Source organism: Thioclava sp. (assembly GCF_048263065.1).
Lineage (GTDB): Bacteria > Pseudomonadota > Alphaproteobacteria > Rhodobacterales > Rhodobacteraceae > Thioclava.
In genome coordinates this window covers 1-57671 of the sequence record NZ_JBLXEM010000003.1, presented here as the reverse complement: position 1 = coordinate 57671, position 57671 = coordinate 1, and the positions used below count along the sequence as shown (strand labels likewise).

Genomic DNA, 57671 nt, shown 5'->3' with positions numbered 1-57671 from the left:
TATCGCCGGTTTCGCAGACCGGCCCGACGATGTCATAGGGCGCGGATTGCGTGCCGGGCTCGGGTTCGATCACCGGGACGATATCGTGATAAGCGCCATACATTGAGGGGCGCACGAGGTCATTCATCGCCGCATCGAGAATCAGGAAATCGCGCCCCTCGCCCTCTTTGAGATAGATCACCGAACTGACCAGAAGCCCCGCATTGCCCGCGATCAGACGGCCCGGCTCGATCTCGATTTCGCAGCCCAGATCGCCCAACGCGCGCTCGATCACCTGACCGTATTCGATCGGCAAAGGCGGTGCGGAGTTGGAGCGCTCGTAAGGAATGCCAAGCCCGCCGCCCAGATCGAGGCGGCGGATATCGTGGCCATCCTCGCGCAGCGCCAGCGTGAGGTCGCGCACCTTGGCAAACGCGGCATCAAAAGGTTCAAGATCCGTCAGTTGCGAGCCGATATGCACATCGACGCCCACGACCTCGATCCCCGGAAGTTTCGCAGCCTGCGCATAGACTGCGCGGGCCTTGGCGATCGGGATACCGAACTTGTTTTCCGATTTTCCGGTGGCAATTTTCTCATGCGTTTTGGCGTCAACATCGGGGTTCACGCGCAGCGCAATCGGTGCGATGACGCCCATCTGCGCGGCAATCTCCGAGATCGCCTCGAGTTCAGGTTCGCTTTCGACGTTGAACTGACGGATGCCGTTTTCCAGCACATAGGTGATTTCCTCGCGCGTCTTGCCCACCCCCGAAAACACCACGCGATTACCGGGCACACCAGCCGCGCGCGCACGGCAATATTCCCCCCCCGAAACCACATCCATGCCCGCGCCGAGATCGCCCAAAAGTTTCAGCACGGCAAGGTTGGAGTTGGATTTGATCGCGAAACAGATCAGGTGGTTGGTCCAGTTCAGCGCCTCTTGGAACAGCTTGAAATGGCGCGTCAAAGTCGCCGCCGAATAGACGTAGAACGGCGTGCCGACGCTGGCCGCGATTTCGGGCAGAGGCACGTCTTCGGCATGCAAAACACCGTCGCGATACAGAAAATGATCCATGATATCTTCCGGTTACTGGGTGGTGACCTGATCGGGCGGCGTAGGCGGACCATCAACACCACAGGCGGTCAGGGCAAAAAGGGTGGCCATCAAAAGGGCAGCAATCTTCATCCCAAAATCTCCTTCCAGCGCGCCACCTGCGCGCGCACCTGATCGGGCGCGGTGCCGCCGTAAGACTGGCGCGAAGCTACGGAATTATGCACACCCAGCACGCCAAACACGTCTTTGGTGATCGCAGGATTGACCGATTGCATCTGCTCCAGCGTCAGATCGGGCAGATCGCAGCCCGCGTTTTCCGCCATTGCGACCAGCGAGCCGGTGACGTGATGGGCGTCGCGGAAGGGCAGACCTGCCTCGCGCACCAGCCAATCGGCGAGGTCGGTGGCGGTGGAGAACCCGCCCGAGGCAGCGGCCTCGAGATTGGCCTGATGCACCGACAGATCGCCGATCATTCCGGCCATTGCGGCCAGCGCCAGCATCAGGTTATCGGCGGCATCAAAGACCTGCTCTTTGTCTTCCTGCATGTCCTTGGAATAGGCCAGAGGCAGGCCCTTCATCACGGTAAACAGCGCGACGCTTGCCCCAAGGATGCGCCCGATCTTGGCGCGGATCAGCTCGGCGGCATCGGGGTTGCGTTTCTGCGGCATGATGGAACTGCCCGTCGACCATTTATCCGACATCGACACAAAGCGGAACTGCGCCGAGGACCAGATCACCAGTTCTTCGGCAAGGCGGCTTAGGTGAACGGCGCAAATCGTCGAGGCCGACAGAAATTCCAGCGCGAAATCACGGTCTGATACCGCATCAAGGCTATTGGCCATCGGGCGATCAAAGCCCAAGGCCTGCGCCGTGGCATGGCGGTCGATATCGAACCCAGTGCCCGCCAACGCCGCAGCACCCAAGGGACACTCGTTCATCCGTTTGCGCGCATCCTCAAAGCGAGATTTGTCGCGCGCGAACATCTCGACATAGGCCATCATGTGGTGGCCAAAGGTCACGGGCTGCGCGGTTTGCAGATGGGTGAAACCGGGCATCACCCAATCCGCGCCCTCTTCCGCGCGGGTCACCGCCACACGGATCAGCGCATCCAGCGAAGTGATCGCGGCATCGCATTGCTCGCGCACCCACAGCCGGAAATCGGTCGCGACCTGGTCATTGCGCGAGCGCGCCGTGTGCAAACGCCCCGCTGGCTCACCGATCAGATCCTTGAGCCGCGCCTCGACATTCATGTGAATATCTTCGAGCGCGGTGGAAAACGGAAAATCACCGGCCTCGATTTCTGACAAAACCGTGATCAGGCCTTCCCCGATGGCCTGCGCATCCTTATCACTGATGATACCTTGTGCGGCGAGCATCGCAGCATGAGCCCGGCTGCCACGGATATCTTGGGCATAGAGCCGCTGGTCGTAGCCGATGGACGCATTAATCGCCTCCATGATGGCGTCCGGCCCCGCGGCGAAACGCCCGCCCCACATCGCGTTGGAGGCTTGGGTATCTTTGGTGGCGTCAGTCATGGTTCGAGCCCTTTTGCGGAGGCAATATGTTACGGTTTCTTGTCCTTTATACGGCGCTGGCACTGGGTGCAAATGCTGCGCAGGCCGCCGATCTGAATACGCTGAAAGAAGGATCGATGGAATCGCTTGTCGTCTATTCCAAACCGCTGCCGGTTCCCGCATTTTCCTTTACCGATGACGAGGGCGGCGAACATTCCCTCGCCGATTATAAGGGCAAGGTCGTGTTGGTGAATTTCTGGGCGACCTGGTGCCCGCCCTGTCGCGAGGAAATGCCCTATCTCAACACGCTCGAAAAAGAGTTGGGGGGAGATCATTTCGCCGTGGTGACTATTGCCACGGGCGGGTCGAATTCGCCCGCCAAGGTCGGCGCGTTCTTTGACAAGGAAAAGCTTGGCGCGCTGCCGCGCTTTTATGACGAGGCGGCCTTTGCGTCGCGTGCGATGGGCGTGCTGGGCCTACCGGTTTCGGTGCTCATCGACCAAAACGGCGACGAGGTCGGGCGGATGATAGGCGGGGCGCAATGGGATTCGCCCGAGGCCAAAAAGCTGCTTGAAGCGATGATCAAAAACTGACGCGGAAATCGGAGGAGTGTGCGGGAATTGCGCGCCCCCACCCGTTTGCATGGCTTAGCGCATCATGCCTGTGGCGACGTTTCTTAGTGAGCGTGCGTCTTTTAATGAGCGTGCGTCGTTTGGGCATGGTTGGCAGTGCTGGTCTCGTGCTGGAAATCACTTAAAACACAGGTGCAACCCCGCCGGAGCCACTTGCTACGCCGCTTTGGATTGACGCAAATAGCGTGCCACTGACTGCTCAATCTCCTCCGAGAGGCGCATGATTGCTTCCAGACGTCCCTTGATGTCATCGTGGAACCCGTCGAGTTGATCAATCGTCGCACTCAACCCGCCCGAATTGTCGCGCATCCGACCGCATTCGACCCGGCCGAGCACGCGGATGGTATCAAGGCCCAGCATCTGGCGCCGGATCTCGCGGCTTTGCTGGGTTAGCTGAGCGGCAATCGAAGCAGCCTTTCCCATGGCCGCGCGCGCGTCATTCGACGCCTTTTTCTCAAGCTTATTCAGCAATTCACGCTCTGTCGCCCAGTCGATGCCATTAACCGGGTCCGTCTGCACGAATTTCGCGTTCATCTCGGACAGCACACGGTTGCTTCCCAAAAGGAACAATGCACGCGCCACCTCGCGCGACATCTGATCGAAGATATTCCCCTCCCCGGCGACAAAACTGCGCAAGCGATCTGAAATCACCACCGACGACGCTTTGTAATTCTCCGAAATCGCCGAAACCGGCCCACCCGAGGGTTCCAACCGCGAGGCGACAATGCGCATGTTATTGGGCACGGCTTGCAGCGCCTCGAAACTGCGTAGCAAGCCGACCTGTTCCTTAGTGGCGCGCTCCATCGCGGTGTTCATCTCCACCAAGACTTGGGTGCGCGGATCTTCGGTACGGCGCAATTGACGGTCGCGCGCGGCCAATTCATGCCCCAAAGCATGGGCCATAAAATTGGTGTAGCTTGAAAAGCCGTCCGCTTGCGCACCCTTGCGCAGCACGCCGGCACTTTCCTCGGGGTCGATTTTTTCTACGCGCTCGCGTTCCGAAAACGTCGTGTAGGATTGTTTCATCTTGTCAGAAAAATCACTGACGGGCTTTAACCGCACGGATAAAAAACCGCCATCAATCGGCAAAATAACGGCGAATACCCAATACCAGCCACCTGATTTGGAGCGATTTTTGACATAGGCCCCCATCGGATAGCCTTTTTGGATCGCATCCCACAGGATTTGGAACACAGCGCGTGGTGTTTCAGGGTGGCGCACGATCTTATGGGGCGCGCCCAGAAGAGCGCTCCACTCATAACCCGAGACCCGACGAAATACCTCATTGCCAGCAATAATCACCCCACGTGAATCGGTGCGTGAATAAAACAGCTCTTCAAGCTTGAAAGGAACTTCTCTGGCGTGGCGGTCTGCCGTCTCGGCTTGATGGCTCATTTGATCCTCGGGTGCTGCGACTCAGGGAAGACTAGCGCGCTAAACTTACCGAATCGTTTACGAAAAACCGGGACCAAGTGGGTATTAACTATGCTGACAAAAAGAGGCGCGGTTTTACGGGTTATTAGCGCCTTTGTCGCAATTTGGACGATGTTGGTGATGGAGTGGAATATGACGAATCGCGAAGAGCCAGATCACGAGCCGATCAACGCAGAGCTTAGAAACCCGCTCGCCTATGCTGTGGCCGAGCAGGACCGCCAGACGATTGCCTTGGTGCGCGACGCGATTGCGCGCCGCGATGTTTTGCTGGCCTATCAGCCTGTCGTGCAGACCACGCGCCCTGATCGCCCGGCGTTTTACGAGGGGCTGATCCGGGTGCTTGATGAGACCGGTCGCATCATACCCGCCAAGGATTTCATAGAAACCGTCGAGATGACCGAACTGGGCCGAAAACTGGACTGTTTGGCGATTGAGATGGGCCTAGAAGCGTTGATGGAAAACGAGGGCCTGCGCCTCGCGATCAATATGTCGGCGCGTTCCATCGGTTATCCGGCCTGGATGAAGGCGCTCAATCGCGGGTTGGCGATCGACGAAACGGTCGCAGATCGCCTTATTTTGGAGATAACCGAAAGCTCGGCCATGCAAATGCCCGAACTGGTAACGGTATTTATGGAAGATTTACAGGCCCGCGGCGTCAGCTTTGCGCTCGATGATTTCGGCGCGGGCTACACATCATTTCGCTACCTGCGCGAATTCTATTTCGACATTCTCAAAATTGACGGGCAGTTCATTCGCGGCATTGCGCAAGATCCCGACAATCAAGCCCTGACGAAATCGCTTCTCGACATTGCGCGTCATTTTGAAATGTTCACGGTCGCGGAGTCTGTCGAAAATGCACAGGATGCCGAATACCTTAGCCAAATCGGCGTGGAATGCTTGCAAGGCTATTATTACGGTGCGCCGACAGTAAACCCGCCTTGGCGACCCGCCTCGCAGGCACCGCGCAAGACGGCCTGACATGTGCGCCATAAGGCTGGAAAGTCATCGGACGGCCCCATCACGGTCGCGCAACAAAATTGCGCGACCAAACCCTTTCGCAAACCGTTTCGACTTGACCTGCCCCACGTATCCGCCATGCTGCGCGCTAGCAGGTGGGCGTGATCGCGCGCACTTTATTTCGTGATGAGGAGGATCCCATGACCAATGTCGTCATCGTCTCGGCTGCGCGTACAGCCGTCGGCTCGTTTAATGGTGCGTTCGCGAACATTCCCGCCCATGATTTGGGTGCGGCCGCGATCGAAGCCGTGATTGCGCGCGCTGGCATCGACAAAGGCGAGGTATCAGAAACCATTCTCGGTCAGGTGCTGACAGCCGGTCAGGGGCAAAACCCCGCGCGTCAGGCCCATATCAATGCTGGCCTGCCAATCGAATCCGCTGCTTGGTCGATCAACCAGGTTTGCGGCTCGGGATTGCGCTCCGTCGCGCTGGGGGCCCAGCATATCCTGCTTGGGGATGCCAGTATCGTGGTCGCGGGCGGTCAGGAAAGCATGTCGCTCAGCCCCCACGTCGCGCATCTGCGGGCAGGTCAGAAAATGGGCGACATGAAAATGATCGACTCGATGATCAAAGATGGCCTGTGGGATGCGTTCAACGGCTATCACATGGGCCAGACTGCCGAAAACGTCGCCACGCAATTTCAGATCTCGCGTGAGATGCAGGATGAATTTGCACTCGCTAGCCAGAACAAGGCCGAAGCTGCGCAAAAGGCGGGCAGATTCGCCGATGAGATCGCCCCCTTTACCGTCAAGACCCGCAAGGGCGAGACCGTGGTCGATCAGGACGAGTATATCCGCCACGGTGCGACGCTAGAGAGCATGCAAAAATTGCGCCCGGCCTTTACCAAGGATGGTTCCGTGACGGCAGGGAATGCTTCGGGGCTGAACGATGGCGCCGCGATGGTGCTGCTGATGACCGAAGAAGAGGCCGCCAAGCGTGGATTGACCCCGCTCGCACGCATTGCTTCCTACGCGACAGCAGGGGTTGATCCTTCGATCATGGGCTGCGGGCCGATCCCGTCTTCGCGCAAAGCGCTGGAGAAAGCGGGTTGGAAAGTAGACGATCTAGACCGGATCGAAGCGAATGAGGCGTTTGCGGCTCAGGCTTGCGCGGTGAACAAAGATTTGGGCTGGGATACCTCAAAAGTAAACGTCAATGGCGGTGCTATTGCTATCGGCCACCCGATTGGGGCTTCTGGCGCGCGCATCCTGAACACGCTGGTGTTTGAGATGAAACGCTCGGGCGCGAAAAAAGGTCTGGCCACGTTGTGCATCGGCGGCGGCATGGGCGTTGCGATGTGCATCGAAGCTATGTGAGCGAAATTTATCCGTTATTTCCGATTGAGGCGCGCAACTTTGTTGCGCGCCTCTTTTCTTTTCGGTAACACCATTGCAACGGGATTCATTTGGAGGAGAAAACATCATGTCCAGAGTTGCACTGGTCACCGGCGGAACACGCGGTATTGGCGCCGCGATTTCGGCTGCACTCAGCGAGGCAGGCTACACCGTCGTCGCCAATTATGCTGGCAATGATGAGGCGGCCGCGAAGTTCACCGAAGAAACCGGAATCAAGACCTACAAATGGTCGGTTGCCGATTATGACGCCTGCGCCGCCGGGATCGCGCAGATCGAGGAAGAGGTCGGCCCGATCGACGTCCTTGTCAACAATGCCGGCATCACCCGCGATGCGCCGTTCCACAAGATGACGCGCGAGCAGTGGAGCCAAGTCATCGACACCAATCTGAGCGGTGTGTTCAACATGACCCACCCGCTTTGGACCCGGATGCGCGAGCGCAAATTCGGCCGCATCGTCAATATCTCGTCGATCAACGGTCAGAAGGGGCAGTTCGCACAAGCGAACTATTCAGCCGCGAAGGCGGGCGATCTGGGCTTTACCAAAGCGCTGGCGCAAGAAGGCGCGCGCGCCAATATCACCGTGAACGCGATCTGCCCGGGCTATATCGGGACCGAAATGGTGATGGCGGTGCCCGAAAAAGTGCGCGAATCGATCATCGCGCAAATTCCGGTCGGGCGTCTGGGCGAGCCGTCCGAGATCGCGCGCGCGGTGGTGTTTTTGGCCTCCGATGATGCGGGCTTTATCACTGGCTCGACGATCACGGCTAATGGCGGGCAATATTTCGTCTGATCCCCCTCTTGGCATTTTGTATCGAGGCCCGCATCTTGCGGGCCTCTTTCAGTGGAGCGCACATGACACGCAGCAAGGCGACGTTCATCGGGTTCACAGCCGTGCTGCTGTGGTCGCTTCTGGCGCTGTTCACGGTCGGCTCTGCCCCCGTCCCGCCCCTTCAACTCAACGCCATATGTTTCGCCATTGGCGGCGCAATCGGGGTGATCTGGTTAAGTGTCACGGGCGGGTTACATCAGCTGCGCTGCGTGCGCTGGCCGATCTATCTGGCGGGCACGGCGGGGCTGTTTGGCTATCATTTTCTGTATTTTTCTGCGCTGCGTCTGGCGCCCCCTGCGCAGGCCGGTCTGATCGCCTATCTCTGGCCGCTGCTGATCGTGTTGTTTTCCGGCCTGCTCCCCGGCGAGCGGCTGAACGCCTGGCACATCATCGGCGCGTTCGTGGCATTCGCGGGCGCGGCCCTGATCCTTGGCGGAGGGATTGCGAGCGATGCCAGCGCGCTGCCGGGCTACGCCTTAGCGGGGCTTTGCGCGCTCACATGGTCAAGTTATTCGCTCCTGTCGCGCCGCTTTGGCGCGGTGCCAACGGGGGCGGTGGCGGTCTATTGTCTGGCGACGTCGGTTTTATCGGGGGCGGCCCATTTCGCGCTCGAAACGACGGTCTGGCCGCAACATATGCTGGGCTGGGCGGCGGTGGCAGCCCTTGGCCTTGGGCCGGTCGGGCTGGCCTTTTATACTTGGGATCTGGGCGTCAAGCGTGGCGATATTCAACTGCTTGGCACGGCGTCCTACGCGGCGCCGCTGATCTCAACGTTGATTTTAGTGATGGTGGGAATTGCGCCGGCAAGTCCCGTTCTGCTGATCGCAGCCGCGCTAATCGCAGGCGGGGCGGGATTAGCGGCGATGGGGGCGCGGCGCGCCCTACGCCCTGTAATTGAAACCGAGCCGCCGCGACGGGCGACCCGGTAATTTTGAGAGGGGCCCTCAGGCCTGTTCAAGACGGTGAATTTGTTCTTTTAGTCGGAGCTTTTGCTTCTTCATGCGAGCGATCTCAAGGTCGTCGGTAGCAGGGCTTCGCGCTGCACGTTCTACCTCCGCCGCCAGAGATTCATGTTTTTTGCGAAGTTCGGTGATATGCGAACCAAGCGACATGGCAGTCTCCTCTCTTGTTGTCAGCCCGTTGATTGCATCACAGCTTTTGAGTCGTGTCACGAGTTTGTCGTAAAAAGACGGGCAATCAGCAGTTTTCTCGCGAAGTCTTGCGAAAAGCTTAACGACGAATGAGCAATTTTTGACCATCGCGCAGGATGGCGTGCGCAATTTCTGAAAAATCCTCAGCATCGCGTGTATGCTGCGGCGCGCCGTGCACGATCAGTGGTGCAAGCAGCTCTAGGGGCGCACGCGCGCCCTTGCGGGCCTGCACGATCACGCGGCGTGCCGGACGCCCGACGCGCGGCGCTATCGGCAAGACGGTGATCGCCCCGGCGCGCCCTTGCAGACCTATCAGAATATCGCCCAACCGGTCGGCCTGCTGGATCAGCGTCACCATGCCATCGGGGTGCAAGCGGCGCAGCCCAGCATCCAACCAAAGCGCCAGCGGCGTGACCTCTCGCAGCGCGTGCTCGCGTTCGCGATCTGTGGCCGGAGTGCCGCTTTGGGGCACAAAATAGGGCGGGTTAGCAATAATATGATCAAAGCTGCGCGCGCGCAGATCGGCTGGCATCTCTGCCAGATCGCCTTCGATCACCTCAAGGGTCATCGCGTTGCTTTGCGCATTGGCCCGCGCCAAAGCGGCGTAGCGCGGCTGCACCTCAAGCCCGGTCTGGCGCAGCCTAGCAACCCGCGCCCCCAGACACAGGCTGGCCACCCCTGCCCCGCAGCCCAGTTCCAACACCGATTGCCCCGCAGATGCATCGCACGCCGCCGCCAGAAACACCGCATCCATCGCCGCGCGATAGCCCGCCTTGGGCTGCGCAATGCGCAAACGCCCGCCCAGAAACCCGTCTTCGCTTAACTCTGCAGGCGCAAACATCAATCCGGACCGATCTCATTGTCACGCAAAACGGCTTGGGCAAGGAACAACTCGCCATCGCGCACCATCAGGCGGCGCGGCAATATGCCCAATGAGCCCTCCAGAACGCTCATATGGACGTCCATCTGGAAGGCTTCTATACCCTCGCCCTTAAGCAGTGATGCTGCAAAAGCGAGTTTGACAGGGTCGGTGCTACGCAATAGCTCTTTCATGTCCCTCCCATACGGCCCCTTGCGCGGCCTGTCGAGATGGGGCCAGAGCGGAAGGATGACAATGAGCTTCGATGACAAGACGGAAAAACCGCACGACCGGCTGGCCAACGCGCTACAAGCAGATCTAAGCGCGACAGATGCGCTGATCGTGCAGCGTATGGCGTCGGAAAATGCGCCGCGCATTCCCGAAGTGACCGCGCATCTTGTGGGGGCTGGTGGTAAGCGGCTGCGACCGATGCTGACAATCGCGGCGGCGCGGCTGTGTGGCTATCAGGGTAGCCTGCATCACAATCTCGCTGCGGCGGTCGAGTTCATCCACACCGCGACCCTCCTGCATGATGATGTGGTTGATGAAAGCAAGCAGCGCCGGGGGCGGCCCACCGCGAACCTGCTGTGGGACAACAAATCAAGCGTGCTGGTTGGCGATTATCTGTTCGCGCGGTCGTTCCAGTTGATGACGGACACGCAAAACCTGCGGGTGCTGTCGATCCTCTCCAACGCAAGCGCTGTCATCACCGAGGGAGAGGTGCTGCAGCTGAGTGCCGCCGAAGACCTCGCGACGACTGAGGACACCTATTACAAGGTCGTGCGCGGCAAGACGGCGGCGCTGTTTTCTGCCTCGGCCGAGGCGGGCGCGGTGTTGGCAGGTGCGCCCGAAGAGCAGATTTCAGCGCTGCATGATTACGGCGAAAGTCTGGGAATTGCGTTTCAGGTGGTCGATGACCTGCTCGATTATCTCAGCGATGCCAAGACGATGGGCAAGAATGTGGGTGATGACTTCCGCGAGCGCAAGCTGACGCTACCGCTCATCAAAACCATCGCCAAAGCCAATGACGAAGAGCGCGCATTCTGGAAGCGTGTGATCGACAAGGGCGATCAGCACGAGGGTGATCTAGAGCACGCTTTGGACCTGATGAAAGCACATGGCGCGCTGGAACAAACCCGTCAAGCCGCCATCGATTGGGCCGACCGTGGCCGTGCGCGCCTGTCGGTGCTGCCCGCAGGAGAGCTTCGCGATATGCTTGGCGATCTTGCCGATTATGTCGTGGCACGTCTGCGCTAAAGGCGGTTTAAGGCAGGTCGGCCGGTGCGACCTAAGGGATAGCGTCGGCCTGACGTTTTAAGGACCAGTTTCTCAGGGAAACTGGTCCTCTTTATTGGCTGTATCAGTCGGGAGCAGCGCCCCTAAACGGTATCGAGATAAAGCTCGCTCTGTTCCTGTTCGGACAGTTCGGCCATGTAGCGCAGTTCTTGGCGTTTGGTCATCGCAAAATTCTCGATCAACTCACGTTCAAAGATACGCCCGATCATCTCACTGCTGGTAAACGCCTCAATCGCGGCGCCCCATTCGGTGGGCATTTGCGGCAAATCGAGCGCATAGGCATTGCCCTTGATTGGCGCCGGCGGTTCTTTGCCGTCCTTAAGGCCTTCAAGCGCTGCGCCCAGAACGGCGGCGATCATCAGGTAGGGGTTCACGTCGCCCCCGGCCACACGATGTTCAATGCGGCGCGCGGCAGGGCCCGAGGCCGGGATACGCAGCGCCGAGGTGCGGTTTTCATAGGCCCAGGCGATGCCGGTGGGCGCATGAGCATCAGGCACCAGCCGGTCATAGCTGTTTTCATGCGGCGCAAAGACTAGCGTGGAGCCTTCCATCGCGGCCAGACAGCCCGCTACCGCATGACGCAGCTTGTCGGAGCCTTTCTCGGAGCCGTCGTTGAAGATGTTCTTGCCCTCGCTATCGAGCACCGAGAAATGCATATGCATGCCGTTGCCGGACCATTCGTCATAGGGTTTGGCCATGAACGAAGCGGCAAAGCCATGGCGGCGCGCCAGCCCCTTGACCAGCATCTTGAACAGCCACGCATCATCGGCCGCCTTGAGTGCATCGTTCTGGTGGCTCATGTTGATCTCGAACTGGCCGGGGCCAGCCTCGGAGATCGCGGTGTCGGCGGGGATGTCCATTTCCTCGCAGGCATCATACAGCTCAGTGAAGAAGATATCGAACGCATCAAGCGCGCGCAAAGACAGCACCTCACCACCTGAGCGGCGCTTACCCGACTTAGGGCTGGGCGGCACGCGCAACTGCTTACCGGAATCGTCGATCAGGAAGAACTCCAACTCGGTCGCAACCACCGGCGTCAGCCCCATCGCGGTGTAGCGTTCCGCCACGCGCGCCAGCGCCTGACGCGGATCGCCCGCATAGGGCGTGCCATCCATGTGAAACATCCAGATTGGCAGCAGCGCAGTGGGCGCCTCAAGCCACGGCATCGGCAAGAAGCCACGCTCGGTCGGCATCAAAAGGCCATCGCAATCGCCTGATTCAAAGACCAGCGGACTGTCTTCGATATCCTCGCCCCAGATGTCGAGATTCATGACCGAATACGGAAACCGTGTACCCTCGGCGAACACTTTGTGCGCGAAACGCGCGGGCAGACGTTTGCCCCGCGCCACGCCATTGAGATCTGCGGCAGCGACGCGGATCGTGTGAACGTCGGGATGATCGTGCAGCCAGTCCATAACTCACCTGATGATTTGCGGCCTGAAACGCATCTTTGCGCGCCGCTCTTGCGGCAGATGACGGTTCAGACGTCGGTTAATAAAGCCAAAGATCGTGATCACCGATAGCGTCAGCAAGATGAAATAGAAAGCCGCGATCGGATAGGGGATGAAAGGGTTGAAGGTCTTGTCCGCGAAGTATTTCGCGTAATAGAGCGCATCGCCCTCTTGGCGAAAGGCCGGGAAACCCGAGAAGAAGACCAGCGTCGTGGCGTGAAACAGAAAGATCGCCTCGTTGGTGTAGGACGGCCAAGCCAGCCGCAGCATGGTAGGCCAAGTCACGCGGCGAAACTTATTCCAGCCCGACAGGCCATAGGCATCTGCCGCCTCAAGATCCCCCTTAGGAACCGAGCGTAGCGCGCCGTAGAAAATCTCGGCGGCATAGGCAGAGGTGTTGAGAAACAGCACGAACAGCGCCCCCGCCCAAGCCCGCGTCATCCAGTCAGTATCCACAGTGATGCCCAGCACCGGAATGCCCGCACGCGGCAGCATCGCCAGCGCCTCATAGGCGAGGAAAAACTGGATAAACAGCGGCGAGCCGCGGAAGACGAAGATGAACCACTCAGCGGGTTTGCGGATCACCCGCGTCTCGGTGTTTTTTGCCAGCGCCAGCGCGGTGGCGAAGAAGAATCCACCCAACAGCGCGAGCACGCCGAAGTAGATATTCCACACCATGCCAGACCCGATCAGGGTGAACTGCTGGCACATCGTGAAATCGCTGCGCGGCAGCAGACGCTCGCCCACGCCAACCGAGCGCAGGCCATAATCGGCGATGGTCTGGAGACAGCTCATATGTCAGCCTTTCGCAGCGCTTCACCACCCGCCGTCGCCTGCCCGAAGGACAGCTTGCGATTGATGCGGTTCAGCACGATCTCGGAAAGTTTGGTCATCACGAGATAGAACACCAGCAGCACAAGGAAATAATAGACCCGCCAATCAGGATGGGGATAGGCGTAGACGCTGGATTTCGTGGCACCCAATTCGCGCGCCCAATAGACGATATCCTCGATCCCCAGCAGGAACAGCAGCGGCGTGGCCTTGATCAGGATCATCCACAGGTTGGATAGGCCGGGCAGCGCATAGGTCCACATTTGCGGAATCAAGACCCGGCGCGTGACTTGGGCTTGCGTCATCCCATAGGCTTCGGCCGTTTCAAGCTGCGCGCGCGGCACGGCTTGCATCGCGCCATACAGCACATTGGCCGCGAAAGCGCCAAACACCACCGCAAAGGCAATGACCGCCAGCGAAAAACCGTAAATCTCATGATAGATTTGAGGCGCGGAATTCAGCGGCATTTTCGCCGCCGCGCAGACGTGAAATTCGTTGCCCGCAAAGACCGGTTGGTTCCAGTCGGGGCATTTTATCCGGTTGCGCACATATTCGATCCCCTGATCCATCGCGATCGGGACGAACAGGAAAAAGATGATATCGGGCACGCCGCGCACCATTGCCGTATAGGCGCGACCGATCCAGCGCAGCGGGGTAATCCTCGAACGCGCGGCCAGCGCCCCGCTAAAGCCGAACAACAGCGCCACCGGGGCGGTGACAACCAGCAGCACCAGCACGATCCCGAACGAGCCATAAAACAGCATCTGCTTCCCCGTGGTGAGGTAGCAAAGCATCCATGACAGGCCATGAAGGGATGAGGGATCAGCGCAGCTTGAAAACATCTATATGGTTGGGGGCAAGCCGCGCGGCCCGCCCCCTTTCCGATCAGTTTTCAAAGGTCATCGAGTCTGCACCGAAGTATTTCACGAGCAGCTTGTTCAGCGAGCCATCCGCTTTCATTTTGGTGATGCCGTCGTTGAATTTGTCTTTCAGCTCGGTGTCGGATTTGCGCAGACCGATGCCGATACCATCGCCGAGCGAGACATCCTCCCCCACGAACTGGAACCCATCCGTTCCAGCAAACGGCTTGAGCGCGTCTTTATCGGCAAATACCGCATCGGCCTCGCCGTTTTTAACAGCGGCGATAGTGTCATCCAGCGTGGCATATTCCGCCAGCGTCGCGCCGGTTTCGGCCACATGGGCGGCCTGAATCGTGCCGGTTTGGGCTGCGACAACGCCGCCTTTCAGGTCCACTTCAGGCGTCATCGACAGATAGGCCGAGGCTGCGGGCGGATAGTAAGCTTGCGTAAAATCAATGGATTGCTTGCGCTCGTCGGTGATCGACATGCCCGCCATGATCGTGTCGTAGTTACCCGACAGCAGGTTGGGGATGATCGAATCCCAGTCATTGGTGACCCAAGTGCAGGTCAGGCTCTCCATCTCGCACAGTTTGTCGCCCAGCTCGCGCTCAAAACCTGCGACCTGGCCGTTATCGTCGATGAAGTTGTAGGGAGGGTAAGCGCCCTCGGTTCCCATACGCACGGTTTGTGCCGCAGCGACGCCGGCACTCAGCACGAGGGCGGCAGCAGTCAGGATCAGTTTTTTCATGTTATTCCCCTGTCATTGGACTTGGTTGGTTCACGCCGGCGCGGTGGCCGACAGGAATTGTTGCAGGCGCTCCGATTTCGGGGCGCCAAACAGAGCCTCTGGCGGGCCCTCTTCTTCGATCTTTCCCATATGGAGAAAGACCACATGGTCTGACACATCCCGTGCCAGCCGCATATCGTGGGTCACGAGGATCATCGTGCGATGCTCGCCCGCGAGATCCTTGATCACCTTGACCACCTCTTGCTGCAACTCGGGATCGAGCGCAGAGGTGGGTTCGTCAAACAACAGCGCCTTGGGCTCCATGCACAAAGCGCGCGCGATCGCGGCGCGTTGCTGTTGTCCGCCCGAAAGCTGCGCGGGATAGGCATCACATTTGTCACCGATGCCGACCTTATCGAGCAGCGAGCGCGCGAGCGGTTCGACCTCGGCCTTGGGGTGACCCAGCACGGTGACCGGTGCTTCCATCACGTTTTGCAAGATCGTCATGTGCGCCCAGAGATTGAACTGCTGGAATACCATCGACAGGTTGGTGCGAAACCGCGTGACCTGTGCGCGATCGGCGGGGCGACGCGACTGGCCCTGCCCTTTCCAAAGCACGCCCTCACCCTCAAACAGGATCTCGCCCGACTGGCTGTCTTCCAGCAGATTGGCGCAGCGCAGAAGAGTGGATTTGCCCGATCCCGATGAGCCGATGAGCGAGATCACCTGACCGCGCAACGCCTTCAGAGAGACGCCCTTGAGCACCTCAAGAGAGCCGTAGCTCTTGTGAAGATCGCGGATTTCGATGACGGGCGCATCTTGCGATGCAGGGTCTTTTAGGGGCACGCGGGGCAGCTTCTCTTTGTCCGTTCGGTCAATCTGGCGCGAATTCGATGCGGATTGCAACGGGGTCGTGACAGTTGACCCAAGGAAAAGCGGCGAAAACACAGGCAAATGGCGTAAAAACAGGCGCGGCGTGCGCGATGGTCAGGTGCGCCGCGCCTCGACCCGCTGACGCGCCAGCGCCGAATCGACGTCATTCACACCCAATAGCTTAGAGGCGAGCCGGATCAACGTCTCTTCATGGACATCGCGCACACCATCGGCCAGCGCGACGTCCCACAGCGCCTCAATCACGCCGGTGCGGTCCTCATAGGCGACCTTGTCTTTCAGCGCGCGCGTGAAGCGCACGGTATCTGGTGCACCGACCTCGACCTCTTCGGCGTGATGGCGCAGCTCGGTTGCCTCGCGCGTCGATAGCCCGTTGCGCGCGGCCAGAACTCGGTCGATGCGCACCTTTTCCTCATCGTCATAATTCCCGTCCGAGCGCGCAAGACGCACCAAAAGCGCGGCCAAAGCCAGCTCGCGCTCATCAGAGGCCAGCGGGTCAAGCGCGGGGGCGGGATCATTCAAGATATTGAGCAAGCGTCCAAACATGGGATTACAAATAACCTCGAAGTTGAAAAGAGCAAGTCACGACGGGGTCACACAAACGCAACCCCGTCCTCAGGCTTAGCCGACTTTGACAACCATCTTGCCGAAATTGCGCCCTTCCAACAGATCATAAAGCGCGTCCGGCGCGGCTTCCAACCCATCAACCACTTGTTCTTTATACTGGATTTTTCCTTCCGCCAGCCAATCCGTCATATCGCGGGCAAACTCCTGATAAAGCGAAATCGGGAAGCTGTCGAAGATGATAAAGCCCTGAACCTTGACCTTCATGCGCAAGATTGTGGACAGGATTTGCGGGCCGTGATCGGGTCCATCGGGCAATCCGGTGAGGTTATACCACGCCACCATTCCACAAACCGGCACGCGCGCGAACGGGTTAAGGAGCGGCAATACACCATACAGAACCTTGCCCCCGACATTCTCGAAATAGACGTCGATCCCCTCGGGACAGACGGCGGCAAGCTGATCGGCGAAATCGTCGGCCTTGTGGTCGATACAGGCATCAAAGCCCAGCGTTTCGACCACATGCGCGCATTTCTCAGGCCCGCCTGCAATACCAACAACGCGACAGCCTTTGATCTTGGCGATTTGCCCGACCGTCGCCCCGACCGGCCCTGACGCTGCCGCGACAACGACCGTCTCGCCCGGTTTCGGCTCGCCGATCTTCAACAGCCCTGCATAAGCGGTGTAGCCCGGCATTCCCAAGATCCCCAACGACCACGAGGGGTTTTGCGGCGCAGCACCAAGGTTAAGAACCTGCGTGCCATCCGAAACCGCATAATCCTGCCAACCACTTGGCGCGAGAACAAAATCACCCGGCGTGAAACCGTCGCAGTCACTTTGCATCACCTCGGCCACGACTTGCCCCGTCATAACGCCGCCAATTTCGACCGGATTGGCATAGGATTTCGCCGCGCTCATGCGCCCGCGCATATAGGGATCAAGCGAAAGATAGACCGTGCGCAATAGCATCTCGCCCTTGCCCGGCTTGGGAAGGTCCCCAGTCTGCAGGCGCAGGGTGTCGGCGTCGGGCGCGCCCTCGGGGCGTTTGGCAAGAACGATTTGGCGATTGATTGTATCAGACTGCGGCATGGCTCGGGTCTCCTGTTTCCAGCCCATAGCTAGCGGTCGAACGCGGAAAAGAAAGGGGGCTAGCGGTCCTGGCCCGTAAAGCGATCCGAAAAGGTGTGCGTTGATCGATCACCCCGGTCTCGCAACTTCCGAACTGTCCTTTATGGACGGTGCGGAAGGTTTAGATGCCTGCAAGCGCAACCTTGGCTCCGCTGAGTATGCGAGAGCGACGCATGGGGCGCAATCGCTGCTCTTGGGCAGTATGAACTCTCACGATGCGATTGTTCAAAGTTCTTGCGCTCAACAATCCATTGCAGCCCGCGCCAAGAGCGATCTGCGCCATAGGCACGACAGCGGATTGCGATACCACCAGTGCACACCCAGAAGGATGATTTCGCGTGAAAAGCGGTGACCTTTAAATAGGTTGCAACGTGCCAGCATCACCGCCATTTCCCAATGCGCACGACAAGGTCTCGCAGGTAATCGGCTAACGCAACTAACCCGCCGAAATCATCTTGCGCAGCCGCAGTCCATAAATTGATGATCTCCGTGCGCAGATCGCACGTATACTTGGGCAAACGGGATTCGCGGGCCCGTCCCTATCGGCCCGTTGGGAGCCTTGCGGTGGTGCGACGCTGCGGGCGCAAACGCAGGAGAGATGACGATGACCTATCTGCATTTCACGCGGCGCAAGTTTGTGATGGCGGGTGCGGCAAGCGCGGGGGCCGCACTGGTAACAGGCGCGAGCGGCCTTATTGGTCAAGCGCGCGCGCAGGGGATCGCCCCGACACCGACGATGCGCGGTGGGGCGAACAACTATCTTCCGGGCGCCCCGATCGTCGATCGGATCGGCAATGGCGGTTTCTGGATGCGCGGCACCGTGCGGCGCGCGGGCGACGGCGCTCCGCTTGAAGGCGTGCGCATTCAAATCTGGGCGCATACCACCGAAGGTTACGAGCGCGACCCCCACAGCCATGGTGCAACGCTGACCGATGCCGATGGCGCGTTTCGTCTTGAAACCCCCCAGATCGTTCCCGCCTTCGGTCAGCCGCATGGTCACCTCGCCTATGATAGCGGCACCTTCAAGACGGTCTTCCTGCGCCCGGTGATGGCGAGTTCGACGGATACCAGTCTGGAGGCGCATTTCGTCCTTCAGACCGCCTGATGCGTATGAACGCGCTCAAGGCATTTCTGGGCTGGGCGGCCCTTGGCTGCGTGATCGCTGTTCCGATTGGCGTCGCTGCGACAAGCCCGCTGCTGCAATGGCGCGATCCAGTCTATATCGCCTCCGGCTTTGCGGGGATCATCGCGATGGTGCTGCTTGTTGTGCAGCCGCTGCTGGTCGGGGGCTACTTGCCCGGCGTACCAAGGCGCAGCGGGCGCACTCTGCATCGCTGGACGGGAGCGTTGCTGGTCATGGCGGTCGTCCTGCATGTCGCAGGGCTTTGGCGCACCAGCCCGCCGGATATGATAGACGCGCTTCTGTTCGTCTCTCCAACGCCGTTCTCGCCTTGGGGTGTTGCCGCGATGTGGGCGATTTTTGCGGCCGCGCTGCTGGCGGTGTTTCGGCTGCGCGCAAGCCTGCGGCTTAGAACGTGGCGGCTGGGCCATTCGGGGCTGGTCATTGCCGCCGTGGTGGCAAGCGTCGTGCATGCGCTGCTGATCGAAGGGACGATGGGGACGCTTTCCAAGGTGCTGCTTTGCGGCGTCGTCATCGCGGCTATTGCGAAAGTGCTGTTCGATCTGCGGGCTTGGAAGACGCTGACACGCCCGAGAGGGTGACGTCGGGCGATACCTGGCGTCAGGGCAGGACCGAAGTTCGCGGTTCGACGCGCAAGATCACAGGGCCTTGGTGCTGCAAAGTGATCCCGGGTAGCGCCTGCAAATGCTGATCGGGGATAAGCACAAGGCGCATCTGGGCGAATACCCGACGCAAAATATGCGTGGCCATTTTATTCGCAAGATGCAGCCCGACACAGCGATGTTCGCCCAATCCGAACGGAAGATACCCATCGCGCGGGCGCGGCGAATGGTCGATAAATCGCGACGGATCAAATGTCTCGGGGTTTGGCCAAAACTCGGGGTGGCGATGCAGCAGATAGGGCGAAATCAGCAGCGAGCTGCCGCGCGGAATTGCAAAGCCGCCAATGGTGTCATCCGCGATCACGCGCCGTTCGATCACCCAGATAGAGGGGTAAAGGCGGATCGCCTCGGAAAAAAGATGCGCCGGATCGGCAGTCTCAAACTGTCCCGCGCTATGAATGAAGGCCCATGACAGCGCATTCGCCGTGGTCTCATGCCCCGCAAGCAACAGCGTTATCGCCGCGTCGCGGAGTTCTTGGTCGCTCAGAGCGGCATCGCCTTCGCCCTCATGCGCCTGAAGAAGTCGAGACAGCACATCATCGGGGCGATTTTCGGCGCTGCGGCGTGTTTGGATCAGCTCGGCCACGACCGCATTAATACGCGCCAAGGCGGCTTTGAAATCGCGCCGGTGGAGCCGTGGTGACAGGAGTGATGCGTCCAGCGGTGCCTCAATGCGCCGCCACGTATCCGCCAGAAGGGTTTTGAGAGCGGTGTCGATAAGCTTCGGATCAACGTCGGACGAGAACAGGATTTTGATCGCTGCAGCAATAACGATCTGCATCATTTCATCGACGATGTCGATTGTGCCGGTGCGCTGCCACCGCGCCAGCATGGGGGTCAAAAGCGTGTCGAGAACGGGCTCGATCGCGTCAAAGCATTGCGGCTGAAATGCGGGCTGAATCAAGCGGCGATGGCGTTTCCATGCCCCCTGATTGGCCGATAACAAGCTGTCACCCGTTGTCGCCGCGATCCGGCTCGCGCTGCGGGTTGCCTTGTCGTAGTTGGAGGTATGTCGCGACAGGACGTGCTCAATATACTCGGGCCGATTGATCAAATGCGCGGTTATTGGACCAAAGCGAAACCGGACAATATCGCCATGCGCGCGCGCTGCATCGGCAAGGAAGCCTAACGAGTCCTCTTTGAACGCGGCCAGTGAACCCCAGATCAGGCCTCCTTTCGGGCCCGGTGCGCGCGTCATTTCGGGTAGTTCCATGTGTCAAAGCTGCGCGACCAGCGCTGGGCAACGACTGCTTTGGTTGCATCGTCGAGCGTGGAGAACGCGTTCTTCTTATAGTTGCTCAGACTGTCAACGTAGCGGCGCAACTTTGGTTCGAACGCCTCAAATCCCTCAAGCGACAACTGTTGGTAGGTCTGCGCAATCGCGCCAACCGGATCAGATTCCAGCGCGTCAAAACTGATCTCGTGGAACCGATCTTTCGCAATCAAGGGCAGGTCCTCGAAATAGGCGTCATACATGGTCTCGTGGCGTTGCAAAATGCCTTCATCAATGGCAGAAAGATCGGGCTTTTGCAGGTAGGTGTACCAACCCGCCGTATCAAAGAAATGGCGTTGCGATTGAAAGACGCGGTAGGGGTCGCGGTGAATATGAACGAAACGGGCCTCGGGAAACATCTCGAGGATCGTGCGTATCCGGGCGGTATGCGGCGGAGATTTTATCAACAGCGCCCTTTGGTCATTTAACGAGAGCTTTTTGCAGAACTGCACAAAAGCTGCCTTCCACGCCGCGATTTCACGCCGATCAACGTCGCGAAATGTCATGTAGCGATCATAATGCGCCATGCGGCTTGGAAAACTGACACCAAGATAAAGCGACGTAAGCGTCATCAATAACGGGGCGAATTCATCTTCTTGCGGCGAGGTGAATTTCAACGCCATATTATCCATCGGCCGCGTATCTGGCAGCATCCAACGAAACGCGCGCGTTGCAAAATTCTCGGTGCTGAGAAAGGTGTAGGGGTTCACGACTTGATAGGTGTTGGGGAACTGAAACTGCGCGGTGTCTTGCGCAAGAAGTTCATGCAAAAACGTCGTGCCGCTGCGCCAATGACCTAAAACGAACACCGGTGGGCGGGTGATTTCCACAGCTTCAATCGCGCGCCCAAAGCGTAAATCCTCAACCCCAGCCAACAGTGAATTGGACAAGCTCGCCAAGGTAATAACCGCAGCGCGATGGGCATAGGCGGGGGAAATCGCAAAATTGTTTTGCGCCAGCAGCTTGCACCATTTCCCGAGTGTGATGCCCGTCAGGTAGTTGTGCCCGATACTCCAGCGGTGTTTTAGGCGATCGCCCATCTACGCTCCTTGCGTATTGGTTCGAATTGGTCATTTTGTGCGGGGTGTAGCGTATAAAGTAAAGGCGGGGTGTAATATGACTATCCCTTCTCATGTTATTGAGATGCTCAAGAAGGTTCGGGGCCGATTTGCCGCAGAGCCGATTGCGCAACGCATGCTTCCCAGTGACGCAGAGTTCACTACCTTACGCCCGCAACGCAACGCCACGCAGGCCTCGGTTGATAAATACTGGGCGCGGCTGCACCGTCCGGCCTCGCAAGCTGATCAAGACGCGCTGGCAGACCCCCTTACGATGGCCAACCCAGACCAGTTCAGCGCCAATATCGAAAACTTCATCGGAACGGTGAAAGTACCCGTCGGCATCATCGGGCCGCTGCGGATATCTGGGCTTAACGCGAATGGCGATTTTCACGTCCCGATGGCCACGACCGAGGCCGCGCTGGTCGCCTCTTATGCGCGCGGGGCGTATGCGGCGACAAAATCGGGCGGCATTACCGCAGCGCTTTTGTATGAAGGCGTGATCCGCACACCCGCCTTTGTCTTTGACAATCTGTTCAATGCTGGCCTGTTCGTCGAATGGGTCGTGAGTGAAATCGACGCGCTGAAAGCCGCCGCCGAAGGCACCACGCGGCATGGCAAGCTGGTCTCAGTTGAACCTATCGTGGACAACAACGTCGTCTTCCTGATTTGTCGCTACACAACCGGAGATGCGGCGGGGCAGAACATGGTCACCATCGCAACGAATGCGCTCTGCGAGGATATCGCTGCGCGTTGCACGGTGCCGATGAAGGCGTGGTATATTGAGGGCAACTTCTCGGGCGACAAGAAGGCCTCATTCCTTGGCTTGGTCACGGGGCGCGGGCGCAAGGTCAGCGCGACGGTGACGCTGAGTGGTGAGGTCGTTGAAAAGACCTTGGGAACAAGCGTTCAGGCGATGCTGGATTACGCTCAGGTGGCGAATTTAGGCTCGCATCTTTCGGGGCAATTGGGCGCGCAGGCGCATTTCGCAAACGGTCTGGCGGCGCTCTATATCGCGACCGGGCAAGACGCCGCCTGCGTTGCAGAAAGTGCGATCGGCATCACCCGAATGGAGGCGCGCGGCGATGATCTATTTTGCAGCGTGACGCTGCCCAATATCCTTGTCGGCTCTGTCGGCGGGGGCACATCGCTACCCAGCCAATCTGCGGGTTTGAATATTCTGGGCCTCAAGGGGGAAGGTCAGGCGTCGGCCTTGGCCGAGGTCGCCGCCGCCGTCTGTTTATGTGGTGAAATCTCAATCGTAGCGGCGATTTCGGCGGGCCATTTCACCCGTGCGCATGAAAATCTGGCGCGTCACAGATGAGCGCACCGCCCCTTTGGACCTACCAAAAAGAGCGCTTCCCGCTGGCCAAAACCGCCCCCCTTCTGGCGGTGTTTTCGGCGGCAAGTATCTGCGTGTCCGCAACGCTGTCAGGTCGCCCACTTCCCGGTTGGGGCGGCTTCGTCGCGGGGTTCCTCATTGCGATGTTGCTGTTTTTCCAGATGCGGGTTTGCGACGAATACAAAGACCTGGAGGATGACCGCCGCTATCGCCCCTCGCGGCCGATCCCGCGCGGGTTGGTGTCACTGCGTCTGATCGTCACTTTGGGCGTCGTATCGTTGCCAATAACGGTTGCTGTCGCGTGGCTTTGGTATCCGCCCGTCTTGTGGCTTTTGGCGCTGGTTTGGGCGTGGCTTGGCGCGATGACGCTGGAATTTGGCGCGCCTGCATGGCTCAAGGCGCGGGCAGTGCTTTATCTGCTGTCGCACATGCTGATCATGCCGCTGATCGACTTGTTGCTGACGGGGTTGGAATGGATGCCCGGCGGCGGCGCGGCGTCTGATCTGTGGTTGTTTCTGGCGCTGTCATTCGTGAATGGCTGCGTGTTGGAGATCGGGCGCAAACTGTGGAGCCCGGAAAACGAGATCGCGGGCGTCGACACCTATTCGCGCCGTTGGGGGCCCTCACGCGCGGCGATGATTTGGTCGGCCTGCGTGCTGGTTTCTTTGATGTTGCTCGTCGCGGTCGGGGCGGCAACCGGCACAATTTGGGTCAGCGCAGTCTTGGGCGGAATTGGGGCTGCGCTGGGCTGGTTCAGCGCCGCAAACTATGCTGCCGCCCCAACCCCGGAGGCCGAAAAGCGCATGGATACGATTGCCGGGCTGTGGGTTTTTGCCTGCTATGCCATCGCCGGGTTCGCCCCGTTTTTAGTAAGGCTTTTCTGATGTCACCAATTATCGAACAAAACGCAGCGCTTAAGGTTCACGAGGTCGGCGGAAAGGCCGCAGCCCTTGCGCGCCTTGCACAGCACGGGTTCAACCCACCTGCGTTTTTCGTCCTTTCCCCGGAGGTGTTTGAACGCGCTGAGAGGTGTGACGGGCTCGACGCGGCATTGGCCAAACTGGGCGCTGGCCCGTTTGCCGTGCGCAGTTCGGCGCGTCAGGAAGACGGCGCCGAGCACAGCCATGCGGGCCAGTTCGATACGGTTCTGAATGTCGCGGCGCAAGATGTCTGGAGCGCCGCAAATCAGGTCTGGCAGTCTGGCTTCTCAACCACCGTGGAAACCTATCGCAAGGTTAAATCCGGTGGCGCGGCTGAGGGGCCTGCCGTGATCGTGCAAAACATGATTGATGCGCGTGCCGCTGGCGTCGCCTTTTCGGCGGACCCGGTGACGGGGCAACGCAACAAGGTCGTTGTGTCGGCCATTGCGGGCCTTGGCGAGCGGCTGGTCTCTGGCGAAGAAGACGGCGAAAGCTGGACGATTGGCACAAGCGTGTCAGGCCCTGCCTCTGCGACGGTGCTGAACGCAGATCAAGCGCAACAGATCGCGGATCTCGCGCGCAGGGCCGAGGCGGTTTTCGGCATGCCGCAAGACATCGAATGGGCCTTTGACGGCGCGGGCCTGCACATCCTGCAATCGCGCCCCATCACCACCAAACTTTTGCCAGCCGCACAGCCAGATAATGCGCTGACGATCTTTGACAATTCCAATATCGTGGAAAGCTATCCGGGTATGGTTAGCCCGCTGACTTACTCGTTCGCGATCGACATCTATAGCCATGTTTACGAGGCTTTCGTGGCGCTTTTGGGCGTGCCCAAGGCGACCATCACGGCCAATTCCGCTGTCTTTGGGAACATGCTGGGGCGGATCGATGGGCGGGTTTATTACAATCTGGTCAACTGGTATCGCGCGCTGGCGCTGTTGCCGGGGTTCTCGCTGAACCGGACCTATATGGAGACCATGATGGGGGTCGCCACGCCGATGCCCGCAGAGGTCACCGATCACATTGGCCCACCGCCAGCACAGGGGCTGGCGCGGCTGCGTGAGTATTTGAAACTGGCGAAGGTCGCGGGCGGCCTTGTCTGGCAAGCGGTGCAACTGCCACGCACCCGTGCGCGGTTCTACGACCGGCTCAATGATGCGCTAACCAGTGGCTTTGATCCGAAAACGGCGGGGCCGACGGCGCTTGCTGCTGAATACCGCCGCGTTGAGGCCTCGCTGCTGCGCCGTTGGGATGCGCCGCTGGTGAATGATTTCTTGTGCATGATCGCCTTTGGCGCATCGCGCAATCTGATGCAGAAATGGCTTGGCGATAAAGGCGTGCTTTTGCACAATGACGTCATGATTGGGCAGGGCGATATTGTCTCGGCAGAGCCTGCCCAACGCATTGCGAAAATGGGCAAGATGGTTGCCGATGCCGGGATTGTGCAGGCGCTGCGCGAACACGGGCGCGCGGCACTTGCGGGACATGACGCCATTGCGCGCGAGGTTCAGTCTTACCTTGATAAATTCGGGGATCGCTGCACCGAAGAGCTTAAATTGGAAAGTATCCCGTTAAGCGATGATCCTGCGCTTTTATTGCAAGCGATTGCGGCAAGTGCCGGGCGTGCCCCCGTTCCCGAGCATGTGGTGAGCGCGCCCGATTGGACTGCGTTCTTTCCCAAAAACCCGATCAAACGCCAGTTCGCGAGATGGCTGATCGGCTGGACCAAGGCGCGCGTGCGTGACCGCGAGAACCTGCGGTTTGAACGCACCCGGATATTTGGCTATACGCGCAGTGTGTTTCTGGCATTGGGGCGCGAATTTGCCGCCCGCGATCTGTTAGAAACGCCACGCGATATCTTGTATCTGACCACGCAAGAGGCGCTTGGGGCCGTCGAGGGGTTCGCGCTGTCGGCCAACCTCAAATCTATCGTGGCGCTGCGCAAGGCCGAAGACGCGGCAGCCGCGCTACGCCCGGACCCGCCCGAACGGATCGAGTTGCGCGGGCCAGCGATTGCGCCGGTCTGGACGGATGCGGCGCCGGAAACGGACACCGCCAAGACGCGCACGGCCACGGGCTGCTCTGCGGGGCGCGTCACGGCTAAGGCGCGCGTGATCCACGATCCCAGAACACAAACGCTTACGCCCGGAGATATCCTTGTCGCCCGTCACACCGATCCGGGCTGGATCGCGGTGTTCGCTTCGGCCTCGGCCATCGTGGTCGAGCGCGGCTCGCTATTGTCGCATTCAGCCATCGTGGCGCGCGAGTTGGGCATCCCTTGCGTTGTCGGGCTAAAGGGGGCCACGCAATGGATCAGCGATGGCGAGATGATTTGCGTGGACGGTGCAAGCGGATGTGTGGAGCGGTGTGATGCAGAACTCTGAGATCGAAACCAAGGCCGCCTTTGATCATATCCGCTACGCGCAGCTTTGGGAGGATGCCGATGTTCTGACCCAAGGTTTGGGCGATTGCGCAGGGGGCACGTTGGTGTCGATCTGCTCGGCGGGCGACAATGCGCTGGCGATGCTGACGCTTGATCCGAAAAAGGTGATTGTCGTTGATCTTTCGCCCGCGCAGATTGCCTGCCTTCAACTGCGGATCGGAGCCTTTCGCAACCTGACACATCCAGAGTTTCTGGAGCTGATGGGCGCACGTTCCAGCCACCGGCGGCGGGACTTGTTGCTCAAGGCGCTGGGGGGGCTGGACGGCGAGACACAGCACTTTTGGCAGGGTCTTAGCGACGATGTCGCGCAATACGGGGCGGGGGGCCTTGGCAAGTTCGAACGCTATTTCCGCATCTTCAGAACGCGGCTACTGCCCTTGGTGCATTCGCGAAAAACGATTGATGCGATCTTTGTGTCGCGGCCAAAACCAGAGCGTCAGGTGTTTCTCGATACCCGCTTTAACACATGGCGGTGGCGGCTGTTATTGAACACCTTCTTTTCGCGGTTCGTGATGGGGCGGATGGGGCGGGACAAGGCCTTTTTTGATCACGTCGATGGCAGCCCCGCGCAACACGTGGCCCGCCGTATCCGGCATGCGGCTGTCACCTGTGATCCGGCGATGAACCCCTATCTGCACTGGATCATGAAGGGCGATCATGGCGATGCGTTGCCGATGACATGGCGCGCAGAGCATTACGAGGTGATCCGGTCACGGTTGGACAGGCTAGAAATCCGGCCCGGTTCGCTAGAGGCGTTTGTCTCGACCGGAGAAAAGGCCAACGGGTTTAACTTGTCCGACATTTTCGAGTATATGTCGCCAGAGATTTTCAACGCGGTCTATGGTCAGATTTTAAGCGCATCGGCCCCGGGTGCGCGCTTGGTGTATTGGAACATGATGGCGCCACGACGGGTGCCGGATGAATTTCAGGAGAGGGTTGAAACCTTGAGTGAGGTCGAGACGGCGCTGAAAGCGATAGACAAAGCGTTTTTCTATTCCGACTTCGTAGTGGAGCAAGTGCGCGCGTGAGCCCGGCCCTACAGATTGCGCTATTGCTAGGCTCGGTTGTGGTCCTTTTAGGGCTTATGGCGGTTGTGCGCGTGCTGTCGCGTGTCTGGGGGTTCAGCAGCGAGGTGCAGCGCAAACTGGTCCATATCGGCACCGGGCTGTATGCGCTTACGCTGCCGTGGCTTTTTCCCGATCGCTGGCCGATCTATGGCCTCTTGGGGCTTACGGTGGTTGTGATGCTGGTTCTGCGCCGACCCGGCTCGCGCTTGGGGCAGACTTTGCACGGAGTGGATCGTCAGTCATACGGCGATCTGCTGTTGGCCCTTAGTGTGGGGCTGTGTCTGTTTCTGGCGGGAGATCGGCTTTATCTTTATGTCCTGCCGATTGCGGTTTTAACCCTAAGCGACGCCTTCGCAGCCCTTGCAGGGAAAGCCTACGGATCGATCCATTTCACCGTGGAAGAAGGTCAGAAAAGCGTTGAAGGCAGCGCGGTGTTTTTCGCGATCACCTTGCTGATTTCGTTTGTCTGCCTGATGTTGATGGCCGATCTCGCGCCGCTCAATATCATCGTGTTGTCAGTGATGGTCGCAAGTTTTGGGACCTATGTCGAAGCGCTCAGTTGGCGCGGTTTTGACAATATGTTTTTGCCGCTGGGCTTGTTGATATTCTTGACGGTTCATGCCGAAGACTCACTGGCGGATCTGGCCGCTCTTGCCGTCTTGTTTGCGCTTTGCGTCGTCGCGTTCAATCGCGTTGCGGCCAAGATCGGACTTAGCAAACACGCCGCCCGCGTCTATGTTGTGGCGGTTTTTCTGTTGCTTGCAGTCACAGAGGTGCAAAACGCCATCTTCCCGATTCTGGTGCTTGGCGCGCATGCTTGGTGCCGAAACGCGACGCCCTGCACCGCGAAATATCCTGATCTGGATATCGTGGCGGGGCTGGCACTGGTCAGTTTCGGCTGGCTCACTTTGGGCAACGCCACGCAATGGAACGCGGTATCGTTTTACGGCCTCACCACGATGGGCCTGATGATCGGGCTGTGCGCGTTGGCCCTGACGCGGCAGGCGTTGGGGGTGCGTGTTGTCGCTTTGGCGGCGATTGTGTTGGCGGCTATGGCCCTGCGCGCGGTCATCCATGATCTGAACCCAGATGCCGCAAATTGGAACGGTCCGATGTGGGCAATAGGTGCGATCAGCGCCGTTGGGATGGCAAGCATCCCCTCGGTTTTCCCAAGCGGTTTCGTGCGGGCGCGGGTGACGAAACTGACGCTTCTTTCGCTTGCGATACCTCTGCTAAGCTATCTTTACGCAATTGATATTTCGAGGCTTTGGACATGAGCAATCAGGTTTTCAAAACAGACGGCGCCAAGATTACGGTGTTTCCGGATGGCCCGGACTGGGATGGGGTGAAAACCGCGACGGTGGGGGCCTTCAGTTGCAAGACGCCCGAGAGCGGTGCCGAGGTTCTAAATCAGGCCATCGCATTCATTCGCGCACAAGGCATCCGCCAGATCCTTGGGCCGATGGATGGCGACACATGGCACAGCTATCGCGGTGTCGTACAGTCAGATGGTAGCCCGGCCTTCCTGCTGGAGCCGCGCGATTCCATTAGCGAGCTGGAGGTGCTGAAAGCTGCGGGCTTCACCCAGATCAGCGGGTATTTCTCGGCGCGCGTGCCCTTGGCACAAACGGCGCAGACCGTACCGCCCGAGAGTGCGGCTTTTACTATCGAGACGTGGGATGGAAGCGATCCCGAAAAGCTGTTTGATCAAGTGTTTGAGCTGTCCTGCGAAGCGTTCTCTAAAAACGCGTTCTACAAGCCGATCAGCCGCGATGCGTTCATGGCGATGTATATGCCGATGGTGGGGGTGCTGAAACGCGAGCTGATCTTTTTCGCCAGACGGCCCGATGGAACGCTAGCGGGGTTTCTGTTTGGAACGCCGAATTACGCCGAGGGCCCAAAACCTAGCAGCGCGATCCTCAAGACTTATGCCAGTCTCGAACATGGCGCGGGTCAGCATCTTGCCTATGCGTTTCATAAAGCGGCCTTGGCCGAGGGCTATGACATCGCGATTCACGCCTTGATCCATGATGACAATCTTTCAGGCCTGCGCAGCGCGGCAGAGCATGCCGATGTGTTTCGCCGCTACGGGCTATTTGGGTTAAAACTGGATGGCTAGCCTTCTCGACGATTTCGCCGCCGCCACCCTGCGGCACCCGGAACAGGTGGCGATTGTCGATGGCAAAGGCCGCGAGACAACCTTTGCCCAGCTTAAATCCCGCGCCGACGGATTGGCGCGCGCTTGGGGCGCACAGGGGATCGGCAAGGGCGACCGCGTGCTTTTGGCGATGCATCTTGACGCGGACCTTTACGCAAGCCTCGCAGCACTTTGGTCGCTTGGGGCAACCGTGGTTTTGCCCGAGCCTGCAATGGGACTTGCGGGTCTGCGCCACGCTGCAAAAGTTGCGGGCGTGACAGCGTTTTGCAGTTCCGGCCTTTACGGGGTGCTGAAATTAGCGCTGCCCGAGCTGTGGTCTCTGCGCCATCTGCGCCCCCGGATCAAACCCGACGCTCCCTTTGTTGGGGTCTCCCCGAGTGCAGATGACATCGCCTTGATCTCGTTCACGTCCGGCACCACCGGCGCCCCAAAGGCCATTCCCAGAAGCCACGGCTTTCTAAGCGCGCAGCATCACGCCATCGCACCGCTCTTGGCCAGCCCCGTTCCTGAGCGCGATCTTGTGGCGTTCCCCGTCTTTGTACTGATTAATATCGCCAGCGGACAAACCTCGGTTTTGCCCAACTGGAAGATGTCGCGATTGCGGAAGCTAAAGGCGGCAACGCTTGCTCAATGGATGACCCGCCAAAAGGTGACCCGTGCCCTCATTCCCCCCGCGCTGTGTGAAAAACTGGCAAAGACCGGTATCCCCGCGTCTCTGCATACCGTGTTCACCGGAGGCGGCCCGGTTTTTCCCGACATGCTGGACGCGCTTCGGGCGGCGAAACCCGGAGTTGAGATGATCTGCGTGTATGGCTCGACCGAGGCCGAACCCATCGCCTATCTCGATGCCAAAGACATCACGCAAGATGACCTTGCGAAAATGCAGGCCGGGGGCGGTTTGCTTGTTGGGCATCCCGTTGAAAATCTAGGCATCCGTATTGTCGCAGGTGAAATTCAGGTCTCGGGGGCGCATGTAAACGGTGGCTATCTGGACCCAAGGCATGACGCAGAAAACAAGACGCATGACGATGGGGCCATCTGGCATCACACGGGCGATGCAGGCGCCCTTGATCCGCAGGATCGGCTTTGGTTGTTAGGGCGTGTGGGCACCGATGTTGTCATACACGGCCGCCGGTTATTCCCGTTCTCGGTCGAGGTCGCGGCACGTGGCTGGGAGGGCGTGACGCAATGTGCCTTAATCGGCACCAAGACAGGCGCTTGTCTGGTGATTGAGGGTAATGCGGATCACATGGCCGCATGGGCCGCGCGTGCCGCGTCCTTCGGAGCGCTCCAGGTCAAACATGTCGCGAAAATCCCGATGGATAAGCGGCACGGTTCCAAAGTCGACAGGATCGCCTTGGGGTTGAACCAACGGACGAGATGATTCTCAGAGCCTCGCCACCTTTTTGGGCTGGGACTGGCTCTTGCGGATCATGTGAGCAACTTCGATGGGTCTGTGGCGTAAACGCCAGTAGTGCGCAGCCGGGTTCAAAAGTGCGATCTAGTCATGTGTCATTCAGGACAGTTTGGCGAAGAAATTGATCTCGCTGATAACACCGATCTCGCAATTTTCGAACTGTCCGTCTCGGATGGTGCGAAAGGTTTCGCTACCTTCAGGCGTAGCCCTGGCTCCGGCGGCCATGCGAAAACCGCGCATGCAAGACCTTAGCGCGCAATAGATAGCGCTGTCTGACAATATCGCGCCGCTTATCGCAAGCGCTAAGGCGTGTCCGGAGATCGCGACCGCAACAAGTGCCTATGAAGATGTGCTTAAGCGATTGGAAGGCTTTCTTGGGGATCCCGCGTGGGTGCATCTCGCGAATGAGCATCTATCACAGCTCATACGCCAAATAACCCTGACACCAGACCCGGAAAACCCCAAGCACCTGAACGCCGAGATCATCATCGATCTCGCCGATTTACTTTGCGTCGCAGGCCAATCATACCTGCCGCAAGAGCGTTTCCGGCACCATCAGCAAATAACAGTCAAACTGGGGGCGCTGCCCCCTCTGGCTTTCGCCATTCACCCCCGGAGTATTTTTGGCCAGATGAAAGCAAAAGCGGCGCGGGTTTGCGCGTTCACGCTTTCGTGAAGATTGCAAAGTGATCGGCTTTGGCGACTGCTCTCGTAACCCCTGCATCACGGCGGGAATACCCCCGCCGGAATTCAGGGAGAGACACATGACCAATATGTTCCGTAAGATTGCTGCTCCGATGATTGCCGCCTCGTTTGTGCTGGCCGCCCCGGCCTTCGCGGAAAATATGAACCCGATGGTGGGCGGTGCGGAAATGTTCGCCGACAAGCCGATTGCTGCGAACGCGTCGGCCGCACCGAACCTGACCACGCTGGTTGCCGCCGTGAAAGCGGCCGGTCTGGTTGATACGCTGTCCGGCCCCGGCCCGTTCACCGTGTTTGCACCGACCAATGCCGCGTTTGACAAGCTGCCCGCAGGTACGGTTGAGACCTTGGTGAAGCCCGAGAACAAGGACACGCTGACCAAGATCCTGACCTGCCATGTCGCAAACGGTGTGATCTCGGCTGAAAACATCGTGAAAACCATCGAGATGGGCAAAGGCAAAGCCACCATTGAGACGCTGGGCGGGTGCAACCTGACCGCGACAATGAAAGACGGCAAAGTGATGCTGACCGACCCCAAGGGTGACGTTGCCACCGTCGAGGTTGCCGATGTCAAGCAATCCAACGGCATGGTCCATGTCATCGACACCGTGATGCTGCCCAAGATGTAAGCTGTTTCCCTTTCAGCTTGCGACACGCGCCCGGATGGCCCCTTTGGCTGTCCGGGCGTTTTGCTGCGCGATCCCTCTTGACCGAGGCGCGCGGCTGTCTTACCTGTTCGGCCGCACCATGCGGGTATGATGTAATGGTAGCCTGTCAGCTTCCCAAGCTGAACGCGCGGGTTCGATTCCCGCTACCCGCTCCAGCCCGCCAATCCTGCAAGACGTTGATTTTAGGCGCAAATACACCGCCAATAGAGGCCTTCAGCTTCTCCCGCCTCAGGAGAACAAAAGGCCAATTCGGGACAGAAAACGACCATTTCTCCCGAAGAGTCCCGAAGAAAGTCCCGAAGCACGACCTTGCTCTGCAGGATTCGGCTCTGTTGCAACATATATAACTTCCCCTCGCGCAAGTGGGATCTCGAGATCTGATTTTGGTGCGTCATCGGGTGCTGACATGTGCCAACTTTGTATGCGGCCTCATACATGGCGCGAGCTCTTATGGTGTTCGAAGGAAGGGTCCAGCTTGGCGGTCTGTTCGGCAATCAACCAGCATAGTTCACGCATGTTATCGTTCCGCTTTACGAGCCGTGACTCAGACTTGAGCGCTGGAAGCAACGCATCTCAACTCTGATTCAACCAATAAACATGCCTTGGAATGTGAGGTATGGGAGCCAAAAAAAATTATGATGAACAGCGGCAACGAACGCTCTTCTATCACGAAATTAGGCGATACATTCAGTCATTACTGAACATTATACTTGCATTCGCGATTGATCCTCTATAAACGTTTCGTCAGAGTCGACAGACCAGCCGACAAGCCCCTTGTCGCAAAGCACAAGGAAGCCGTCATGCTGATCGCTACGCTGCCCACCCACGCGCGCCGTCTTCGTGTTGGTGTTGCCATCGCCCTGATCGCGAGCGTCCTGATGGTGCCATCCGTGTCTGCGCAAGACCGCACGCCACCCCCGCTTGTGACAGTGGCTACGGCCAGCATCGCGCCCGTTGTGGGCCGTATCTCGGTGTCGGGAACGCTGGTGGCGCGCAATGAGATCCTGATTTATCCGCTGATCAGCGGCTTTAACATCAGCGCGCTCAATGTCGATGTCGGGGATTATGTCCACAAGGGCGATGTCTTGGCCGAACTCAATCGCCAGACACTTGAGGCGCAACTGATGCAAGCGCGCGCGGCCAATACGCAGGCCGAGGCGGCGGTGCGACAGGCGGCCAGTCAGATCAATTCCGCGCAGGCATCGCAAATTCAGGCTCAGGCGGCGCTGGAGCGCACGAACAAGCTCAACGCTTCGGGGAACGTGACACAAGTGAGTGTCGATCAAGCCCTCGCGGGCGCGCGCACGGCGCAGGCTGCGGTGCAGGCGGCAACCGATGGTCAGGCGGTCGCGCAGGCGCAACAGGCACAAGCCGAAGCGGCGTTGCGCATCGCCGAGTTCAATCTGGATCACGCGCGCATTCTGGCACCTGCTGACGGGCTGATCTCGGCGCGCAGCGGTCAGGTTGGCGCGATTGCGGCGGCGTCCGGCGATCCGATCTACCGGTTGATCGTAAATGGCACGCTGGAGGTTGAAGCCGAGGTGATCGAAACCGATCTTGGACAGGTAACTGTTGGGGATAGCACTGAACTAAGCGTCGCCGGTGTCGGCGAGGTAGGCGGAACGGTGCGCCTGATCTCGCCCACGGTGGACCCGCAAACACGGCTCGGGACGATCCGCATCGGCGTGCCGTTGCAAGACAGCCTGCGCTCTGGCCTGTTCTCCAGCGGCTGGGTCACCACGCAACACCACGACGGCGTCACGGTGCCGGTGACGGCAGTGCTGACAGATGCCGATGGCACCTATGTGCAGCTTCTCGACAAGGACGTGATCACGCGGCGTCCCGTCGTTACGGGTCTGATCTGGCAAAACCGGCGAGAAATCCTGAGTGGGCTTTCGGCTGGCGATGCCGTCGTGGCCAAAGCCGGGGCCTTTTTCGGCAATGGCGACCACGTTACTCCGGTGAGCGAACCCGACGCAGCGGCCGTTGCAGGAGCCGCCCAATGAACATGTCCACTTGGGCGATCCGCAATCCGGTGCCGTCGCTGGCGCTGTTTTTGGTGCTGTGCATCGTAGGTATTGTCAGCTTCTTCCGGCTGCCGGTAACGCAATTTCCCAATATCGACCTGCCGATCATCACCGTCTCGGTCTCGCAATCGGGCGCGGCCCCCTCTGAGGTCGTTAGCCAGATCATCAAGCCGATTGAATCCGCGGTGTCAGATGTCACGGGCGTCAAGCACGTCACCTCGGTGGCAACGGACGGGTCCGCCACGATCACCATCGAGTTTGAACTGAAAACCAACACCGACCGCGCGTTAAGCGATATCAAGGACGCCGTGACCGGGGTGCAATCCAGCCTACCCGCGGCGGCAAACACGCCTGTCGTCAAACGCGTCGACGTGACGGGGCTGGCGATTCAGACCTATGCCGTCGCCAATCCAAGCCAGTCGATTGAGCAACTAAGCTATTTCGTCGACGATGTTCTGGTGCGCGATCTGCAAACCGCCGCCGGGGTGGGGCAAGTCACCCGCATTGGCGGCGCTGATCGCGAGATTCAGGTCAATCTTGACCCCGACCGGCTGCTGGCGCTTGGCTTGACCGCCGATGATGTGAACACGCAATTGCGCTCGCGCAACATCGACCTTGGCGGCGGGCGTGGCGATCTCGCGGGGCAGGAATACAGCATCCGCGCGCTTGGCGGGGCCTCCAGCCTTGCACAGCTTGCGGCGACGCCGCTGACGCTATCATCCGGGCATACGGTGCGGCTTGACCAGCTGGGCAGCGTGACCGATGGTGCCTCGGATGCGCGCAGCTTTGCGATGTATGACGGCGAGCCGGTGGTGGCCTTTGCCATCTTCCGCGCCACAGGTGCCAGCGACCTAGAGGCCGCGACCAACGCAAAGGCCAAATTGGACGCGCTGCGCACGCTGTATCCCGGCATCACGATTTCGCAGATCAACGACACGACGATCTACACCGAGGGCAACTATCACAGCGCAATGGACACGCTTTACGAGGGGGCCTCGCTGGCGATCATCGTGGTGTTTCTGTTCCTGCGCAACTGGCGCGCGACGCTGATCACCGCCGTCGCGCTACCGCTGTCGATCCTGCCCACGTTTTTCGTGATGGATATGCTTGGGTTCTCTCTCAACACTGTCAGCTTGCTGGGGATCACGCTGGTGACGGGCATCCTTGTCGATGACGCCATCGTCGAGATCGAAAACATTGTGCGCCATATCCACATGGGCAAGCCCGCCTATGAGGCCAGCGAAGAGGCCGCCTCGGAAATCGGTCTTACGGTGATTGCGATCAGTTTCACCATCGTCGCGGTGTTTGCGCCGGTCAGTTTCATGTCGGGCATCGCTGGGCAGTATTTCAAGCAATTCGGGCTGACGGTTGCTGTGGCCGTGTTGTTCTCGCTGCTGGTGGCGCGGTTGATCACGCCGATGATGGCCGCCTATTTCCTGCGTGACGGCACCGCGAAAGAAGAGGAACGCGACGGCTTTATCATGCGCCAGTATATGTCGGTGCTGGGCTGGACGCTGCGCCACCGCTGGATGACGCTGACTGCCGGGGTTGCGATCTTTGCAGGCTCGATCTTTTCGGCCACGCTGTTGCCGACCGAGTTTGTGCCGCCCGCCGATACCGGCACCTCGAACATCTCAATCGAACTGCCGCCCGGCTCGACGCTTGATGATACCCGCGCCGTTTCGCGCGAGATCACCAAGATTGTCCGGCAGGTGCCCGAAGTGACCGGCGTCTTCGTCAATGCTGGAAATTCGGGCAGCATCAACGAGGCCAGCCTGACCGTGACTTACGGCCAAAAGGATGAACGCAAGCGATCCTCCTTTGCCATCGCCGACGATCTGGCAGAGCGGCTGCGCGCGGTGCCAGACGTGCGGCTGCATGTGCTGGACGCAAACGGCGCGCGGGCGCTGTCGATCAATGTGCTGGGCGACAGCGAGCAGGCCGTGACCAAGGCTGCCGAAAGCGTCGCGAACGAGATGAACACGCTGCCAGATATCCGCGATGCCACGACCTCGTCTGCGGCGGCGCGTCCCGAAATCCGGATCACGCCAAAGCCGCAGCTTGCGGCAGAACTGGGCGTCACCGCCTCGGCGCTGGCCAATACGATTCGCATCGCCACGATTGGCGATAGTGGCACCAACCAACCCAAGTTCAACGCAGGCGAACGCCAGATTCCAATCGTCGTGCGCTTGCGCGAAGACGTGCGGCGCGATCTGTTTCGCATGGCCGGAGAGCGGGTTCCAACCGCCAGTGGCGCGCTGGTGCCGCTGGGCGTGGTTGCCAACGTGACGCTGGCCACCGGGCCGAGTTCAATCAACCGCTATGATCGCAAATACCGCACCTCGGTTGATGCCGACCTTGCCAAGGGTGCGCTGCTTGGGCCTGCCACTGCGGCGGTCTCAAACCTTGCGATTGCCAAGGCAATGCCCGAGGGCACCTCGATCCAGCCAGCTGGTGACGCCGAGGTGATGGGCGAGGTCTTTACTAGCTTCGGGCTGGCGATGGGTGCCGGGATTTTGCTGGTTTTCGTCGTGCTGGTGTTGCTGTTTTCCAGCTTCATCACGCCGGTCACGATCCTGTTGTCGCTGCCTCTCGCAATCGGCGGGGCGATCTTCGCGCTCTTTCTCGACGGCTCGGCCATTGGCTTGTCGGTGGTGATCGGGTTCCTGATGCTGATGGGCATTGTCACCAAAAACGCCATCATGCTGGTCGAGTTCGGCATCGAGGCGATGAACAAGGGGGTCGAGCGCGACAAAGCGATGCTGGAGGCGGGCCACAAGCGCGCGCGCCCGATCGTGATGACCACCGTGGCGATGACCGCAGGCATGGTGCCAAGCGCGCTGGCGCTGGGACCGGGGGGCGAGTTCCGCGCGCCGATGGCCGTGGCGGTGATCGGCGGGCTGTTGCTCTCGACGCTGCTATCGCTGCTGTTCGTGCCTGCGCTGTTTAGCGTGATCAACGGCGTCAAAATTGCCACCCGCCGCTCGCTGGTGACGGTGTTTGGACTCAACCAACCGCGCGACGGCGCGCACTGATCCATTGGTGGCGCGGAGCCTCGGCTGCGCCATCAAGCAGACCCGAGAAAGCGTGTTTTCAGCAGATGGATGGGACGCGATTTGTCGTGCAAAACGGGTGCTTCGCCCACAATAGTCAGTTTGTTCAAATATTTTGGAACAAACCAAAGTCTGACGTGTTGGAGGTATGAAACCCGCGAAAGGAGCAGGCTATGTTGAACATGAAACAAGATGGAAATGTGTTCGTTCTCACCATGAAGGGCAAGGTGACAGCAGACGAAGTAACCGCATTTTATGACAAATTCACCCCTGCCATCGAAAAGGCAGACCGGGTCGGTATCGTCATCGACATCTCCGGTTTTGACGACATGACCGTCGATGCGATCCGGCACGATATTCCGCTGGAAATCGGCATGCTTGATCAGATGGGCAAGATTCCACGCGCGGCTGTCGTAAGCGACAAGGCGTTCATCGGCGCGCTTGTCAAAGCGGTCAATCCGCTGATTCCGATGATTGACATGCGCATCTTTGGCCCGGATGAGATGGACGCAGCCCTTAAATTTGCAAGTGATCTGCCCGACCGCAAGCCGAAAGGCAAAGGCGCGCATGTGATCGAGTCCTCGGATAAAAACGTGTTTGCCTTCGAGATCGACGGCTATGTCGCCGATGACGAGATGCACGCGATTTCCGCCGAAATCAACGCCCGGATCGAGCGTGGCGAGACCTTCAACGCCTTGGCGCGGATCAAATCTTTCGGCGGTCTGGACCCCAAAATCCTGACGGATGGGTCGTTCTTTAAAATGAAGCTCGGTTCGATTGAGGCGCTGAAAAAATACGCGCTGGTCAGTGACGAGCAATGGCTCAAGCCGTTGATCGGATTTGCAAACAAGATAACGGGCATTGAGATGCGCCATTTCCCTTTGGCTGACGAAGCCGCCGCGCGCGCCTGGCTAAGCGCGTAAGCCGTTGCAGGCCGCACCCCCCCTGCGGCCTGTCGCTTTGCGCGCGGATCAGTTGGTGGTGCGCTGCGCCACCGCCGCGCCATCTGCCAGACCGGCACCGGGGTAAAGAACCACCTCGGCACCAGCATCCAGACCGCTTAAAACCTCGGCCTGCGTGCCGTTGGTGTGACCGATCGAAACCGGGGTCAGATGCGCCTTGCCATCCGTGACAACGAACACCGCCCATTTGCCTGCGTTGCGAAACAGCGCGCTGGCGGGCACCGTAAGCGCATTGGCGTCTTCCCAAGTGATGATGCGCACCTCGACACGATATCCGCTGCCCAGCCCCTTGCGCGCGTCGGCGGGATCGGTGAAGCGGATAATCGTGTTCACGCGCTGCTCTTCGACGCCAAGCGCCGAGACCTTGGTAAAGCCCCACGGATCGACCCGGTCAACAACGCCGCTCAGGGGTTTGGCGCCACCCCATCCGTCGATGATCACCCGGTCGCCAAGCGTGACCTGAACCGCGTCGGTCGACAAAAGCTGGCTAAGCACCTCAAGATCGCCCGAGACGTCGCCGACCTGCAAAATCGGCGTTCCTGCGGGTAGGGTCGTCTCGCTGACTTGCAACACCTGAAGCACCCGCCCCGAGACTGGCGCGGTGACGGGCGTGGTTTCAGACCCTTGCGGGGGTTGGCCATTGGTCAAAGGGTGCGGGTCACTGAACCGCACCAGCCGCGCCCGCGCACTGTCGAGCGCTGCGATCTTCATCGCGATGTCGGCGCGCGCAGTATCGACCGCCGCCTGCGCCACCCGCGCACCTTGCTGGGCCTGATCCAGACTTGCCGCGCTGGTGGTGCCTCCGGCGCGCAGGCCTTGCGTGCGCCGAAGCGTGCTATCAGCCAGATCCTTGTCAGCTAGCGCCTTGGCCATGCCCGCTTGGGCCGCCTGCACCGCCGCCTCGGCGGAGCTGATATCGGCGCGGGCCTGATCGCGGGTGCGCATGTCAAGCGCGTCGGGGTTGGCGGGCAGCATCTTGGCCACCACCGTCTCGCCGCCCTTGACGACGTCCCCCGACACCACCTGAACCCGCAAGAGCCGCCCCGCAAAGGGCGTCGAGACAACGTAAGTGTTATGCACCTGCGTCTGCCCCTCTTCGTTGATCGTGACCGCCATTGGCGTGCGCGCAACCTGCCCCATATCGACCAGCGTCGGGCGCGGCCAGAAGGCATAGGTCAGCCCGGCCCCGATCAGGACGACAGCACTAACCCCCATCCAGAGACGCGAATGCTTTTTCTTTGGTGCCATAACGGTCACTCCCTGGTCTTGAGGGCCGACACAAGGTCGAGCCGGTCGATATCGCGTTTCACCAGCCAGCCCGACAGCACCGAAGCGATCAGGATGGCCAGCGCGGCCGTGCCGTAGCTGGGCGGTGAAAACATCGCGGGCACCCGGTAAAGGTCGCTGCTGAACCCCGCCGACATTGCGAAAGACAGATAATAGCCAAGACCCGCACCAACCGGAATCGCGATCAGCGTCACCACCGCCAATTCACCCAGCAGGATAAAGGCCGTCTCGCCCCGCGTCAGCCCCAACACCCGCAAACTGGCCAGATCGCGAGCGCGTTCGGCAAAGGCAATGCGCGCGGAATTGTAAACGATGCCAAAGGTGATGACGCCGGTGATCAGCACCATGATGTAGCGCATCGCCCCCGCGCCCTGATCCATCACCTTCTGAAAAGCCGCGCGGGCGTCTTTTTTCAGACTTACCCCCGCGACCGCCGGCATTTTCTTGAGCGTGACGTAGATTGCGGCGCTCTTGGCGGTGTCGATTTTCAGATAGGCCCCCGACATCTGCCTCGGCTCGCCCAGGGCCCGCCCCAGCGCGCCGATTTCAAGATAGCTCGGCGAGCCCAGCAGCGTGTCCGCCACGCCCGCAACCGGCAGGTTCAGCACGGGTCGGCGACCATCGCGCACCTCGGCTTTGATGCTGTCACCGGGTTTCACGCCCAGCTTTTCGGCCAGCGCAGTGCCAAGGATGATACCATCGCTGCGCAAACGGATCGCGCGGCCATCTTTGGCCATTGCGCGGTAAAGCTGCGGCTGCGCGATCAGCCCCTCGATTGCGCCGCGATAGCTTTCTCGTCCGTTACGCAGAACAACCGGCACGCTGCGAAACGGCTCGACCGCCAGCACGCCGTCGATGGATTGCAAGTTATACAACATGCTGTCCGATACCGGATTGTCGAAGCTGACCGACGCGTCAGAGCGGTCGATGACGCTGTAGCTTTGCTTGATCGCTGTGTTGAACGCCGCCAGCACCGTCAGCATTGCCACCGACAGCGCCATGCCCGCCGCGATGCCGATGACGCCGCCAAGGGCACGCCCCGGTGCGCGCGTCATGTTGCGGATCACCATGCGGGTCGGCTGATCCAGCGACGCCTTTAGCCGCCGCCCAAAGCCCGCCGCGCGGCTGTAATCAGCAGGGGCCGGTGCGCGCATTGCCACTGCCGGGGTTAGCGCAAAGACGCGCCGCAACACCAGCGCGCCACCAACCGAGGCCGAGGCGACCGAAATCAGGAACCCCAGAATAAACGACCCCGGATCGACACGAAACACGATGAAGGGGAACTTGAAATAATGCTGGTAGTAAGCCGCCATGCCGCGCCCGGCCATCACGCCGCCAAGACAGCCCAGCAACGCACCGCCCACGGCAATCAGCAGCGTAAATTTCAGGTAATACAGCCCGACCTCGCGCGATGAATAGCCAAACGCCATCATCAGGCCGATCTGCTCGCGCTCGGCCTGCACCATCCGGCTGACGACGATGTATAGCAGGAACGCCGCGACCCCCAGAAAGATCGGCGGCACCCCCACCGCCGAGGCCCGCAGCCCACCGATTTCTTCGGTAATATAGCGGTTTGAGGTCTGGTCCGCGCGCGCATAGGCACCGAGACCCCCATAGGGCGCCAACAACGCATCCGCGCGCGCCAGAACCTGCGGCATCAGCGCGTCACGGCTGACCGACATCAGCGCCTCGTTGAAAGACCCGGTCAGATCGAAGGCAGCGGCAAGCGCGGAATTGCTCATCCAGATCACCGCAAAGCGGCTGTCATCGGGCATCATCTCGCCTGGTGGGGCTGCGAATAGAAACTCGGGCGATTGCGCCAGCCCGACGATGCGCAAGCTGCGCCGCGCCCCATTCATCGTCGCGGTGATCGTGTCGCCGGGATGCAGGTTTCGGGCCTTGGCAAAGCCCTCCAGCAGCAGGATTTCATCGCCATGCCCGGAGTCAAGCTGCCGCCCCTCGGTCAGGTAGACATTGTTGAGGGCGGGCGCGCCATAATCGGGCAGCGAGACCGCCTGCGCGGGCAAAGGCAGCGCCACGCCGGGCAGATCAATCAACGCGCCCGCGTTCACCCGCCCCTGCACCGAGGCGACGCCAGGTATATTGGCCAGATCGGCCAGCACCCGGTCAGGCGCGCGCTTGGCGGGGGCAAACACATCGGCCAAGCGGTAGCGCGCGTAATAGGCGTCACGCGTCTCACTCAGCGTCGACACCAGCCCCTGCATCATCACAAGCATCAACACGCCCACGGCGATCACCGCGCCAATCGCTGCGGCTTGGCCTTTCATCCGCCATAGGTCGCGTCCCAGTTTGTGATTGAGCGCGCTCACCACTCGATCTCGTCTGGCGAGAGCTTCTTTTTGTTTTCGGTCACTTCGCGCACATCGCCATCGGCGAAATCAATCACACGGTCAGCCATACCTGCAGTGGCAGCGGCATGGGTTACGATCATCACCGTGGCACCCAGCCTCTCGTTGACATCGCGCAGCACCTTGAGAACCGCGCGCCCCGTCGTGCTATCCAACGCGCCCGTCGGCTCGTCGCAAAACAACACCGTGGGTTTTTTCGCGACGGCCCGCGCGATGGCGACGCGCTGTTGTTCGCCCCCCGAAAGCTGCGCGGGAAAATGATCGGCGCGCTCACGCAGGCCGACCATCGCCAGCGCCTCCTCGGCGTCCATCGGATCGGGCGCGATCTCGGTCACCAACTCGACATTCTCGCGCGCGGTCAGGCTGGGCATCAAGTTGTAGAACTGGAACACAAAGCCGACATGATCGCGCCGGTAGCGTGTCAGCGCCGCATCGCTCAACTCGGAAAGGTTTTGATCGCCAAACCACGCCTCGCCCTCGCTTGCTCGGTCCAGCCCGCCGATGATGTTGAGCAACGTCGACTTGCCGCTGCCCGAGGGGCCAAGCAGCACCACGAACTCGCCTTGCGGGATGTCCAGATCAACCCCGCGCAACGCCCGCACTGCGGCCTCGCCAGTGCCGTAAGTTTTGGTCAGGCCGCGCGTGCGGAAGGCAAGATTAGGACGGGCCATGATGTCAGACGCAACTCCTAAATGGCAATTCAGTCATTATTGAACAAACAATATATTTCACAAATGACCCACGCGAGTCAATCCGGTCGCGGCCTTTTGGCTCCTGTCGGTCAAGCCCAAACGCTTCTAACGCAAACACAGGGGAACTCGTCGCGAAACGCGGGGTTGAACTTGCCGTGGCCTATGATTCATTGCTTGCGAAGCCCTGTCACGTTCAGCTATGAATGAACGGACTAGTTGCGATCAATTCGCACCGTGCATCCGATGTGCAAGCGCAGCCAGAACAGGAAGCCCAAGATGGATACCGACACCGACCTGACGAAAATCCGCGAGGAGTTCATCGAAAAGATCGGGATCATTGCCCAGGCCGAGGGGATGCCGCGGATCTCGGGGCGGCTGTTCGCGCTGCTGGTCTTTGAGGGGCGGCGGTATTCCTTTAGCGAACTGGCCAAGCAACTTGAGGTCAGCCGTGGCAGTATCTCGGCGGTGGCACGGCTGCTGGAAGATCGCGGCCTTATCAAGCGCGTCGCCAATCCCGGCGACCGGCAGGACTATTTTCAACTGGGCGATGCGCCTTACATGACCCTGCTGCAAGGCGCCGCGCAAAACGCGCGTCGATCAAAGCACGAGATCGAGACGACAATCGCCCAACTGCCCGCCGCACAACAAGACCTCGCAGCGCGCCTTCAAGCCTATGCAGGCTTTTACGACGCCATCGACGAGAGCATGTCGGTGGCTGCGGATCGGCTAGACACCAAAGAATGAACAAGGCATCTGGCCGCTATTGCCCCGCAGCAGATGCCGATAGTCGTGGATAGGCCGCCGCTTTGCTGAACTGGCATGCGATCTTTGGCCAATCTTGAGCCCCTACCGATACCTCGGATGCCGCAGCCCGGCTCTGCCAGCTTCAATCCTGTCCGAGTTATGCGGGCAGTGAAGAAGCCCGCAACTTTGAACTTTATGCCAATTGGCGGCCTGCCATCTCCCTAACGCATGCGTTTTGAACACCGGACCGAAACTTGCGTCCGACAGATGGAAAAATCATTCACTTTAATCTGAACACACTGTATAACAGCAGTCGTGCTGAGATCAGCCGGATGGAGTAAGGCGATGGCCGAAAAATTGCCAACAATGTCAGCCGCGAACCGGACGTGCCGTCCCGCAATCGACGTGCATCATGCGACTGCCGCTATCGACAAAATGTTGCACGCGAATGTTGCTGCGCGCACGGGTGGGCTTTCGCCAATCGCGCTCAGTCAGGTCTGGTGGGACTGGGCGGCGCATCTGGCCACCTCCCCCGGTCGCCAGACAGAGCTTGCGATCAGCGCTTGGATGAAAGCGCTGTCCGTGGCCAACGCGACCCTTACGCCCGGCACCGTTTCAAAGGACGTGCGCTACCGCGATCCTGCGTGGCAGGTTTGGCCCTTCAACCTTTTTGCAGCCACTCATAAGGCGCAGGAAGACTGGTGGGCAGAGGCCGCAACCGGCTTGCCCGGCGTTTCCAGCGCCCATGAGAAGGTCGCCGCATTCAGTGCGCGCCAGATGCTTGATATGATGGCGCCGCCCAACAGCATCCTCACCAACCCTGAAATTCAACGCGAAACCCTGCGTGAGGGCGGCGGCAACCTGATCCGGGGGATGCAGCATTTGCGCGAAGATACGATGCTGATGGCAAAGGGCGAACGCCCGGCCGGAATGGAGAACTTCGTCGTCGGCAAGACGATTGCGGCGACACCCGGCAAGGTTGTCTTTCGCAATCACCTGATGGAGTTTATCCAATATGCGCCGACAACCGAAAAGGTCCGCCCCGAACCGATCCTGATCGTGCCAGCGTGGATCATGAAATACTACATCCTCGATCTGTCCGCCCATAATTCGATGATCGGTTGGCTGGTGGCGCAGGGCTTTACCGTCTTTTGCATTTCTTGGCTCAATCCCGATGCAAAGGACCGCGATCTTGGGATGGATGACTATCTGGACCAAGGGGTGATGGCGGCGCTTGATGTGGTGGGCAAGATCGTGCCGGATCAAAAGATCCATGCAACGGGCTATTGCCTTGGCGGCACGCTGCTGACCATCGCCGCCGCCGCGATGGGGCGCGACGGCGATGACCGGCTGGCATCGCTCAGCCTGCTCGCCTCACAGGCCGATTTCACCGAAGCCGGAGAGTTGACGCTATTCATCAACGACAGCCAGTTGGCGCTGCTGGAAGACATGATGTGGCGGCAGGGCGTGCTAAAGGCCGATCAGATGGCTGGCACCTTCCAGATCCTGAAATCGAACGATCTGATCTGGAGCCGGATGATCCGGGAATACATGCTGGGTCGCAGGGGCGAGCCGAACGACCTGATGGCGTGGAATGCCGATAGCACGCGCATGCCCTATTGCATGCACTCGCAATATCTGCGGCGGCTTTACATGAACAACGATCTCGCCGAGGGGCGGCTGGACGTGCGGGGTGCCAAGGTCGCGTTGGCGGATATCAAGGGGCCGATCTTTGCTGTGGGCACCGAACGCGATCATGTCGCGCCGTGGAAATCGGCCTACAAGATCCAGCGTCTGACCGATACCAACGTGACTTTTGCGCTGGCCAGTGGCGGGCATAATGGCGGCATCGTCTCGGAACCGGGCCATCCGGGTCGCCACTTTCGCATCCGCACGACCCGGCACCGCGAAACCTATCTGGATGCCGAGGATTGGGCCTCCCGCACGAAAACGCGCGAGGGATCGTGGTGGACCGCCTGGAGCGACTGGTTGGGCGAGCGGTCGGGCGCGCCCATCAAGCCACCGTCAATGGGGGCAGCCAAGGCAGGATTGAAACCGCTTTGCGACGCACCCGGAGAATATGTCTTTCAAGAGTGACTTGAGACAGGTCATGGCGCGCTGGCACGGCTTGCGCATAGTCACGACTGTCCAAAATGCTCGCATCACGATTGGGCTAGTTTGAATGAAATACCTTCGTCCTCTTATCGCCGTCGCTGCGATCGCGGCAGCCCTCGCCGCAATCGCTTGGTATGTGTGGGATCAGAATACCGGACAGTTGCCCGCAGGTTTTGCCACCGGGAATGGCCGAATTGAAGCCGATCAAATTGACATCGCCACGCGCATCTCTGGCAGGATCTCCGAGATACGGGCCAGCGAGGGTAAGCTTGTTCAGAAGGGGGATATCCTTGCGGTGATGGACACGCGCGAGCTTGCTGCGCAGCTGGCGCGATCCGAGGCCGACTTCCGCGGTGCCGAAAGTCAGGTCGATGAGGTCAAGGCGCTGATCGAACAGCGCCGCGCCCAATTGACGCTCGCGCAAGAAGAATACGCCCGCTCGCAGCAACTGATCGAACGTGGGGTCAATTCGCAGGCGGTCGCGGATCAAAAGAAATCGCAGTTCGCCTCTGCCGAGGCATCGCTGAACGCCGCGATGGCGCAGCTTACCTCTGCCGAGCGCAGGGTCGAGTCCGCAAAGGCGCTTGTTGTGCTGTATGAAACGCAGATCGCCGATGCGACGCTGACCGCACCGGTCTTCGGTCGCGTCCTCTATCGGCTGGCGCAACCGGGCGAGGTGCTGGGCAGCGGCGGCAAGGTGATGACGATCCTTGATCTCAGCCAAGTCTACATGGAAGTATTCCTGCCCGCCGATCAAGCCATGCGAACAGGGCTTGGTGCCGAAGCCCGCATCAGGCTTGATAGCATTCCTTACGCAATCCCCGCCTATGTCAGCTTCATCTCGCCCGAGGCGCAGTTCACGCCAAAAACAGTCGAAACGGCGGAAGAGCGCGAAAAGCTGATGTTCCGCGTCAAGGTCCGGCTACCCGAAGAACTGGTGAAGGCCAATATCGAGCAGGTCAAAACCGGCCTGCGAGGGGTCGCCTACATCCGGCTGGCTGGCACCGAGGATGAGCCTTGGCCCGCCGAATTCGTTGGCGAGCCGCTGCCCGCCGCGGCCACGACGGGCAACTGAGGCATGACCGATACCGCCCCCATCGCCAGCGTCCGCGCGGTGACGCACCGCTACGGCAAGGTCACGGCGCTAAAGGACGTGACGCTTGATCTGGCCGCAGGACAGATGCTTGGCCTGATCGGGCCGGACGGGGTGGGTAAATCCACGCTGCTCGGGCTTCTCGCGGGGGCGCGCAAGATACAGTCTGGCGAGGTGAAAGTGCTTGGCGGCTCGATGGCAGAACGTGGTCATCGCGAAGGCGCATTCCATCGTATCGCCTACATGCCGCAGGGGCTGGGCAAGAACCTTTATATGGAGCTGAGCGTTCGCGAGAACCTTGATTTCTTTGCGCGCCTGTTCGGACATGACGCCGCAGAACGTCAACGGCGGATCGAGCGCCTCTTGAAGGCCACCGGACTCGACCCGTTCCCCGACCGTCCCGCGGGTAAGCTCTCGGGCGGGATGAAACAGAAACTCGGTCTGTGCTGCTCGCTGATCCACGACCCCGATTTCCTGATCCTCGACGAGCCGACGACCGGCGTCGACCCGCTGTCACGCGGCCAGTTCTGGGATCTGATCGACGATATCCGCGCCGACCGGCCGGGGATGAGCGTGCTGGTGTCCACCGCCTATATGGAGGAGGCGGACCGCTTTGACTCGCTTGTTGCGATGGATGCGGGCCAAGTGCTGGCGACCGGCACCCCCGAAGAGTTGCGTCAGCAGACGGGCAAGGATGATCTGGAAGCTGCCTTTGTGTCGCTCTTGCCGCGCGACAAGCAGCGCGAGGGTGGGCCGCTGGTAATCCCGCCGCGCGAGACCCGCGAAGGCGGTCCGGCGATCATCGCACGCGGGCTGACCCGTCGGTTTGGCGATTTTACCGCTGTCCATGATGTTACCTTCGAAATCGAGCGCGGCGAGATTTTCGGCTTTCTCGGCTCGAACGGGTGCGGCAAGACGACAACGATGAAGATGCTGACCGGCCTGCTGCCACCCTCCGAAGGCCAGGCGCTGATCTTTGGCGAGCCGGTCGATGCAAACGATGTCGCCGCGCGCAATAATGTTGGCTTCATGTCGCAGAACTTTTCGCTTTATGGCGAGTTGACGGTGGCCGAAAACTTTCGCCTGCACGCGCGGCTTTACCATCTGCCCCCCGATGTGGCGCGCGCGCGGATGAAGGAATTGTTCCACGATTTCGATCTGTCCGAGTATGGCGACAGCCTTGCCCGCAGCCTGCCGCTTGGCCTGCGCCAACGCCTGTCGCTTGCCTGCGCGGTTATCCACTCACCCGCAATGCTGATCTTGGACGAGCCGACATCGGGCGTCGATCCGGTGGCGCGGGACGAGTTCTGGGTTCTTCTGGCGCGGCTGTCACGCCGCGACGGTGTGACGATCTTTATCTCGACCCATTTCATGAACGAAGCGATGCGTTGCGACCGGATCTCGCTCATGCATGCGGGCGAGGTGCTGGTTTATGACACGCCGCAAAACCTTGCGCGCGAGAATGGCGCGACGTCGCTTGAAGAGACCTTCATTCGCTATATCGGTGGCGCAATCGGCGCGGCGGATCAACCAAGCGGTGCGGCGCGGGCGGCGATCCACGACATCGCAACCAAGGCACCGAGCGGGCGCAAGCGCAATCCCGCGATTGGTCGGCTGCTGGCGGTCAGTCGTCGCGAGATGCTGGAGGTCATGCGCGATCCGATCCGGTTGGCCTTCGCGTTCCTCGGCTCGATGATCTTAATGCTTCTGTTCGCCTACGGCATTTCGACCGACACGACGGGGCTGAAATTCGCGGCCTTCGATCAAGATAAAACACCCGAAAGCCGCGCCTATCTCGCCAATTTCGAAGGCTCCACCTATTTCGACGAGATGCCGGAAGTTTCCAGTCTCGCAGAGCTGGAACAGCGGATGGTGGCGGGCGAGATCGGTTTGGCCATCGAAATCCCCGCCGGATTTGGCCGCGCCGTCACGACGGGTCAGCCGACGAGCGTCGCAGCCTGGATCGACGGTGCCATCACGTTCCGCGCCTCGATGACCGAAGGCTATGTGCAGGGTGCCCATAGCGCGTTCCTAAGCGAGCGGGCGCGGGCCGAGGGGATGGGCGGCACGGCGCAGCCTATCGTCAATATCGAACCCCGCTATCGTTATAATCCCACTTACGAAAGCCTCGTTTCGATGGCACCCTCTGTGCCCGCGATCCTTTTGATGCTGTTCCCGGCGATCCTGATGGCGGTCAGCGTATCGCGCGAACGCGAGATTGGCACGATCACCAATTTCTACGTCACGCCGACATCGAAGTTGCAGTTCCTGCTGGGCAAACAACTCCCTTATGTCGGCATCGGCTTTGCCAACTGGCTGATCCTGACCGGCATGGCGGTGTTTCTGTTCGGAGTGCCGCTAAAGGGCAGCGCGCTGGCGTTGGCCTTTGGTGCGGTGACCTATGTCATGGCCGCGACCGGCTTCGGCCTCGTGATCGCGACGATGGTGAAAAGCCAGGTCTCGGCCGTGTTTGCGACGATGATCCTTGCGATGATGCCGACGGTGCAGTTTTCGGGCCTCAATCAGCCGGTATCCTCTCTCGAAGGCGTGGCGCGGATCATGGGGCAACTCTGGCCCACCAATTATTTCATGCAAATGAGCATCGGTGCCTTTAACAAAAGCCTCGGCTTTGTGCAGATGGCACCGAATATCTTTCTGGTCTTCGCCTTCGTGCCGGTTTTCGTCGGTATCGCCGCCCTCCTTTTGAAAAAGCAGGAGGCATGAGGCGATGCGGCACCTGAGCAACATTCTCTGGCTGGCCTGGAAAGAAATGCTGTCGCTTTGGCGCGAGCTTTTACTGCTCGTGCTCGTGATCTATTCCTTCGGCCCCGGTATGTATATCGAAAGCTCCGGTGCGGGCGAGACGATTAGCAACACCGCCGTGACCTTTGTGGACGAGGACCGCTCAAGTCTCAGCCGCGCGCTGCAAACCGCCCTCTACCCGCCATATTTCCTGCCGCCGATGACCGCAGAGGCCAGCGATATCGACCGCCTGATGGACTGGGGCGAGACGATCTTTGTCGTCGTTGTTCCCCGCGGTTTCGAGGCCGATGTGCGCGCCGGACGCAGCCCCACGATCCAGATCAACATCGACGCCACCAAGACCATGCAGGCGAGCGTTGGCACCGGCTATCTTCTGGCGAATATCAATGCCGAAGTGGCGCGCTTTGCCGCAGGCCAGAACGTGGCGCAGGCATCACCCGTTGACCTTGTGTTGCGGCGCTCGTTCAATCCGGCGGGCAATTCGGTCTGGCTGTCGGCCATCTCCGGCTTGCTCAACCAACTCTCGATGTTGACCATCGTGCTGACCGGTGCCGCGCTTATCCGCGAGCGGGAGCATGGCACGATCGAGCATCTCTTGGTGATGCCACTCAATGCGATCGAGATCGCACTCGCCAAGATCCTTGCCAACGGGTTTGTGGTCTTTGTGGCCTTTGTCTTTTCACTCTTCGTCGTGGTGGAGGGCGCACTCAAGGTGCCGTTCGCCGGATCAGAGGGGCTGCTCCTGGCAGGCACCGCGATCTATCTCTTTGCCGCCGCCGCCATCGGCATTCTTCTTGGCATTGTTGCCCGCACGATGGCGCAGTTCGCGCTGCTCATCATGCTGGTAATCATGCCGATCATGATCTTGTCGGGCGGCATGAGCCCGATCGAGAGCCAACCGCTTTGGCTGCAACCGATCACCTGGCTCTTGCCATCCCGTCACTACATGGATTTCGCAATCGCCATCACCTATCGTGGCGCAGGCCTTTCAGTCGTTTGGTTGGAATTTCTGTGGACCTTCCTGCTGGGTGCCGCAGTGCTGCTGCTCAGCCTGCTCCTATTCCGCAGATCGGTCGCCGGCCGGTAGTTGAACGCAAGCGGAAGTGTCAGAGTGAAACCGCTTGCACCACTTCGCAACGGTTTTGGGATTGATGCCCTGCGCCTCGAACGACCCCTCTGGCAGCACGATTGAGCTGCCGCGTCTGCGCACCCATCACGACGCAGCCGACTTGTAAACGAGCGCCGCTCCACGACCGCCCCCGATTTCACAGTGCGTCCGACCCTCGCCTTCCCGGCTCAAGCGCCTTGAACACACATATATGCTCGAAGCAAAAAAACGGCCCCAACTCCACTATACCATTAGGTTCTTACGCGCGCGTCAAAATTATCGAATTATGTTTTCAAAAAAACCCTATTATCCACGAGAAAAAGCAGGAGGCGCGCCAAGTTCGCGTGCGACAGCTACGCGGACATTACGGACGTTGCCTGTTCGACCGATTTGCTGTTTTATTCGGCAATGACGTCCACTCACGATATCCTTGCAATCACACTCGCGCAGTTCCCTTTGCCTCCCGAGGCATTCCCTCCGGATGGGACATTTTGGCTGACGCTTTACCTCGTTGGCGACCCAGCCCCCTATGTGACGGTCAGACCAGAACTCGAAGCGAACGGCTGGAAAAACCTGTGCAATCACGATGATTTTGCCGGGTTCTCCTATCCGAAGAGAAAGGTGCGCAACGATGTTGGGGAGGTTCGAGATGTGCTGCAATTGGCGATCGCGACCTGCCAGAATATGGCCATGGGGATCAGCTTGATCGACGCCGATACAGCGTTTGACCTGAAGAGATCGACCTTCAGGACGCTATACAAGGCAGCCTAGAGACCGTTCGCAATGGGCTCTCAGCGGACCTTCGCAGTGACGGGGTCATGGTCACCGAAGACCCCACGACGGTGTGCGTCTCATCTGGCGGCCGACGGCTCCGTAGAGTAGGCCTCGCATCTGGTCCACAACCGGGATGGGCCTCCATACGGTCGTGGTCTCGGCGGTTGAGAGGCCCGAAGAAGACTTCCTCTTCCGCACTTTGCTCTCCGGGGTCCTGTGGTTCCACCGCCAGATGATCTCGTCCAGGTATCGCTGTAGGTGCTTCCGTCCGAGGCGGTGATATACGCCGATCAGAGCGCGCTGGACGACCGCGTTCACTGCCTCAACGGTGTTGATGTGCGCCCCGGTCTTCGTATTCGCATACTGGCGCTTGTTGTGCTGGATTGTATGGTGGCTGGTAAAAGATGTCCCGATCTTTCCGTAACTTGGATTCTTGTCGGTGATGAGCGCCGAGGTCGGGTCGACCCAGCCCTCGATGATGGGCTTCATCGTGCGCCCTTGAGCATTCGGGATGAGCACGGCTCGAGCCTGATCGTTTCGCGCAGCAGCAACGAGCGCGATCGGTTTGCCTGTTCCTCGCCCCCGCTTGTTCTTGACGCCATGGCGGAACTTCGGCTTGCCGCCGACGAAGGCCTCATCGACCTCGACCACCCCCGACAGTCGGCCGGCAATGCCCTGCCGATCATCCATCATCTCGCGTATGGCGTGGCCAAGCTTCCACGCGGTCTTCTGGTTCACCCCCAAGATGCGCGACATCACGACCGACGAGATGCCCTTGGAAGACGTCAGCACGAGGAACATAGCGGTGATCCAGGTCCGGAGATCCAGCTTTGTCGCGTGGAGCGGCGTCCTCGTGGTTACGGTGAACTGGCGGCGGCATTCCCTCTCGATGCACTGATACAGGCCGGGGCGCAAGGATGCACCGCGCAGCGGGCGCGAACTCAAGCTGCCGCAATGTGGACAGAACCGATCATCGCCCCAGATGGCGTTCTCGAGGAAGAGCCGCGCATGCCTTTCGGTCGGCATCTTCTTCCAGACATCGCGGACGGACTTCAGTTCGGTGATCATGGAGTGGCCTCGCTTCGGGGGGAACCCAGAAGATTGGCTGATTTTTCCTAACCGGAAGCGACTACGTTATGGCGCAGCCGGGGCCTTCGCGAGGAAAGCAGGCTGAGCATTTCCAAAAGCCCTGCTTTTTCTCGTGGATAATAGAGAAAAAAACTTACGGATTTCATAATCAAAAATGTGAATGGAGCAGATTTGGGCACCGCCTTGAATTCAGACCTACTAAGTTATCCACATTATTCGCCACGAATTGCCCCATAAGCGGCGGAATCGCTGTTTTAGTGGCCTGCGCAATGGCTGCAGAAGGTTATATTGAGAGCATACCCGACGCGGGTCCCGACGAAAATAAAATATCTGAAACAACGCGCTTTTCGCGCGGATCTAGGAGAAATGCCTTGCACCTGAAGAACGTTTACCCACACCTCAGCGCGCCTTTTATCGAGAATAAAATTGCGGGCTACTTTGGCACTGAAAGGACTGACACATCTGCCGCTTTCAAGGGAGGTCTCTGAAATGGCCCAAAGACGCCCTCATGAAATCAAGGTCCGACTATCCGATGTCGAACTCGCTCTTATCGAAGCCAGACTTACCAGTACAGGATGTGTCACGAAGGCCGACTATCTTCGCCGCTGCGCCACAAATGCCATGCCGCAACCGAACACCCGGGATGCCGAAATTGCTGAAGCACTCGGCCGCATCGGGTATTCACTCAACCATCTGGGGCCCAGCCGTGCAAGAGACTATCGCGCTCTTGTTCAGGAGGTGAATGAGTTGACCCGCGCGATCTACGCATGGGCAGGGTTCTGATTATGCGAGCGATCACTAAGAAACATGATGACGCCAGCTTTGTGCAGGATTATGTCCTGCGCGATGGGGCCGAGCCAATCGGCGGCACACTTGCAATCGGTGGTCGGCACGAACTGTGCGCGCAGTTTAGCTGGCTCGGTAATCAGCATGGCTATCTGCACATCACACTCTCGCTGCCAGTAGGAATGCGCGCCAACTCTGAGCTTTGGCGGCAGATTGCTACCACACAGCTCGAGTTGATGGGTCTTCCGCCACTGCAAATTCCTTGGGTCGCGGCTCGCCATACTAACAAGACCTGTGATCACATTCACATCGCGATCAGCCTCGCCACTTTTCTTGGCAAAGGCCTGACACCTAATCTGTCGCGGCGCGCGACTGATCGTAGACACCAGACGCTCGCGAAGCTCCTCGAACTGCCCGTGCCAGAGTATTTCGATCCTGCGACGCCAACGCTGCGCCCGCCGACACCCAAACGTAACCTTAAAGGGCAAGCCGCAAAGCTTTTGCATCGCGCTCTCGAAAAGATCTTTGAGATCGCCCCGCCCCTGACGCTTGAAGATTTGGCGGCGCGACTGAAGGCTGGTCCGGAGCCAATCACTTTTTTCAGCGAACCGGCGCGATCAGGGGCCCAAAGCTACCTGTTCGCGACGCCGCACGGGACTCTACGCGGCAGCGAACTTGGCCTCGCGTGGGAGCCGAGGCACCTACGAGGGCGCATCGCCCTCGCAATGGCGCACTCCGTCTCTCGCTTAATTGCCGACCTCTACCCCATCCGCAAACAACTGGAGGAATTGATGCATGCCGCAAAAACCGAAATCACTGCAGCCAAGGTCGCGCTTCAAGGTGCTGACGAGCCTCTGGAAGTCGATCGACGCAAAGACCGACCGACTGATGCCACTGCTGGATCTGCTCGAATGGATGAAACGGGGGCCCTCAGATCTTGGAGAGAAGTTCTTGGAAGCGTTGATGCTCTTGAACGAGGAATTGAGGATGAACCGCGAACTCAGGAAACTGCAGATGGATGCGCAGGAGGCCAGCGCGGCGCAGCAGGCCACGTTGGAGGAAAGACTGACAGCGCTGGAAAACGGCCAGATGCGAATGGAGAAGAAGCTCGACGCTCTGCTGAAGACACTGCAAATCCGGATGAAATGAGCTTCGGAGTCTGGCTGTCGCGCACCTTCCACCTTCTGCGCTCGAATTATCGTATCTGGAAGTGGTCCCGCATCCCGGGTGAACTGGCGATTCAAGTAAAATTCGCCGAGGACGACATAGCGAAATTATCGGCCGCAGGAGTGCAAATTCTGGAGGATGGACCGCAAGCGTTTAGGCTTGCGGAGGAGATAGGATATATCGCAATCAATACCGAAGCGATCAGTTCAGATGAAAAGTTTTCGCACGAGGCCCCCTCTTCACTTGAAGAAGACGATAGCCCGGGATTTCCATGAGCAATATAGCTCTCAGCTGAGTTGTTCCGGAAATTTTCGGGCTTCGTCTAGGGCGTGTTGACGTTCACTTCAATCGGATCACGGTGGCCGCGATTGAGATGAATGCGTTGAAGCTGGCGTCAGTTTTGCAGCAGCGCATTGCGATTTCCCTGTATTCCTTGAGCTTTCCAAAGAGATTCTCGATCAAGTGCCGCCATTTGTAGGTATCGCGGTCGAAGTCGGCCGGGAACCGTCGGTTGGATTTTGGCGGAATGACCGCCTCGATTCCGGCTTCGGTCAGCGCATCACGTAGCCAGTTTGCGTCGAATGCCCGGTCGGCAAGGAACTGGCCACACGTTAGCCCTTCGATCAAAGCCGCCGTGCCGCGCAGATCGTGAGCCTGTCCGGGCAGCAACCGGAAGTCGATCAGATCGCCCAAGGCATCCGTCGGCGCCATGATCTTACTGGTTATGCCGCCACGAGAACGCCCAATGGCCTGGCTTTGAGCCCCCCTTTTGCGCCCTGCCCATGACGGTGGACCTTGACGATTGTGCCGTCCGCTGCCCGGCAGTTGATTGCAACGCAATCAATGAGAGGGGATCATCGCGTATTCAAAGTCGGAGTCTTCAGCTAATACTCTGAACATACGATAGAATGCATCTGCCTTGACCCATCTGCGAAACCGCTTGAAGACGGTGTTCCATCCCCCGAAATCTGACGGTAGATCGCGCCAGGGGCATCCCGTTCGCATGATCCAAAGAACCGCCTCAACAAAAAGACGAGGGTCTGGCCCAGTGCGACCGGGATCACATTTCCGGCCAAGACAGAGCGGAGATATAGTTTCCCATTGGGCGTCGGTTAAAGCGGTGCGGATCAAGGTTGCCTCCCATGTTTGCAACCTTGAATCATTCAGTAACCGATTTGGGAATCCTTAAACGTCAACACGCCCTAGCCAATCCGCCCTTCAAGAAGGCAGATATCCTTTGCTCTCCAACCATTCTGTAATGATGCGTTCGGCCATCGAGGAAACGGAGCGGTGGTCATCTCGAGCAGCCTGCTCGAGTGCTTCTTTTAGCGTCGGGGTGATGCGTAATCCTAGGGGAGCGTCGCGACGTTCGCTATTGTTTGACATTGTTAGTAAAATCCTATTGACGTGCTGCCGTTTCTGGCTATACTGACAATTACTAACAATCGTGACGAGGTCAAGAAGCATTGCCGTGCTTCTCAACCTCTGACCATCCCAATCTGTAAAGGAGATCAAGATGGCTACCCAAACTGGTATCACCCTCGCTGGCGGGATCAAGGCTACTGCGTGGCCGCGGCGGCAGCAGACGTCGACGCATGCGGGCGCGATCTCGCCCGCGCATGGCGCCTTTGTTGAGCTTGCGCGCGTCCTTCTTGATGCGACCGACGCCGAGGAATTTCGCGCCAGCAGCATGTCTTGGGATCCGGCTTTCTGCGATCCTGACGTTGCTGCAAATCTCGCCTTCGATGCTGTGCTGCACGCAGCGCGCGCGGCTGGCGATGCGCCTATCGTTATCGGTTCGGATCGCAAACTGGTCTACGCGGCGCGTTACATCGCCCGCAGCCTGACGATTGAAGGGGCTGAGGCGCGTGGTGAGGCGTTGCATTTCCTCGCGGAGACGCTTTCGCTCTGGGGGCGCGCCTCCGATGGTCTGAATGCGCGCCGGATCGATGCGTTGCTCGATCAGACCTGCGAGCGGCTGTTGCACCTGCACGCGCTGTTGAGCCCGGAGATGATCCCGCTCAGCACTGAGGGCTTCAGCTTCATCGGCTGAGCCACGCGCTTTCCACTTTCCATGACATATAGACGCCCGATCGGACGCGCCCCTTGGCGACGGCTGTGATCGCGCGCGACTTCGAAAGGCATCTGCGATGACCAATTCCATTGATGTAACGCTTCCTTATGTCCTCCTGCCGGGTCAGGACGAGCCAATCTACCTTCCGCGCCGCTCGCGCGGGACACCGCCCGAGCTCTGGTGTGATTTCCCCGGCGCGATCCTGCCCAATTGGCAGGCGGCAGCCGAAGCCAAGGGCTTCACTGCGCTGCGGCGCATTCGCGACAAGCAGCATGTCGTGCTGCGCTGTCACGCCTGCGGCAAGCTCACTGCGCAGCGCAGTTACACGCTTTTGACCGCAAAACTCGCCTGCGCGGCCTGTCCTGATCAGGCCAAGCACGCGCTTGCCAAAACAGCCGGAATGACATTTCTGTCCTATGACTCCGAGAACCGCCATGAAGGGCTGTTTCTCTTGCCCTGCGGCCATCAGGAGAAGCGCCAATTCGGTTTTGTCGAGCAGGTCGCGGCAGGGCAGCGCCAGAACCACTGCGACATCTGTTTTGCTGCGCGTGAAGAGGCAGACGCCAATGCCAATGGCTGGTCCATCCTCGGCCCGGACCCGGAGGGTAACGCAAACTATCGTCTCTATCTACACCGTGACGGATGTGGTGCAGTTGCCCGCGTTGCACGCAGCAATTTCCAGACCCGTCGGTTCCAGTGCCCGGAATGCGGCGACGGTTGGACAAGCGCGCCCAGCAATGTCTATGCGATGCGGTTCCGGCTTGAAGACGGGACGCCTCTGGTCAAGCTCGGCTTCTCTCGCGATCCACAGTCGCGGCTTTATCATCAGCTTCTCAGTGGTTCGAGCGCCAAGGGAGAGCTGCTGAAAGTAGTGGCGATGCCCAGCGGGCGGATCGCAAAATCGCGCGAGATGTCGCGCCATGCCATCATCAAGCGCGCGCTGCCCCATGCCATCGTGCCACCTGAGTGCTTCGCGCGACAGATCAAGGTCACTTCCGAGATCTACGCGATTGAGGCCGAACCGCTGATCTTGAGCCTGCTTGATGAACTCGCGCAGGAGTTTCCCGGGGCTGACGGCGGCTGATTCCCAGCAGACGATCGCCCCAACCTCCACGGTGCCGGGGTCTCGAAATTTGCCTGCTTCC

Annotated in this window: 52 protein-coding genes and 1 tRNA gene (1 of these 53 running past the window's edge); 31 read left to right on the top strand and 22 right to left on the bottom strand. The window is 59.6% G+C overall.

Going from position 1 to position 57671, the window contains the following annotated elements; genetic code table 11:
- Together lysA and argH are read right to left on the bottom strand one after the other, a co-directional pair.
- A protein-coding gene (gene lysA, locus ACN0SD_RS05610; RefSeq protein ID WP_417807247.1) for a diaminopimelate decarboxylase crosses the window boundary here: on the bottom strand, positions 1-1051 show its 5' portion. The gene continues 215 nt to the left of window position 1, outside the view; the window shows 1051 of its 1266 coding nt (coding positions 1-1051); its start codon is at positions 1049-1051; its stop codon lies off the left edge, out of view.
- A gap of 107 nt (positions 1052-1158) precedes the next feature.
- Positions 1159-2565 carry an argininosuccinate lyase gene (gene argH / locus ACN0SD_RS05605; RefSeq protein ID WP_417807246.1) on the bottom strand — a complete coding sequence of 469 codons (1407 nt, stop codon included), beginning with the start codon at positions 2563-2565 and terminating at the stop codon, positions 1159-1161.
- A 26-nt stretch (positions 2566-2591) separates the two neighbouring features.
- On the opposite strand from argH, the gene ACN0SD_RS05600 reads away from it, so the two are divergent.
- The gene (locus ACN0SD_RS05600; protein WP_417807245.1) at positions 2592-3137 is read left to right on the top strand and encodes a TlpA family protein disulfide reductase; all 546 of its coding nucleotides are present in this window, start codon (positions 2592-2594) and stop codon (positions 3135-3137) included.
- Positions 3138-3332: 195 nt separating this feature from the next.
- Here ACN0SD_RS05600 and ACN0SD_RS05595 read toward each other — a convergent pair whose 3' ends face one another.
- Positions 3333-4571 (bottom strand): PAS domain-containing protein, encoded by a 1239-nt coding sequence (locus ACN0SD_RS05595; protein ID WP_417807244.1) that lies wholly within the window; start codon positions 4569-4571, stop codon positions 3333-3335.
- Positions 4572-4742: 171 nt separating this feature from the next.
- On the opposite strand from ACN0SD_RS05595, the gene ACN0SD_RS05590 reads away from it, so the two are divergent.
- The 4 genes from ACN0SD_RS05590 (at position 4743) to ACN0SD_RS05575 (ending at position 8740) form a co-directional block, all read left to right on the top strand.
- Positions 4743-5588, top strand: a complete 846-nt coding sequence (locus ACN0SD_RS05590; RefSeq protein WP_417807243.1) for an EAL domain-containing protein — start codon at positions 4743-4745, stop codon at positions 5586-5588.
- A gap of 179 nt (positions 5589-5767) precedes the next feature.
- The gene (locus tag ACN0SD_RS05585; protein ID WP_417807242.1) at positions 5768-6943 is read left to right on the top strand and encodes an acetyl-CoA C-acetyltransferase; all 1176 of its coding nucleotides are present in this window, start codon (positions 5768-5770) and stop codon (positions 6941-6943) included.
- A 106-nt stretch (positions 6944-7049) separates the two neighbouring features.
- Positions 7050-7772 (top strand): beta-ketoacyl-ACP reductase, encoded by a 723-nt coding sequence (locus tag ACN0SD_RS05580; protein WP_417807241.1) that lies wholly within the window; start codon positions 7050-7052, stop codon positions 7770-7772.
- Positions 7773-7834: 62 nt separating this feature from the next.
- Complete coding sequence (locus ACN0SD_RS05575; RefSeq protein WP_417807240.1) at positions 7835-8740, top strand: DMT family transporter; 906 nt, start codon at positions 7835-7837, stop codon at positions 8738-8740.
- A 15-nt stretch (positions 8741-8755) separates the two neighbouring features.
- Here ACN0SD_RS05575 and ACN0SD_RS05570 read toward each other — a convergent pair whose 3' ends face one another.
- From ACN0SD_RS05570 to ACN0SD_RS05560, 3 genes are all read right to left on the bottom strand, one after another.
- Complete coding sequence (locus ACN0SD_RS05570) at positions 8756-8923, bottom strand: YdcH family protein (protein WP_417807239.1); 168 nt, start codon at positions 8921-8923, stop codon at positions 8756-8758.
- Positions 8924-9041: 118 nt separating this feature from the next.
- Positions 9042-9803: a tRNA1(Val) (adenine(37)-N6)-methyltransferase gene (locus tag ACN0SD_RS05565; RefSeq protein ID WP_417807238.1), complete on the bottom strand. Its 762-nt coding sequence runs from the start codon at positions 9801-9803 to the stop codon at positions 9042-9044.
- A complete protein-coding gene (locus ACN0SD_RS05560) occupies positions 9803-10015 on the bottom strand; it encodes a DUF2007 domain-containing protein (protein WP_038131679.1) in 213 nt (70 codons plus the stop codon). The genes ACN0SD_RS05565 and ACN0SD_RS05560 overlap by 1 nt, the downstream gene beginning before the upstream one ends.
- Before the next feature lie 61 nt (positions 10016-10076).
- On the opposite strand from ACN0SD_RS05560, the gene ACN0SD_RS05555 reads away from it, so the two are divergent.
- Entirely contained in the window at positions 10077-11078 is a 1002-nt protein-coding gene (locus ACN0SD_RS05555) for a polyprenyl synthetase family protein (protein WP_417807237.1), read from the top strand.
- Between the two features lie 122 nt (positions 11079-11200).
- Here the strand turns inward: ACN0SD_RS05555 and ACN0SD_RS05550 are convergent, their stop codons facing one another.
- The 7 genes from ACN0SD_RS05550 to ACN0SD_RS05520 form a co-directional block, all read right to left on the bottom strand.
- Positions 11201-12532, bottom strand: coding sequence for a glutamine synthetase family protein (locus tag ACN0SD_RS05550; protein ID WP_417807236.1), 1332 nt, complete (start codon positions 12530-12532; stop codon positions 11201-11203).
- Between the two features lie 3 nt (positions 12533-12535).
- Positions 12536-13363 carry an ABC transporter permease gene (locus ACN0SD_RS05545; protein ID WP_417807235.1) on the bottom strand — a complete coding sequence of 276 codons (828 nt, stop codon included), beginning with the start codon at positions 13361-13363 and terminating at the stop codon, positions 12536-12538.
- Entirely contained in the window at positions 13360-14241 is an 882-nt protein-coding gene (locus tag ACN0SD_RS05540) for an ABC transporter permease (RefSeq protein WP_417807234.1), read from the bottom strand. The genes ACN0SD_RS05545 and ACN0SD_RS05540 overlap by 4 nt, the downstream gene beginning before the upstream one ends.
- A gap of 43 nt (positions 14242-14284) precedes the next feature.
- On the bottom strand, positions 14285-15007 hold the full coding sequence (locus tag ACN0SD_RS05535; protein WP_417807233.1) for a transporter substrate-binding domain-containing protein: 723 nt from the start codon (positions 15005-15007) through the stop codon (positions 14285-14287).
- A gap of 30 nt (positions 15008-15037) precedes the next feature.
- Positions 15038-15832, bottom strand: a complete 795-nt coding sequence (locus ACN0SD_RS05530) for an ABC transporter ATP-binding protein (RefSeq protein WP_417807232.1) — start codon at positions 15830-15832, stop codon at positions 15038-15040.
- A 141-nt stretch (positions 15833-15973) separates the two neighbouring features.
- Positions 15974-16423 carry a TerB family tellurite resistance protein gene (locus tag ACN0SD_RS05525; protein WP_417807231.1) on the bottom strand — a complete coding sequence of 150 codons (450 nt, stop codon included), beginning with the start codon at positions 16421-16423 and terminating at the stop codon, positions 15974-15976.
- 75 nt (positions 16424-16498) lie between these two features.
- Positions 16499-17530: an NADP-dependent oxidoreductase gene (locus ACN0SD_RS05520; protein ID WP_417807230.1), complete on the bottom strand. Its 1032-nt coding sequence runs from the start codon at positions 17528-17530 to the stop codon at positions 16499-16501.
- Positions 17531-18173: 643 nt separating this feature from the next.
- Between ACN0SD_RS05520 and ACN0SD_RS05515 the strand changes: the two genes are divergently transcribed.
- Complete coding sequence (locus ACN0SD_RS05515) at positions 18174-18674, top strand: twin-arginine translocation pathway signal (RefSeq protein ID WP_417807229.1); 501 nt, start codon at positions 18174-18176, stop codon at positions 18672-18674.
- Positions 18674-19291 (top strand): ferric reductase-like transmembrane domain-containing protein, encoded by a 618-nt coding sequence (locus ACN0SD_RS05510; protein WP_417807228.1) that lies wholly within the window; start codon positions 18674-18676, stop codon positions 19289-19291. The genes ACN0SD_RS05515 and ACN0SD_RS05510 overlap by 1 nt, the downstream gene beginning before the upstream one ends.
- 19 nt (positions 19292-19310) lie before the next feature.
- Here the strand turns inward: ACN0SD_RS05510 and ACN0SD_RS05505 are convergent, their stop codons facing one another.
- Both ACN0SD_RS05505 and ACN0SD_RS05500 read right to left on the bottom strand, forming a co-directional pair.
- On the bottom strand, positions 19311-20570 hold the full coding sequence (locus ACN0SD_RS05505; RefSeq protein ID WP_417807227.1) for a cytochrome P450: 1260 nt from the start codon (positions 20568-20570) through the stop codon (positions 19311-19313).
- Positions 20567-21685, bottom strand: coding sequence for a sulfotransferase family protein (locus tag ACN0SD_RS05500; RefSeq protein WP_417807226.1), 1119 nt, complete (start codon positions 21683-21685; stop codon positions 20567-20569). The genes ACN0SD_RS05505 and ACN0SD_RS05500 overlap by 4 nt, the downstream gene beginning before the upstream one ends.
- Before the next feature lie 76 nt (positions 21686-21761).
- On the opposite strand from ACN0SD_RS05500, the gene ACN0SD_RS05495 reads away from it, so the two are divergent.
- The 13 genes from ACN0SD_RS05495 to ACN0SD_RS05435 all read left to right on the top strand — a co-directional run bounded on the left by ACN0SD_RS05495 (position 21762) and on the right by ACN0SD_RS05435 (position 38426).
- Positions 21762-23027, top strand: a complete 1266-nt coding sequence (locus ACN0SD_RS05495) for a hydroxymethylglutaryl-CoA reductase (RefSeq protein ID WP_417807225.1) — start codon at positions 21762-21764, stop codon at positions 23025-23027.
- Positions 23024-23929: a UbiA family prenyltransferase gene (locus ACN0SD_RS05490; protein WP_417807224.1), complete on the top strand. Its 906-nt coding sequence runs from the start codon at positions 23024-23026 to the stop codon at positions 23927-23929. Before ACN0SD_RS05495 ends, ACN0SD_RS05490 begins: the two co-directional genes overlap by 4 nt.
- Positions 23929-26352, top strand: a complete 2424-nt coding sequence (locus ACN0SD_RS05485; protein ID WP_417807223.1) for a PEP/pyruvate-binding domain-containing protein — start codon at positions 23929-23931, stop codon at positions 26350-26352. Before ACN0SD_RS05490 ends, ACN0SD_RS05485 begins: the two co-directional genes overlap by 1 nt.
- The gene (locus ACN0SD_RS05480; protein WP_417807222.1) at positions 26339-27439 is read left to right on the top strand and encodes a DUF3419 family protein; all 1101 of its coding nucleotides are present in this window, start codon (positions 26339-26341) and stop codon (positions 27437-27439) included. The genes ACN0SD_RS05485 and ACN0SD_RS05480 overlap by 14 nt, the downstream gene beginning before the upstream one ends.
- The gene (locus ACN0SD_RS05475) at positions 27436-28755 is read left to right on the top strand and encodes a diacylglycerol/polyprenol kinase family protein (RefSeq protein WP_417807221.1); all 1320 of its coding nucleotides are present in this window, start codon (positions 27436-27438) and stop codon (positions 28753-28755) included. Before ACN0SD_RS05480 ends, ACN0SD_RS05475 begins: the two co-directional genes overlap by 4 nt.
- Complete coding sequence (locus ACN0SD_RS05470; protein WP_417807220.1) at positions 28752-29597, top strand: hypothetical protein; 846 nt, start codon at positions 28752-28754, stop codon at positions 29595-29597. The genes ACN0SD_RS05475 and ACN0SD_RS05470 overlap by 4 nt, the downstream gene beginning before the upstream one ends.
- A complete protein-coding gene (locus tag ACN0SD_RS05465; RefSeq protein ID WP_417807219.1) occupies positions 29590-31020 on the top strand; it encodes an AMP-binding protein in 1431 nt (476 codons plus the stop codon). The genes ACN0SD_RS05470 and ACN0SD_RS05465 overlap by 8 nt, the downstream gene beginning before the upstream one ends.
- A gap of 394 nt (positions 31021-31414) precedes the next feature.
- Positions 31415-31729, top strand: coding sequence for a hypothetical protein (locus tag ACN0SD_RS05460; RefSeq protein WP_417807218.1), 315 nt, complete (start codon positions 31415-31417; stop codon positions 31727-31729).
- An 88-nt stretch (positions 31730-31817) separates the two neighbouring features.
- Positions 31818-32384, top strand: coding sequence for a fasciclin domain-containing protein (locus tag ACN0SD_RS05455; RefSeq protein ID WP_417807217.1), 567 nt, complete (start codon positions 31818-31820; stop codon positions 32382-32384).
- Between the two features lie 120 nt (positions 32385-32504).
- Positions 32505-32578 (top strand) — tRNA-Gly (locus tag ACN0SD_RS05450).
- 645 nt (positions 32579-33223) lie between these two features.
- On the top strand, positions 33224-34429 hold the full coding sequence (locus ACN0SD_RS05445) for an efflux RND transporter periplasmic adaptor subunit (RefSeq protein WP_417807216.1): 1206 nt from the start codon (positions 33224-33226) through the stop codon (positions 34427-34429).
- On the top strand, positions 34426-37485 hold the full coding sequence (locus ACN0SD_RS05440; protein WP_417807215.1) for an efflux RND transporter permease subunit: 3060 nt from the start codon (positions 34426-34428) through the stop codon (positions 37483-37485). The genes ACN0SD_RS05445 and ACN0SD_RS05440 overlap by 4 nt, the downstream gene beginning before the upstream one ends.
- Positions 37486-37676: 191 nt before the next feature.
- A complete protein-coding gene (locus tag ACN0SD_RS05435; protein ID WP_417807214.1) occupies positions 37677-38426 on the top strand; it encodes an STAS/SEC14 domain-containing protein in 750 nt (249 codons plus the stop codon).
- A 48-nt stretch (positions 38427-38474) separates the two neighbouring features.
- Here the strand turns inward: ACN0SD_RS05435 and ACN0SD_RS05430 are convergent, their stop codons facing one another.
- The 3 genes from ACN0SD_RS05430 to ACN0SD_RS05420 are packed head-to-tail and all read right to left on the bottom strand — an operon-like array spanning position 38475 to position 42792.
- Positions 38475-39713, bottom strand: a complete 1239-nt coding sequence (locus ACN0SD_RS05430) for an efflux RND transporter periplasmic adaptor subunit (protein WP_417807213.1) — start codon at positions 39711-39713, stop codon at positions 38475-38477.
- A gap of 5 nt (positions 39714-39718) precedes the next feature.
- A complete protein-coding gene (locus tag ACN0SD_RS05425) occupies positions 39719-42082 on the bottom strand; it encodes an ABC transporter permease (protein WP_417807212.1) in 2364 nt (787 codons plus the stop codon).
- The gene (locus ACN0SD_RS05420; protein WP_417807211.1) at positions 42079-42792 is read right to left on the bottom strand and encodes an ABC transporter ATP-binding protein; all 714 of its coding nucleotides are present in this window, start codon (positions 42790-42792) and stop codon (positions 42079-42081) included. Before ACN0SD_RS05420 ends, ACN0SD_RS05425 begins: the two co-directional genes overlap by 4 nt.
- Before the next feature lie 297 nt (positions 42793-43089).
- On the opposite strand from ACN0SD_RS05420, the gene ACN0SD_RS05415 reads away from it, so the two are divergent.
- From ACN0SD_RS05415 to ACN0SD_RS05390, 6 genes are all read left to right on the top strand, one after another.
- Entirely contained in the window at positions 43090-43557 is a 468-nt protein-coding gene (locus ACN0SD_RS05415) for a GbsR/MarR family transcriptional regulator (RefSeq protein ID WP_417807210.1), read from the top strand.
- A gap of 345 nt (positions 43558-43902) precedes the next feature.
- The gene (locus ACN0SD_RS05410; protein ID WP_417807209.1) at positions 43903-45654 is read left to right on the top strand and encodes a PHA/PHB synthase family protein; all 1752 of its coding nucleotides are present in this window, start codon (positions 43903-43905) and stop codon (positions 45652-45654) included.
- A gap of 85 nt (positions 45655-45739) precedes the next feature.
- The gene (locus ACN0SD_RS05405) at positions 45740-46747 is read left to right on the top strand and encodes an HlyD family secretion protein (protein ID WP_417807208.1); all 1008 of its coding nucleotides are present in this window, start codon (positions 45740-45742) and stop codon (positions 46745-46747) included.
- A gap of 3 nt (positions 46748-46750) precedes the next feature.
- Complete coding sequence (gene rbbA / locus ACN0SD_RS05400; protein WP_417807207.1) at positions 46751-49489, top strand: ribosome-associated ATPase/putative transporter RbbA; 2739 nt, start codon at positions 46751-46753, stop codon at positions 49487-49489.
- A gap of 4 nt (positions 49490-49493) precedes the next feature.
- The gene (locus ACN0SD_RS05395) at positions 49494-50615 is read left to right on the top strand and encodes an ABC transporter permease (RefSeq protein ID WP_417807206.1); all 1122 of its coding nucleotides are present in this window, start codon (positions 49494-49496) and stop codon (positions 50613-50615) included.
- 411 nt (positions 50616-51026) lie between these two features.
- On the top strand, positions 51027-51407 hold the full coding sequence (locus tag ACN0SD_RS05390; RefSeq protein WP_417807205.1) for a hypothetical protein: 381 nt from the start codon (positions 51027-51029) through the stop codon (positions 51405-51407).
- A 51-nt stretch (positions 51408-51458) separates the two neighbouring features.
- Here ACN0SD_RS05390 and ACN0SD_RS05385 read toward each other — a convergent pair whose 3' ends face one another.
- The gene (locus ACN0SD_RS05385) at positions 51459-52478 is read right to left on the bottom strand and encodes an IS1595 family transposase (RefSeq protein WP_417807204.1); all 1020 of its coding nucleotides are present in this window, start codon (positions 52476-52478) and stop codon (positions 51459-51461) included.
- Between the two features lie 510 nt (positions 52479-52988).
- Here ACN0SD_RS05385 and ACN0SD_RS05380 point away from each other — a divergent pair.
- Entirely contained in the window at positions 52989-53282 is a 294-nt protein-coding gene (locus ACN0SD_RS05380) for a plasmid mobilization protein (protein ID WP_417807203.1), read from the top strand.
- Positions 53267-54727 (top strand): relaxase/mobilization nuclease domain-containing protein, encoded by a 1461-nt coding sequence (locus ACN0SD_RS05375; protein WP_417807202.1) that lies wholly within the window; start codon positions 53267-53269, stop codon positions 54725-54727. Before ACN0SD_RS05380 ends, ACN0SD_RS05375 begins: the two co-directional genes overlap by 16 nt.
- A gap of 64 nt (positions 54728-54791) precedes the next feature.
- Here the strand turns inward: ACN0SD_RS05375 and ACN0SD_RS05370 are convergent, their stop codons facing one another.
- From ACN0SD_RS05370 to ACN0SD_RS05360, 3 genes are all read right to left on the bottom strand, one after another.
- Complete coding sequence (locus tag ACN0SD_RS05370; RefSeq protein ID WP_417807201.1) at positions 54792-55292, bottom strand: IS5 family transposase; 501 nt, start codon at positions 55290-55292, stop codon at positions 54792-54794.
- Positions 55293-55583 (bottom strand): transposase, encoded by a 291-nt coding sequence (locus ACN0SD_RS05365; protein ID WP_417807200.1) that lies wholly within the window; start codon positions 55581-55583, stop codon positions 55293-55295.
- Positions 55584-55670: 87 nt separating this feature from the next.
- Positions 55671-55919: a hypothetical protein gene (locus ACN0SD_RS05360; RefSeq protein WP_417807199.1), complete on the bottom strand. Its 249-nt coding sequence runs from the start codon at positions 55917-55919 to the stop codon at positions 55671-55673.
- A 49-nt stretch (positions 55920-55968) separates the two neighbouring features.
- On the opposite strand from ACN0SD_RS05360, the gene ACN0SD_RS05355 reads away from it, so the two are divergent.
- Positions 55969-56505, top strand: a complete 537-nt coding sequence (locus tag ACN0SD_RS05355; RefSeq protein WP_417807198.1) for a hypothetical protein — start codon at positions 55969-55971, stop codon at positions 56503-56505.
- 97 nt (positions 56506-56602) lie between these two features.
- A complete protein-coding gene (locus tag ACN0SD_RS05350) occupies positions 56603-57610 on the top strand; it encodes a GIY-YIG nuclease family protein (RefSeq protein WP_417807197.1) in 1008 nt (335 codons plus the stop codon).
- Positions 57611-57671 lie beyond the last annotated feature (61 nt).

Coding starts and splice junctions, on each gene's coding strand:
- argH (WP_417807246.1), bottom strand. CDS start 2,565: ATGACTGACGCCACCAAAGATACCCAAGCCTCCAACGCGATGTGGGGC.
- ACN0SD_RS05600 (WP_417807245.1), top strand. CDS start 2,592: ATGTTACGGTTTCTTGTCCTTTATACGGCGCTGGCACTGGGTGCAAAT.
- ACN0SD_RS05595 (WP_417807244.1), bottom strand. CDS start 4,571: ATGAGCCATCAAGCCGAGACGGCAGACCGCCACGCCAGAGAAGTTCCT.
- ACN0SD_RS05590 (WP_417807243.1), top strand. CDS start 4,743: ATGACGAATCGCGAAGAGCCAGATCACGAGCCGATCAACGCAGAGCTT.
- ACN0SD_RS05585 (WP_417807242.1), top strand. CDS start 5,768: ATGACCAATGTCGTCATCGTCTCGGCTGCGCGTACAGCCGTCGGCTCG.
- ACN0SD_RS05580 (WP_417807241.1), top strand. CDS start 7,050: ATGTCCAGAGTTGCACTGGTCACCGGCGGAACACGCGGTATTGGCGCC.
- ACN0SD_RS05575 (WP_417807240.1), top strand. CDS start 7,835: ATGACACGCAGCAAGGCGACGTTCATCGGGTTCACAGCCGTGCTGCTG.
- ACN0SD_RS05570 (WP_417807239.1), bottom strand. CDS start 8,923: ATGTCGCTTGGTTCGCATATCACCGAACTTCGCAAAAAACATGAATCT.
- ACN0SD_RS05565 (WP_417807238.1), bottom strand. CDS start 9,803: ATGTTTGCGCCTGCAGAGTTAAGCGAAGACGGGTTTCTGGGCGGGCGT.
- ACN0SD_RS05560 (WP_038131679.1), bottom strand. CDS start 10,015: ATGAAAGAGCTATTGCGTAGCACCGACCCTGTCAAACTCGCTTTTGCA.
- ACN0SD_RS05555 (WP_417807237.1), top strand. CDS start 10,077: ATGAGCTTCGATGACAAGACGGAAAAACCGCACGACCGGCTGGCCAAC.
- ACN0SD_RS05550 (WP_417807236.1), bottom strand. CDS start 12,532: ATGGACTGGCTGCACGATCATCCCGACGTTCACACGATCCGCGTCGCT.
- ACN0SD_RS05545 (WP_417807235.1), bottom strand. CDS start 13,363: ATGAGCTGTCTCCAGACCATCGCCGATTATGGCCTGCGCTCGGTTGGC.
- ACN0SD_RS05540 (WP_417807234.1), bottom strand. CDS start 14,241: ATGTTTTCAAGCTGCGCTGATCCCTCATCCCTTCATGGCCTGTCATGG.
- ACN0SD_RS05535 (WP_417807233.1), bottom strand. CDS start 15,007: ATGAAAAAACTGATCCTGACTGCTGCCGCCCTCGTGCTGAGTGCCGGC.
- ACN0SD_RS05525 (WP_417807231.1), bottom strand. CDS start 16,423: ATGTTTGGACGCTTGCTCAATATCTTGAATGATCCCGCCCCCGCGCTT.
- ACN0SD_RS05520 (WP_417807230.1), bottom strand. CDS start 17,530: ATGCCGCAGTCTGATACAATCAATCGCCAAATCGTTCTTGCCAAACGC.
- ACN0SD_RS05515 (WP_417807229.1), top strand. CDS start 18,174: ATGACCTATCTGCATTTCACGCGGCGCAAGTTTGTGATGGCGGGTGCG.
- ACN0SD_RS05510 (WP_417807228.1), top strand. CDS start 18,674: ATGCGTATGAACGCGCTCAAGGCATTTCTGGGCTGGGCGGCCCTTGGC.
- ACN0SD_RS05505 (WP_417807227.1), bottom strand. CDS start 20,570: ATGACGCGCGCACCGGGCCCGAAAGGAGGCCTGATCTGGGGTTCACTG.
- ACN0SD_RS05500 (WP_417807226.1), bottom strand. CDS start 21,685: ATGGGCGATCGCCTAAAACACCGCTGGAGTATCGGGCACAACTACCTG.
- ACN0SD_RS05495 (WP_417807225.1), top strand. CDS start 21,762: ATGACTATCCCTTCTCATGTTATTGAGATGCTCAAGAAGGTTCGGGGC.
- ACN0SD_RS05490 (WP_417807224.1), top strand. CDS start 23,024: ATGAGCGCACCGCCCCTTTGGACCTACCAAAAAGAGCGCTTCCCGCTG.
- ACN0SD_RS05485 (WP_417807223.1), top strand. CDS start 23,929: ATGTCACCAATTATCGAACAAAACGCAGCGCTTAAGGTTCACGAGGTC.
- ACN0SD_RS05480 (WP_417807222.1), top strand. CDS start 26,339: ATGCAGAACTCTGAGATCGAAACCAAGGCCGCCTTTGATCATATCCGC.
- ACN0SD_RS05470 (WP_417807220.1), top strand. CDS start 28,752: ATGAGCAATCAGGTTTTCAAAACAGACGGCGCCAAGATTACGGTGTTT.
- ACN0SD_RS05465 (WP_417807219.1), top strand. CDS start 29,590: ATGGCTAGCCTTCTCGACGATTTCGCCGCCGCCACCCTGCGGCACCCG.
- ACN0SD_RS05455 (WP_417807217.1), top strand. CDS start 31,818: ATGACCAATATGTTCCGTAAGATTGCTGCTCCGATGATTGCCGCCTCG.
- ACN0SD_RS05445 (WP_417807216.1), top strand. CDS start 33,224: ATGCTGATCGCTACGCTGCCCACCCACGCGCGCCGTCTTCGTGTTGGT.
- ACN0SD_RS05440 (WP_417807215.1), top strand. CDS start 34,426: ATGAACATGTCCACTTGGGCGATCCGCAATCCGGTGCCGTCGCTGGCG.
- ACN0SD_RS05435 (WP_417807214.1), top strand. CDS start 37,677: ATGTTGAACATGAAACAAGATGGAAATGTGTTCGTTCTCACCATGAAG.
- ACN0SD_RS05430 (WP_417807213.1), bottom strand. CDS start 39,713: ATGGCACCAAAGAAAAAGCATTCGCGTCTCTGGATGGGGGTTAGTGCT.
- ACN0SD_RS05420 (WP_417807211.1), bottom strand. CDS start 42,792: ATGGCCCGTCCTAATCTTGCCTTCCGCACGCGCGGCCTGACCAAAACT.
- ACN0SD_RS05415 (WP_417807210.1), top strand. CDS start 43,090: ATGGATACCGACACCGACCTGACGAAAATCCGCGAGGAGTTCATCGAA.
- ACN0SD_RS05410 (WP_417807209.1), top strand. CDS start 43,903: ATGGCCGAAAAATTGCCAACAATGTCAGCCGCGAACCGGACGTGCCGT.
- ACN0SD_RS05405 (WP_417807208.1), top strand. CDS start 45,740: ATGAAATACCTTCGTCCTCTTATCGCCGTCGCTGCGATCGCGGCAGCC.
- rbbA (WP_417807207.1), top strand. CDS start 46,751: ATGACCGATACCGCCCCCATCGCCAGCGTCCGCGCGGTGACGCACCGC.
- ACN0SD_RS05395 (WP_417807206.1), top strand. CDS start 49,494: ATGCGGCACCTGAGCAACATTCTCTGGCTGGCCTGGAAAGAAATGCTG.
- ACN0SD_RS05385 (WP_417807204.1), bottom strand. CDS start 52,478: ATGATCACCGAACTGAAGTCCGTCCGCGATGTCTGGAAGAAGATGCCG.
- ACN0SD_RS05380 (WP_417807203.1), top strand. CDS start 52,989: ATGGCCCAAAGACGCCCTCATGAAATCAAGGTCCGACTATCCGATGTC.
- ACN0SD_RS05375 (WP_417807202.1), top strand. CDS start 53,267: ATGGGCAGGGTTCTGATTATGCGAGCGATCACTAAGAAACATGATGAC.
- ACN0SD_RS05360 (WP_417807199.1), bottom strand. CDS start 55,919: ATGCTTCTTGACCTCGTCACGATTGTTAGTAATTGTCAGTATAGCCAG.
- ACN0SD_RS05355 (WP_417807198.1), top strand. CDS start 55,969: ATGGCTACCCAAACTGGTATCACCCTCGCTGGCGGGATCAAGGCTACT.
- ACN0SD_RS05350 (WP_417807197.1), top strand. CDS start 56,603: ATGACCAATTCCATTGATGTAACGCTTCCTTATGTCCTCCTGCCGGGT.